Origin of the sequence: Candidatus Kuenenia sp. (assembly GCF_039794105.1) — a bacterium.
Taxonomy (GTDB): domain Bacteria; phylum Planctomycetota; class Brocadiia; order Brocadiales; family Brocadiaceae; genus Kuenenia.
In genome coordinates, this window is the sequence record NZ_JBDIWA010000021.1 from 1 (window position 1) to 53,060 (window position 53,060).

Here is a 53,060-nt window from a genome sequence, read left to right on the forward strand (position 1 = left end):
GTAGACGAAGGGGGTTGTGGGTGAGTGGTGTTGGTGTGGGGTGTTGTGGGGTTGGGTTGGTGGAGGGGTGGTGTGGGGGGCGGTGGGTAGTTGCGTGGATTGGGGGGAGTATGGGGGGTATGGAGTCACCCACCTAACCTATTGACAATAATGTATTTTTCCCTGAAGCAAAACAATTATACATTTAACAGTTTTAATTACAAGGATATGTTGGAATTGTTAATATTCAGGAAAATCCAGGTACCAGCGTGCGTCTCTACAAGTTTGGGGCATTGGGTTTTTTGTCATTTGAATTTGTTTCGTATTTCGATATTCGTATTTCGAATTTGGTTGCGGCCAAAGGCTGTGCCAATCTGGAATTTATATCAATTTAAAATTGGCACTTTATGAACTTCCTGAGTATGACTAACTATTAGTCGGGGGACGCCTTATTGCACCGGAAACGCTGTTTCCGGAACATTAGTGGGATTTGATTTAACAAATTATCAAAACTTACAAACTGTCTCAGGTATTGTCGTGCTACATCTGTTTGTCTGTCTGTCTGTCTGTCTGTCTGCCTGTTTTGCCTGTTACTTTTTTATTTGCCCACGATAAAACCACATATCGTAGAGGGGGAAAAAGATGTATGTGCTAAAGGTGAGGATAAAGAGGATGTTGGAAATGGTCAACAGTATGACAAAATGGTGTGATGTATAGCGTATAAGCCATGGTGCACAGAGGTTCATGATGATCCCTGCTAAAGAGCCGCTGTAAACGGCAATCTTTAACCAGTCACGCAATTGCGTCATTGCAAGCATCCTGGAAAGGATAAAAACGACAATGGGTATTGAGAATATATGGGCGTGGGTTACTCCTAAAAGTTCCCTGTACGACTTGGGGAAATAAATACCTTCCTTTAAGCTCTCCATGTATTCTTCCTGAGATTGATTCGGATCAAATTCTTCCCCTTCATCGCCACAATAATAGCGTACCGTTTTCGCCGGAGAAAAGCCCGTCTTGTCATACGCTACCCAAAAACCTACCCCAATGGCGACGGTAATTATGGCTAAGAAAAATGTAAAAAACATCTTATTGCTGATTGGCAGAGACCACATGCCACGTGACGTCGGTTTTTCCTTCATTTTCAACTCTTGTAAATTTTTCATTAAAACCACGGGTTGTATACAATACAATTTTCCCGCCGTTCTCACACGCAATCAATGCCTCAGCACCTGGAATCTCACGTAAATGTTTCAGCCCTTTTTCTTTTCCCAAAACATATACAATTGTGGAAAGCGCATCAACATCCGTTCCGGAGGGAGCAACAATTGTCACCGCAATCGTTCCTTTTACAGGCTTACCCGTCCTCGGGTCAATTATGTGTGAATACCGGTCTCCATCAATTTCAAAGAATCGTTCATAATCGCCCGAAGTTGCAGTTGCTTCATCCTTAAGCTCTAAATATCCCAGTATTTCATTTTTATTTCGCGGATGCTGTATGCCAACCCTCCAGGCGTCTTTCCCGTCAGGTTCTCCCAATACATATATATTACCGCCCAGATTAATACAGGCATTGTCAATGCCATATTTCTTGAATACGTTCAGCGCCTTGTCTACGGCATATCCTTTCCCAATAGCACCCGGGTCTATTTGCGTTGATATATGTTTAAAAAACACCGTGCCTGGTTTTTTCTTATCTCCGTTTCTTTTTATCTCTATATTTTTATACGATACGGACGGCAAAAGCCTGTTAATTTCTTCATCAGAGGGAATATGTCCTTTCTCATTAAAGAACCCCCATAATGAAACTAAGGGAGAAACGGTAATATCAAACGCCCCGCCGCTTAGCTCGCTAAAAAAAAGTGATTGTTCAATAAATTCCAGGAATTCCGCAGAGCATGGAACAGGAGACTTCGCCGCTTCCCTATTCACCCTGGAAAGTTCACTGTCTTTTTTGTAATTGCTTAAAAGAGCGTCCATTCTCTCCATTTCATTCAGCGCGGCGTCAATTGCTGCACCCGCATTCTTCACATTATTGGAATAGGTGGATATCTCGGCAAAAGTACCCATAATCATTCTCGTTTCTTTTACGAGTTTTTTCCCGGAAGCTTCATCCCCCTTTTTGCTCTGTTTTTCATTGAGATTGCGATGCGCCACGCCCGCAGAGGATTGCATTTTTTTGTCATTGCCCTCTTTCGTAACGTTTATCTCCCTCTTGCCGTTCAGATAATATTCATTTATCACTCCCAGCACCTTCCTTACGCCGGCGCACATATATTGAACTGACATGGTAGCGCCGGTGATATTTATAATATCTTTGTTAATCCTGATTGGATTTTTAAATGATTTGCCTGGAAACTGGTAGAGAAAACGCTTCCTTGCAATCTCTCCCCCGCGGCTTTCCCGATAGACAAGCACAGCGATCTCGCTTATCTTCCCGTTTGGTTTTACCCCAACAATAAAGGTAAACGGATGAAACTTGCCTATCTCCTCTGTTATGATCGCATATCCCTGGATTTCATCATTTTTCTTTCCAATATATACGATAAAACCATCCTCAAAGAGACGCCTTTTTAATAACTGTTCCAGATGCTGTTTTTCTTCCGGAGTCATAATAATTTCATCGGTTACTATTTCATCGCTCTCCGGGAAAACCAGTTTGAGCGCCTCTTCCTGGGTAAGATATACTTCCATTTGAAAATTGTCTGCAGGTTCAGCTTCCCTTTCCTGAGAAAAAACCTTGCCGGCAAACAACACCAACAAGCTCAGTGAAACGTAAAAGCTAAACCGAAAAAACACATTTTTATTCATGACAAAATATTCCGTCAAAAAATACTCCGGCGAGGCGAGGCCTCATACCAATAAAAAACGCTAAAATTGAAACATTTAATCGCACAGTAGGGGCGATTAAATGTTTCAAGGCACTTGCTCCATTGCACTAAGAATCTGTTCAACCCTATCAAGGAACATTTGTTCTGGAAGGCCATTTGACGGAATGCGTTCCCAGCGATACGCACGCTTTCCGCCAGGAGCCTTCTCTTCCATCAGAGCCCTTATTGAAAGATAAGTTTTATCTTGCTCCGGCATAATGGTAATGAACAAACGGTAACGTTCGTGCCATCGTCCCTCCAAAAGCACTCCCATATCCCGTGTTGTGGAATAGCCAGTCACCCAGTCAGTTATCAGAAGTCCTTTTTCCACATTCTTCTCTTTAACCCGTATTCCAATAAGCGCCTGATCAACCGCCTCCCAAACCGATGCCGCATCGCCGTTGACATACCGTGAAACATCGGTTAAATTCCTTCGTCCCCATTGTCCTGTAGCGCAACCGGCAAGCGCTATGAAAACAAAAAAAGTGATCATTAATAAGGCAACATTTCGTTTCATTTACGGCAATCCCATTGTCTTCGTTGAAAAGTAAAAATAGTAACAGATATATCCATCTTTTACAAACACTTTGTATCCTTCCTGTTTTCAGATTGAACCGGATGTTTTTTGCAGTACCATTGGCTGTGACTGGTCAAAAGCCGTGAAAAGAGCCGTGAACAGTACAAAAAGTTTCGGTTCAATTTTGGACGATTAAACCAGACCCAAGAAACTACTCCACGGGAAAGTCACGGACAAACAGAGTTTGTCCGTGCCACCCCTTGCTATGGATTTTATTTAAAATATGTAAATCCTTGGTGTCCATTTTACGGCGCTATAGTTATTTCCACTTTATGCGATCTCCAGGCGGGTTCAGGTCTGTGACCTGAACCCCACGTTTTATACAGGCAATTTAACCATTAAATGAATGTATGCGGCACTATTCGCAAAATGAACTATTGGGGTCAGATTACAAATCTTAACCCGCAAAAAGTTTTTTGAAAAATTCCAATAATTGCAATGTTTTGGGCATTCAAACATTTGAATGGTTCGACTTCGCTCACCACAGGTTTAGGATTTGTTTCGAATTTCGTGATTCGATATTCGAATTTGTTCTGAATATTTTTGTTCAGTAACGCGCCTTCACGGATATCCATTTTACGGCTCTACAGTTATTTCCACTTTATGCGATTCATAATCATTTTCCTCCAAGGAAATTACATATCCGTTTTGCGCCGCAAACTCAAGCGTCCCTTTAGGATAAAAGCGGTAAATAAGCCTTGCCGTTATGGTTACTGTACTGTTGTCCAGTGTTTGAAACTCATAGAGTGTGGTGTCTGTCTCATTCGCCTTGATGCGCGTATCATATAATTCTTCTACGGCAAAGGCATATAATATATCATTGAAAAAAGGATCCAGATCCTTGTTATCTTCAAGCATCCTGTTATGCTTTATGAATATTTTGCCCGGCTTCCCTGCATAGTCTCCTTCTCCATTATAATAGCCATCCGGGAAACTGCCACCCGGACTGTCTACCACCTGGTTATTTATTTGCACCAGTGAATTTCCAGATTGTTCTACATCAACAAGCAATACCACGCTACGCTGTGTGACGCCTGATGGATAGGTATGTCCCGTGTGGGAATTGATTACTTTTACTCCAAAACTCACAATACCGTCCGTCACACTGGCATCTGTAACGTCAAGATCCACCGCCCAATCAAGATACCGTTTCCTTTTGCCAGCCTGAAGGTTTTGATTGGTTCCTTCAAAATGGTGAGGATATATGGTTCTGGGGTCGCGGCTCGTTCCCTTCTGTTTTTTGTCTTCGGACAACATATAAAATGAATCTGTAACCTCTTTATAATCTGCAATGGATTTGCCCGTTGCGGGGTCCGGGGGTGGGTCTTTCATATGGCAATCCTGACACTGTAGCGCCTGCCCTGCATAATTATCCACCGGATAATCTTCTTCCAATCCACTATAACCGCTAAATCTCCATTCGCGATATGTGTCTTCACTCCATAATATTCTCTCAATGGTTTCTTCGCCCGTAGGTTGATCATTTTCGTCTACCGGTTGTAAATATAATTTCCGTGCATCCTGATGGCAAGGGGTGCATATTTCACTCTTTTTAAACTGCGGAACGTACGATGCCTGCATACTTTTATATGTAACATCATCAAATGGCCCAAACATCACCTTCCCCTCTTTTGAAGATTCTAAGGAAGGATCAGGACGTAAAAGATCCACTTTATAATTCACGCCTGGTTCCGTCCAATATTCCTCTTCTTCATGCACCTTCTGTATCTTATGACAAAAATCGCAATGAACACCCTGTTTGTCTATTGAAGATAAATTATCAACATCAGTCAAAACACCTGCCCTCATATCCCATTTTGGCGTCTTACCGTCGCTCTGCAAACCGGATGCAAACGAAGGAGAATGACAATCAGCGCAATCGTGAAGATTCCCCGCATCTCCGAGAATCTTATATCTGCCGGTGGCGTCTTCAAATATTTTCCCCTTATCACCTACAAATTCAGGATTAGGGTCGTTAAAAATTGAAGCATCTTCAAAATTTGCGCGGTCACCCGTCACATACCATGCGGTATACAAGAAAAACACCAGTTGATTTATCGAATTTACTGCCGCACTTGCCATCTCGCTGTCTTTCCAGTCATCGTAAATATTACCGTGACATTTTTTACAGTTTTTACCCGATCGGTATTCATAATCAGGATGGTCTTTCTCCGGAAGCGTTGAAAGGGCAATCTCTGCAAAATCATCCTCCCCCAAAGTTATTTCTTTTCCCGCATTTTTAAATCCTTCTTTGCCTGCGGCAACTACTACTTCCTGTCCGGAAATGCCCTCGTATGTAATTAAAAAACTTCCGTCTTCGTCAGAGAGCACATAGTGTGCTTCATCTTCCGGATAATAGCTCTTATCATCTTTATCAATATCCGCGGCCCCCTGTATCCTTACACGTGCGTCTTTTATATTGCCTGAAGATTTATCATAAACGATTCCGGCAATTTCCCACGTTTCATACGTACCCACCACAAGACGCGCTTTTTTTCTGATTTTATAGTCTTTCCATTCCAGTAGTATCTTAATTGTTATCTTTTTGCCAACCCCATAATCATCGAGAGAAGCAGAACCTGTGAACGCACTTTGAGTCGTATTCCAGGTTAATTCAAATTCATTTTTTGCATTTTTACCCTTTTCTTTTAAAGTAAAAACAGATTTTGTAACGTCATGATAGTCATACTTATTTTGTGATATCTTTACAAAGAGGGTATCCGTGGCGAGAAAAGCCCTGTCATCCGTAGAAAAATCCTCATTTCTGCTCAACGTATATGAAACACCGGCAAAGGCGCCCTGGCAAAGAAAAACAGATACAATGAAAAACACAATGGTTATCTTTAGAGTAGTATTACATTTCATAACTAAATCAATCTCCTTGAGTGCATTAATTCTTCATGCCCCACAAAGGCATAATGTTTTATTTCTTCTATTTTTAATTTATTTAATACCACTTCTATTTCATTTTGTATCTTCATCATGTGGCTTATTACTGTTGGACAAAACTGGCTCCCGGCATGAAGCTCAATCTCCCCGAAACATTCTTCTATGTTTTTTGCCCTTCTATAGGAACGCCCTGCAATTATTGCATCAGCGGCGTCTGCCACAGAAATTATTCTCGACGCCAGAGGAATGCCTCCCCCTTTAATACCTTCCGGATAACCCAATCCGTCAAAACGTTCATGATGGTAAAGCACTATCCATGATATATCCTCAAACAACGGCAATCTTTTCAGAATATTACAACCTATCCGTGGATGTGCCTGTATTTCTTCTTTTTCTTCAATGGCCAGTTTTCCCGGTTTATTTAATACCTTATCGCAGATACCTATCTTGCCTATATCATGCAAATGCGCTGCTATATGTATTATTTCTTTCTCCTTCTCCGGCAATGCCATTGCATTTGCAATCATCACTGACAATTCAGCAACGCGCCATGAATGAATAGAGGTGTATGGGTCTCTTGCATTTAAAATATTTACGACAATATCAATTACCTCGTGGATGTTTGCATTTTGTCTTGTCATAATATTACTTTTATCGATAACTGCTCCTCAATAGTTCACCAAACATTAGTAATTTTTATAACTTTTTAACCCACTGCCCCCCTCCTTTATTTCCCCTTTATAGATGGAAAATTTAAATGATTTCTTTCTCAATAAAATGACTCATTGTTCATTGCTTGAGTAAAAATATTGAAATTCCTAAACGTTTAATTAGGCCTTCGGCAACTTTTAACAGGGATAGACAGGATGGACAAGATAAAATATCCTGTTTATCCTGTACATCCCTGTTTGAATTTCATTAACATTTAATTAAGTATGAACTGCAACCCCTTCTTTTTAAGCTGACACTGGTTATCCTTTATCTTTTGATAAATGGACGACCAAGATCTTTTTGCATAAACAACAGGTATTTCCTTCAAACTTGCATACTCTTTAATTTTGTGGGAAAGGTTATGGTTCACGTAATCACACAATACAATAATAAAATCCATTGACTCAGGAATGCCGTTTCGTATCTTTTGAGTACTTCTACCTGCCAGATGTTTTATATCATTCACCCCTATTTTATCAAGCTCCTTTGGAATACTTCCCAGATGATCGCCGCCTACTATCAATACAGACATATTCAATCCTCCAAAAATTGTTATTGAGACTCATTCGCAGTATAATACTAAAAAAAATCTGATTGTCAATAAAATTATTCTCCAACCCTCATTCCATATTTTTCTTTCAAAATACATGACGCCGATGCGATAGCATCGTATTTTCTCAAAGTAATTTTTGAATAAAGGGTAACAACCAGCATATAACACAGGATAATTATGTGTGATGAAAAAGATACGATGCCGGCGTCTTTCCCTGAAAACCCGATAAGCACCAGTCCTCCGAACCATCCCATTTCGTGTGAACCAAAATCCGCGACCCCCTGAAAAGCCCTTGACATTACGGCTATAACCGATACGGCCGTCATCTGCAAAAAGCTTACAGAATACCCTAATCCCCTGGTAATCATATAAAAAGCCAGGAATATGCACAACCAGGTACATAGTGTATAAAAAACGGTTTGAAGGCCTGTCCTGATATTACTGATTTCCCTGAAGCTCTGAACAATTTTTTGAAACTCTCCTGAAAATTTTCGGATTAATTTATTTTTCTGCCACAAAGCGAAAAAATTACTTTTTTCCCCTATCCATACCAAATAGGTATTTTTCCTTAACAGGCACAAAAGAAGCAATACAGTAATCGCAAAAAACAATACCGCCCCGCCTTTCATTAGCATGCTTATCCAGGGCGTCATGGGCAATTTCATACATAATGCTATTATCCCGCAACATACAATAAGAAGGGAGTAATCAAACATCCTTGCAACCACAAGGGAAGAGATACCGTTCGCCACAGGAATGTTCAAATGCTTTCGCGCAAGATAAATATACGTAGCCTCTCCAGTCCGAAAAGGCAGCAAATAGTTATAAAAAATGTATAACGACTGCACCCGGAACAATTGTTTTCTCACCGTCTTTTTTGTGTGGATAAGACATTGAAAGCGCAATGTGCGAAATGCCTGGTTCGCGCTATAGGCGATAAACCCTAATGCTAACCAGGGAATCGAGGCATTTTTCATCGTAACGAAAAAATCTTCCGGTCTGATTTTCGAAAATAAAACCCAATAAATAATAAACGGCAATGCTATGGGAAAGAGCCATTTTATGCTATTTTTAACTATCGCTTTTTTGTAGTTCACACAATTATTCATTTAAAAATCTTAATTTTCGCAACGATGGTTCAACACTCTTAACATACCCATGCATACAAAAAACATAAAATCCTGGCAACAAGTATCTTTGCTTTTTCAAAAGCCTGAACTGCTACCGGATTTTAAACGTCTTAATTTTTCAGCCTCATCCCGTATACGAGTCAGATTCCCGACACCCTGAGCAGCACCCCACCCCACCAGCTTATATCCGGCTGGGCGTGGGCAGTGCCTTTATAACCTTGCAAATGGCTCCCGAACCACATCTCCACATATTCCCTTTCTATGCCGCCAGGATTCCCTTCATTTTGACTAAAAATAGCATAAGCGCCAAGAATGGGGCCTATCACAGGTAAATGACCGTTGGTTTGCTTCAATAGTGTATACATTTCAGCCCCCAGTTTGTCAGCGCCAAGCACCTTAATAATCAGATCACTGAGTGGAAACGGTGGTCTTTTCTCCGGTGGAGGTTCAATTGCATTCTCACTAAAAAGTTTTTCTATAATAAGCTGCGCCTCGTCTATCCGCCGCCATGATTCAAACATATATTGGTCTAACGAATCAAGTCACATGCCTGCAAAACGGCTGCTATGGCATTTTGAACAAAGCTCTACCCATTTGCGGCGTTTTTCCCGGCTTTCAGCAGAGTAGATTTCAAGTTTTTTATCCATGGGCGGTATTTTTATTCCGGCGGCAAGCAGCGCAATCAAACCAATGCATACAACATACTTATAACCAACAAACCCGTCAAAGAAAAGAGATACCAAGATGCAAACCTTCTCATTTTTTATTTTCCCTCCTACAAAAAAACAGTCCTCAATCCTCAATCGGCAGTCCTCAATCGGCAATCTGCAATTTGCCGACTGCCGATTGAGGACTGACTTCACCATTCAATAGCGACAAGGGAAAGGATAATTGCTTCCCGTTTATTTAAGGCTTATTTTTTCCCTTGCACCGTTATGCAGCTCTCCGACAATACAGGTATCTGAAGTTCTTTTGCTTCTCTCAGTATAGTATTGAGGTAGGGAGAGCCGCTGGCATCCCTCCCTACTATGATAAAATCAACAAACGGCACAAATGCAATTGCGGTGGCGTCCAAATCCGTCCTTTCCTTCACACTGCAAAAATGAATATTTGTAATACCGTAATCTTCGAGTGGTTTCGCCATACCGGCAAAGCCCTCTGCACTGCTTATTACCATTGCTGACACAACACACCTCCATTCTTTTTTTTTGCCTCCGGTTTTCCCGGAAAGCACACTATTCATTCACCGCTTCCACTTCCGCTTCCGCTGCCACTACCACTTCCTTCAGGACATACCCCTGCGTCACTGATGTCTGCCTCGCTGGGATCCTCGCCCTTAGGCCCCTTTGCTCCGCTGGCTATCCAGCGCTCTATCTTCTGAATTTCATATTCGGTAAAATAGGGGCCTCCATAAGGCATTCTGTGATCATTTTCTTTTTCCTCTTCCGTTACCTGACCGCGCAGCCGTTGTATTAGCAAACTATTCGATGGGTTTTCTATATCCACAAGTTCCTCGTGTTCAATCCCGTCAGCGCCTGATATTATCCCATCCCAGCTTGTCAAATCCATGCATGCCTGAGCAGGCGAACGTTCTTTGGAACTAGCATCATTGTTATTATAGTGACACAAACTGCAAGGAATGCTGCCATTTACCGATTTAGTCAACAGTGGAAGCACATCACTATTAAAATCAGGTTCAGGAGTATCATCAATTGCCCCCTGTTCTATCCAGGTGCGGATTTTTTTGATTTTATTTTTTTTAAAAAACGGGCCGCCGTATGGCATGCGTGCGTCGCCCGCCGCCATATCATCGCCCTTTCCCTCCAGCCTTTGCAACAGCAAACTTATATCAGGATCTTCAATATCAATAATAGGTTCTGTACCTGCATCTGCCCCTGCCATAATATCAGCAAATGACCCCATGCTAAATTCTGCAAAGGCGTTTTCCGGAATTCCGCTGCTTTCTATAGTAAGACTCGTAAAATGGCATCTGACGCATACAACCGACTCCTCGCCGCCTCTTTTTTGAGGCTCAACAAAGAGCGGCAATATATCATTGGTAAAGCTAATCTTTTTGCTTTTTTTACCTGACCTGTTTTTTACATCCGATTTTGCATGTTCATATTGAGAATGCTCCTCTGCATTTCCGTACCTGTAATAAGCCGTTGCAGAAATCACTGTCGCCAGTATTACAAAAAAAAATATCGAATAAATCTTTTTATTTCTGTGCATTGAACCTCCTTGCTACGCGAAACACTGTTAAATAAAATTCAAACTCACAACATAATTCCATTTTCCGGGCGGGCTTCCACTTGGTTTATTTGGATAACAACGCCGGAGATAATCAACGCTGACAATATATCAAGTGGGTTTTAAAAGACAAAAACCCAACGGCATTCATTTTTACCCACCCCTAACTCCTCCCAAGAGGGGAATTTGATAAGTCCCCTCTTGGGAGGGGATTGAGGGGTGGGTTTGATCATTGTTTAACTAAAAATATTGAAATTCCTAAAATCATGTTAAAATTCTGAACCACTTTAAATTACTGAAATATTACAGCAATTCGTTTTCGTAACTCTCAATAAGTGAACTGATTGTTTCTATGGCAGATGCGGCGGAAGATGCTTTCACTTTATCGCTAGCGTTCCGCAAATCATTGAGCGCATCTTCCATATCATCCATAGCATCATCACCCAACCGTAATCCCAAATCTTCCAGAAATACTTCTGAATAAAGCAATGCCTCTTCAGCGACAATCATGGCGTCTTTACGGTCACCTTCACTTATGTTGGATTCGACAGCCTCCAACTCCCCTACTACCCGACCAATAAAACCCCTGCTCATTTCACTTACAATGGTATCGGCGTCTACATCCGACACATCACCGGTCAGTTGGCTTTTTATCGTCTCATTTCCGGAAGGATTGTCGCGGGAAACATATTCTTCGATGATTCTGTAATAAACTTCTCCTTCTTTCTGTGTTTCCAATGCCTTTTCAAGGTCTGTATCGCGATTATTGATAACGCTCTCCACTTCCCTCAATACTGCAATATAAAAAGACCTGATAAGGGATAACCGGATAACCTGCCTTTGGACTCCAACGGTAATCTCATCTTCGGCTAAATCTTTTTTATTTAATGCCTTTTTTCCACGTATAAATGCGACAGTAATCTTATCCTCAAGATTCGGGTTGCTCCCTGTCTCTATTGACAGGCGGTCTTCCGTAAGCACCTTATTTTCCCTGTCTGCCGTACCAAATAATGCCTGGTAAGCAGCATATGCCTCATCCCATAATGTCCCCAGATATGAAGTACTTTCGTCATCAAAATCATTGTTGACCTCTGTAATTCTGTCATAAATCGCCATGTAAAACACCCGTTGCAGCGTTTTGTCGATTACCTGCCCTGCCAGCTTTGGGTCAATATCATTTTCAATATCATCCATTGCGGAAAGCAGGTTTTCGTCCATGGTCAGACCATATTCACCATCCAATTGCTGCGTTAAATCCTGTAAATATTCCTCATATAGAGATACAATCTCTTCTATATTGACAGGGTCTTCTTTTCTTAATGTACCGATTTGCTGAAAAGCCGATACAGCATTATCCATCGTTTCAGTGTCGTTTGTCGTCACGTATTCGTCAAAATTCAATGTAAAATCACCCTCGACGTCATCTGCGTTATTTCCAATCTTTACTTTTTCCTTCACGTTTTTATATCCAACAGACGTCACCTTAACCGTGTATTTTCCTTTTTTCAGTCCAGTAAATTCATAAAGCCCATCGGAATCTGTTTTTGTTTTTTGCTTCTTATTAGGCCCTTTTTTTCCTTTGATCGTCACCTCGGCTTTCTCTATCCCAACGCCATTTTCATCTACTATCATACCGCTGATAGACGCCGCCAAAACCATTGAGTGATCCTGCGGCAATGACTGCACACCATACAAAATTCCCATAAAACCAAACGACAATAATACTTTTTTAAACAACATAAAATACTCCTCCTTGATAAAACTAAGACTCATTCTCATAGATAATTTAAAAAAAATTTAAGATAAGCACAGACAAACTTTGTTTGTCTGTGCCGCCCTTAAGTATACTGTCATGCGGACAGACATTTTATCAGCCGCCACTACCGGAGCCGCTTCCGGAACCAGAACCAGAACCGCCCCCACTTCCACTACCGGAACCGCTGCCTGAACCACTTCCGCCTCCGCTACCTTTTGTTTTCAAAGTCACATTCACCGTTTTTTCCTGTTCATCTTTAAGCTTAAAACTCTTTTTCCCTTTTGAATATCCTGATTTTTTCACGGTTAGCTTATATTTTCCTGCGTCAAGATTGGAAAATTCGTATTCACCGCTTGTTCCCGTGGTCCCTTTGTCTTTGAATTTTGTCTTCTTATTTTTCAATACTACATTTGCGCCTTTTACCGGTTCATTCTGCTCGCTGGTTACCGTGCCTGAGACGCTCGCAGTTCCCCCGGACTGCGCCTCCACCTCGCTTAAAGAAGCAAGCACACCTGTAACACAAACAAAACACAACGACAAATAAAACGTCTTTACCATCTTTCACACTCCTTCCTGAATAAATAAAAATCCCATTTCTTATGAACGCACCGCTTCAACAGGGGGCTTTTTGTATTCCCCTTTTGAGAAGTTAAGTCCTCAATCCTAAGTCGGCAGTCCTCAATCTGCAATCTGCAATTTTGCCGATTGCCGACTGCCGACTGTAGACTGTAACATGCCCTCCTGTTCTTCAACAATACCTTGTCTATTTGAATGCTCTCTCCTTTCCACAGGCTCTTTTATCTGCGCCTTGCCTTCAAAGCGATACAATGCAAGCAAGTTATAATCAGCAACTCCATAAACGTCTCTTTCAAATACTGCCACTTTCTTCAACCTCTCTGCATATTTATGGCGTCCAAAAAGTTTTGAGGATATGAGCACATTTTCCGGTTTCTTCTTCAGCCGTTTTAAGTCGTTTTTCACCCCACTCATATGTGAGACAAAATATACGTGAGTGTTTTTCCTGTCACACCATTCAGGAGCATAATACTGGAACAACCGCCAGTCATTCAGACAGTAGAATTTAGTATCTTCTTTTTGATAATTCTCTTTTATATAGTCTATTTGCAAAACAGAGGGAGGTTTTTTATCCCTGTTTATGGATACAAGCCTCATAGAGTCAACCGCATGCGACACAATAAATACCCCTGTCAGAAGATAAAAGGATACTCTCCCGTATCTTTTATTCTTCAGATAATACGTATAAAAACAAAGCAATCCGGCGCTTATTACCATTGCCATAAAAGGAACAAGCACCATAATCTGACGTATAGCATCCTGAATAAAAAGAATCCATAGACCATAAAAGAGGAAGACTACCAATAAAAACCGTATCTTTTCAGACCATCTCACCTTTTTAAAGAAATACACCAGCGAGACTATCACAATAATTGTAGGCACTACGCGCAATAAAAACGCATCCTGCCACCACAGCCCCATACAATGGGCAATGAAACGGTAAGCGATATCATACGCCCTTTCAAAAAAACTGTCTGTGGTAACAATAGAATTGCCGTCTTTATAAAAATGGTACTCCGCATGACGTAAAAATTTTTTAAAGAACTTGCCTGGGGTAAAATGTATTATCAGATAGACCAGCCATGACGATACGCCGGCAACAATACCAAGGCCGCCCCATGCGGCAAGCCTTCGGACAGAAAAGATATTTCTTGAGTGAAAAGCTACGTAAAGCATAACAGGGATTAACGCAAGGTATGTAACCCTTACTCCAATCCCCAAACCCAGCAGAAACCCGCCTATAGCCAGATACGTCAAGACATTATTTTCATTCCTCTCCCGATATTCCGGCATGTCCTTTGAAACAGCCGCCTGTTCTAACGCAAGGTAAAAAAACAAAACAGAGGTAATCACAAAAAACAAGCCAAAGGCATCCGAGAGTGGTTTTTCCGCCTGCAGCCACATTTGCGGATTTACTATGTATAAAACAACGGCAAGTATTGCCACATTTTGGGAAAACATCCGCTTTGCCAGTTCATACAGTGGAAATACCGATATGCTGCTGAATAAAACACCCGAAAAAATCAATGCCTTAATGTCAGAACCGATAATCTTATACCCTATCCAGCTAAAAAACATGTACACCGGGTACCCCGGGAAGTGCGGCTGGTCGTGCAAAATATCGTATCCCTTTGACAAACCAAAGGCAAAGTTAACACTGTCCCACTCATCTATATACCTGCCAAAGAACAACAGTCTTGTCACAATACATAGTGCAACAGCACATAATGGAAACATGTTTCCCTTTAAGAAACTTTCATTGTTTTTGATAGTTGTCAGATTTTGCTCTGCCATTTACGTTGTACACACTTGCATTATTAACTTAATTACTGGTAAGATACTAGGATGTCACAGAGCTTACTTCAATAAGTTCATTCTCGGAACGCATGTGATGAATAGCATCCTTCTTCGACATTGTATCCAGCATAAGATGCTGGGCCGCGGCAATTCCCATTTCCATTGCAATATCCATAAAGATATACCTGAAAGTTCCCTGCCTGCCGCACGTGATTATATTTTCATACCTTTCTAAAAACTGAAAGAGCTTTTGGCGATGCTCCACGTAATCAAGGGTATAAACAGGATATCCGTGAGTCACGCTGGTGGTAAAATAATCGACGACCTTATCCCTTATATCGAGACCAAGGTCTTTTAAATCTTTCAAACATCTCTCCAGCAAATCTACCTTTGGGCAACTCCAAACTTCATCCCCCTCATTGCATGGGATTTCAAGCATTATGGACGTCTTTCCCTCCGGGGCGCTGAAGGGGCTTCTTCTCTTTGGTTCCTGGATGCGCGTCATTATGTATTTTCCTTCGGATACATACATCCACGTGTTATCACTTATGTCTGGCATATCGACCAGGATATTGAGAAAGCGAACTGCACGGAATTTGAGGGACGATATATGCTTCTCCATGTCCGCAGTCAAATGTGCCGGAAACGTATTAATCAGATCCGGCAATGATATGGTGGAAATCACCGCATCACAATCAATCATTTCCTCAACGCCGTCTTTCAGATACCGTACGCCGGTTATCGCATTGTTGTTTATATTCACCCCCACGACCTCTGCATTCAGGACTACCCTGCTGCCCATGTTTTCTATTTCACCACCCATAATATCAAACATCTGCCCGATGCCTTTTTTGGGATAATAATATCCCTTTGCATAGGTTCTTGGCGTCCCCCTCTTTAGTTTAAGGAGACGAAAAAGGACGTCCTTTAGATTCAGCAATGAGATTCTTTGCGACGCCCAGTCGGAGGAAATCTCCCCGGGCGAAATGCCCCACAGTTTTTCGGTATAAGGGCAAAAAAACAAATTATAAAGGGTACGTCCAAAGCGACGCACAATCCAATCCTCAAATGACACCTCCCTTTTGCGAACGAACATGCGTGAGAATGCAGCGACAAGATAAGACATAAATGCCTTTGCATTTGTCCACATATCCATTTTCAGGAATATATCCTTTGCGGAAAGAGGATATTCAAAGACCTTTCCCTTCAGCAAAATCACACTTTTCCGCGACGACGTCAAAAGTTCACTGCCCATCATTGTGCGAACATCTTCTACCATTTCCCTGTTTTTAGAAATAAACCTATGCCCGCCAAGGTCAAACCGATATCCGTTATATTCATTGGTAATGCACAATCCGCCTACCTTTGATTCCTTCTCCAGCACAGTAACATTATATCCATGTTTGGATAATTCCCATGCGGCAGACAAGCCGCATGGGCCTCCGCCTAAAACAAGTACTTTTCCTTTCATAAACCTTACTCCTTCTCACAAAAAACGCAGGTTTTTCTGAACATTCGTAAATCGAATACTCATTGCTCAAACAAAACGGTATCCATCCGCGTTTCATGTAAATTCATTAAATGTTTTATTAAAAATATGTTGCCACGGAAAACAGAAATGCGTTATTTGCTTGATCAGGCATATCTTTATTTTCCATATTGATTTGATAATCCAGTTTAAACACCGTGTCCTCTGTGTACCGGTAATTCAAACCTGGAGTAACCCTCGACCTCAGCCAGTGGACTTTTTCGGAATCATCATCCCTGCCTGCCGTCTGCACCTGATCCCATCGCACTACTCCGGTAAATGTCGAATTATCGCCAAATAACGTTGGGGACATATCTCTCAGGAAAGACGGCATAAAGTGGTAACGAGCCTCAAAGTAATATCCCCACATATCATCAGTAATCCCTGAATCCTTTGCAAAATCATCCGTCTCAATAAATGCATATGCGCCTTCACCCAGAAATTCAAATGCACCCCTTTGATAAGTAAAATCAAGGGCAGAAATGGTCAACTGGTTATTGTTATTTTCGTCATATCTGCTTGTATATGCAGATCCCCCCAAATCAAGTCCGATGAACGGACTAAAAGAAACACGCCCAACAACGGCGGGGCTTTCATTATAATTATCATTATTATACCCCCCTTTTGCGCTTCTCAATCCGTTCGATTCACCGATACTTATATCGCCATCTTCATCCAGCCCCCTGAACGCGCCATTCGTAACATAAATTTCATAATCGAGCTTGCTCAGCTCCGTTGGATAGAACGAGCCAAAAAAGCCCATACCCAGATCGGTAAGCGTGGTTGGAATAATCAACTGGTTAACAAGGGGGCGGTCAGTGAGGTCCTGTATCGGAGAATCATGGACAAGATTAAACTTTCCTAAAGGCGTAAGAAGATAACCACCCCTCCAGTTGATCCATTCGGTTACCAGGAAATCGATGGTTCCAAATTCAAGAATCACTTCGCCGGATCTGCCGCCGCCAACGCCGCCGAACTCAAACTCAATTTCAGCCGCCAGTTTTACGCGGTCAGATATGTCTGAATAGATGAACGGTATGAATCTTTTCTGGGTAAACCCGTGTACGGCATCATCATTTTCCGGCGCCCTGAATTCAAAATCCATATATCCGCCAAGATACGTATTCCTGCCAAATCGTCTCAAAAAGGGCTTTGTGTACACCCCTCCAAATGCCGGCCCAAGGTCTTTATCCACTATTTCAGCACTCTTTTTTGCCAGATAAAACTCCTTTTCCACTTCCTGTCCTGCAGTAATTTGCTGGTCACCCACGTCCGCATAAGCCGCAGGAACACTCTCTGCCTTACTACTTATCACATCCGCTTGTTCGGCTAATTGTTTTTTCAGGTCAGCAATCTCTTCATCTTTCTGCATATCTCTCGATATTTGGTTTTTGAGCAGTTCTTTAATCTCCTGTAATTGGTTTTCAAGCGCCTGCACACGGTTATTTAACATTTCCGTATCTCCTGATTGGGCAAATGCCTGCGGAGTAAAAAACCCTATCCCCCCAAATACAACAATTAAACATACATACCTCACATCACACCTCCATTCTAAAAACTATATTGAGACTCAATCTCACACATATAGGATTGTATAATAAAAAACAATATTGTCAATTATTATTTATTATTTTTTGCATTCACATCCCGTCAATCGTGTAAAGCGCTGTAACATCGCTTTCTCCACACGCCTTTTGCTGTAATTTTTTGATGCCTGCCTCAATCTTTGACTTCTGGAAACACCACTATAAAAACGCTTTCACAAAATGAAGATTCCTGTACAATTGCAATGAGAATGATGCAGATAATTTCCTTGCATTTTTTGGCAAAAGATTTAATGGTAAAGCACGAAGCACGAAATACGAAATACGAAACAAATTCTAATGACAAAATGATTTGAAATTCTAAACAAGAGCATCTTTCGCATCTCGCATTTCGTGCTTCATATTGTTACCTGCCTGGGCGTGACCGCACGCAGATAGGCATGTTTTGGATTTGTTTTGAATTTTATGCTTTGTTATTTGGATTTGTTTCGTATTTCGTGCTTCGAATTTCGTATTTTTTATTTTGTTCTGGCTATGCCAGTTTAGGTTGGATTTTAAAAGACTTTTTTTGTTTTATGGATGAGTAAGGCGAATTAGCGGTTAAAATTCTTTTTGGTTGCGGCTTTTTGCTGCATTATGAAATATGAAGAGAAACACTTTAGACGAATTAGTTGATATAGTAAAGGCTATCGGAAAGATATACGACGATGAGGGTATGTGTATTGAAATCGATTTTGACCCGAATGACGGTATCATCCTTGTCAAATATCCGAGTGCTGCTTCTGAACGAAAAACTTACGTTATAAATTCCAGGAACAGAACCGTCAGCGGGATTGATACCACAAAATTCTGGATGCCAGATTATTCAAGAGAACAGAGGGCAAGTAAAAAACTTCTTCATTTTCTGCAAGCAAGCGGTTATTCCCCCTCCAACATTCAATACAAAAAAAATCAAGACCGAAAATAGAATGTAACTATTCAGCGTAAACATTACAGTCGAACACCGGCGTGGAGGTTTCATATCAGATGCATTTCCTTGTGCGCAACAACGACGCCTTTTTCAGTTACCGTAAATTGTTTTCCATCATTCTGCAAATCATATCCTATTTTCATCCCATCCGGTATTGTTACATGTTTATCAATGATTGCATTTTTAATCTTAACGTTTTTCCCGATTCTTACACCTTCCATTATAATTGAACCCATCACAGATGATTCAGAACCGATAGTAACGTTGGGGGATATAATGGATTTCCCGATGCTGGCGTCATTGATCAGGCATCCATTTGATATCAATGCATCTTTTATCATGCCGTTTTTCTCATTTTCGAATGAATATTTTGCGGGGGGATATTGCTTATTGTATGTTCGTATAGGCCACGTATCGTCAAAAAGATCAAAGTCAGGGTTTTTTTTAACCAGATCAATATTCGCCTCCCAATATGCATCTAAAGTGCCAATATCTCTCCAATAGTTAGCCGTACTATGCCCATTACCATTAAAAACAAATGAAAGCACCCGGTCTTTTTGAATCATAGTTGGAATAATATTTTTCCCAAAATCTCTGTTGGTGTCATTTTTTGCATTCTCTATTATCCGCCTTACAAGCACCTCAGTATTGAACAAATATATGCCCATAGAAACAAGGGCGACATTTTTATTTGTGGGAAGCGGTTTGGGATTCAAAGGTTTCTCATCAAAATCAATGATACGGGAATTATTATCTACGCCTACAACACCAAACCGGCTGGCGTCTTCCAACGGCGCTTCAATACAGGGAACCGTCAGATCCGCTTTATTTAAGATATGGTAATTTATCAGTTCAGAATAATCCATTTTGTATATATGATCGCCCGCTAGAATCAATACCATCTCGGGGCGTTCTCTTTCCAGAACATATATATTCTGATATACCGCATCTGAAGTTCCCAGATACCACATTTCACTGGTTCTCTTTTGAGGAGGGATGTTTTCAATAAACTCATCCAGCTCGGAATTGAAAATATTCCAACCTACCCGTAAATGCCTGTCTAATGAATAAGACTTATACTGTGTTAAAACGCATATTTTTCTTAATCCTGAATTAATGCAATTACTTAAGGTAAAATCTATAATGCGGTAAACCCCGCCGAAAGGGACTGCTGGCTTTGCCCTGTCTCTGGTCAGAGGATACAACCTTTCTCCTTTACCCCCTGCAAGCAGCATCACAAGAACTTTTCTATACAATGTATGATCAAACGGTCTTATCATTGTCATTTTTCTTTCTTTTATTAAGCAATTCTTTAATCTTGTCTTTTAATTCTTTTAAATCAGATGATTTAACAATATATGCATCAGCCGACCATGACATGAAATTGTTCTGATAATTGCTATACGCTGTATTAATAACTATGGGAATGTTTTTATGTTCACTCAAAATTCTGCACATAGACTCAATGCCGTCCATCATGGGCATATTTATATCCATTACCACCAAGTCAGGTTTAAAATATCGCGCGTTCTCAATAGCCTCTATCCCATTCGTAGCCGTAACAACTTTATAACCTTCTATTGCAAGTTCCTGTTCATATAACAAAATCTGATTTTTATCATCTTCCACCAATAATATCGTATCCATTTTAAACTCCCTTCAATATAATTATTTTTTTACCGGCAGAAAAATGGAAAACGTAGCGCCTTGGTTTAATTCGCTTTTTACTTTTATAAAGCCTTCATGATCATCTACAATTTTCTGCGATACCGCCAAACCAATACCGGTTCCTTCCCTTTTTTTAGTATAAAACGGAGTAAAAATATTTTCTAACGTGTCCGCGTCCATACCCTCTCCGGTATCAGTAATGTTTATTCTCACATATTCATCCTCTTTCGCTGTTTCGACAATCAGTTTTCCTCCCTTTTGCATAGATTCAGCGGCATTTTTAAAGATATTTAAAAATACCTGCCGTATCTGATCCTGATCAACCACAATATCCGGTATCATTAATTCGTATTTTTTAACTACATTTACGCCGATGTTTTTAAAATAGGATTCCATGAGCGATATTGTATTGTCAACTATTTCATTTACCTGGGTTTTCACTTTGGCAGGTTTAGCGACTTTGCTAAAATCCATTACGACTGCAAGAATTTTTTCTAACCTGCTTACCTCATCAATAATAATTTCTGCGCTATTCTTTATTGTTTTATTATCCGTTGTTTCCCGGGCTATTGCTCTGGCAAATCCTCCGATAGTCACCAAAGGATTTCGTATTTCATGGGCAATATAGCCTGCCATGTTCCCGATAACCGCAAGCTTTTCAGAACGTACCAGCCGTTCCTGTGCGTCTTTCAGTTGAATAATTTTCTTCTCCAATGTCTTGTACGCATCCGCGTTTTCAATCGCCAGCGCTGCATGATTCGCAAATGTGGATAAAAGCATTACCATTTCATCTGTTATTGGTTTTTTGCTGTAGATATTATCTGCGCAAATAGCCCCAATCGCTTTATCTCTAACAATCAAAGGAACGCAGACAAATTCATTTGAACCAATCATATTTACAAAATTCTTGTTGATATTGGGATTGTTAAATGCATTTTTTTCCACGATAACCTTCTTTTTTCTGATGCATGAAACAATAACCTCATTTTCGTCATCCAGCGAATATGCCATCAGTCGGGTAATCATATGCAAGGGGGAATCATATTGATAATTATCTTCCGACGCCTTTATTAAATCCTCCAGCATTTTGTATTTATGTGCTATTTCATTCCATATCTTATTCGCCTCGGCAACATCTGACGGGCCTACCGCCATCTTGCCGAAAACAATGTTGCGGTCATGGTCCACAACAAAAAGCCTTGCACGGTTAAACCCCAGCGCAGTTCCAGCCGTAACACACGTCAGAATCAAATGAAGAAGCCGGTCAATTTGAAGAGTCCCCTGCATTAATTCAGCTAATTTTCTCAATAAATCATATTGATGTATTTTCTCTTCTTTTAACGTAATATCAGTAGTAATTTTTAATAAATGTGTTATGCCTCCCTTTTCATCTTTAATTGGCAACGATACATTTTGCATGTATTTTCTTGTATCTTTATCAGCGCTTAACTGAACCTCGCTGTACTGTTTTCTGCCGCTGGAAAGAACCTTGAGCGTTGTGCAACTATTCTTATCCTTGCATTCACAGTCAAATATCTCACGGCATGATTTCCCAACCGGATCATAATTCAATTTCAAAATAGAAGAAAGTGAGCGGTTCGCCCATACAACATTAAGATCGTGATCAAGCAATGCCAATCCGGCAACTCCCGATTCTGAAATATTATTTATAATATCTTCCAGTCTTAATTTTATAATATCCGGCAACATTTATCTTTCCAAAAGGTTAAGTTAAGTTGGGTTTTTAAAAGACAAAACCCAACGGCATTCATTTTTACCCACCCCTAACCCCTCCCAAGAGGGGAATTTGCTGTAGAGGCGCACGGCCGTGCGCCTCTACAGGAGGGGATTGAGGGGTGGGTTTGTTCATTGCTTAACTAAAAATATTGAAATTCCTAAACGTTAGGTTAGTCCTGCTAAGTATACTTAACAAGGAAGTTGCATTTCCTCATCCCGCCCAGCGAAATAGCAATTACAGGGGAAACAAGATTAATTTCTCAAAATATTTTCATAAAGAGAGATATACTTTCGCGCACTTTCCTCCCATAGCCAGTTCTGTTTCATTCCGTTTCTCATAAGTTTCGCCCACTCTGAACGATTTTTATAGAAATCAAGCGCCCGTATAATTGTTGCATACAATAAATCTGCATTATATTCTTTAAATGAAAACCCATTTGCTTTTTCTTTATAAACTTTTTCGTGACGAACGTCAAAAATCGTGTCCGCAAGGCCTCCGGTATGCCTTACAATCGGTACCGTTCCATATTTTATGCTATATAATTGATTTAACCCGCACGGTTCATATCGCGACGGCATTAAGAAAATATCTGCCCCGGCTTCAATTTCATGCGCCAGTGGCTCATTAAACGAGATATTTGCCGAAACCTTTGCAGAGACGATTTTAGCGTACTGTTTGAAAAATTCCTGATAGGTAGGTTCTCCGGAGCCTAATAAAACGAATTGGATATCCAATCTAAGCAATTTATTAAAGATCTTCATTACTAAATCCAGACCCTTTTGAGCCGTCAGGCGGGTAATCATTGCAATTATGGGAACAGCCTTTTCCGGCAATTCCAGCTTTCTTTGCAGGGCTTTTTTACAGACATGCTTGCCTGAAAGATTTTTGTCCGAATAATTAGCCGCTATAAGCGTATCGCTTTCGGGATTCCATAATGAATAATCTACTCCATTAAGAATGCCATAAATATCCTTTGACCTCGTTCTTAATACACCATCCAGACGTTCTCCAAATTCCTGCGTCTGTATCTCCTCTGCATATGTCTCGCTTACGGTGGCAATACTATCACTAAAGATAATGCCTGCTTTGAGAAAATTTATAATTCCATAGAATTCTAAATAAGCCGGGTGAAAAAGACCCCAGTCTAACCCCGTATATTTCATACAATCAGCCGGAAATAATCCCTGATACGCAAGATTGTGAATGGTCATTATCGTCCGTGTCTTTTTAAAACATTCGTTATTCCTGTATATCGTCTTTAAATAAACAGGAATAAGCCCGGTCTGCCAATCGTTGCAATGGATAATATCCGGGCAAGGTTTTAAACGCAGCATTAATTCCAGGGCGCTTCTGGCAAAGAAGACAAAACGCTCGCAATTATCTTCATAATTGCGCATGGTGCCCGGATAGTTATACAGGCCATTTCTCCCGAAATAGTGTTCGTTGTGTAAAAAATATATCGGAACATCTGTACCGGGCAAGCAACTTTTATATACACAGCAGGTTTTTGCATCGTCTCCAATGTTTACCGTAAAAGTGATATCTGTCTTTTCTATAGTGCAATTACATTCTTTCACTATATTATAAAATGGCATCATCACAATGACGTTGACGCCCAATTTATTTAAATTTTTTGGTATTACGCTCGAGATGTCAGCCAGCCCCCCTGATTTTGCAAAGGGAAGAACCTCAGATGATACATATACTACATTCACAATTTTATATCCTCATTGTTGTTTTGGATGTTAGCATTCCTGAGAAATTCAGCGGCAGTCTCAGGCATAACCGTATTAATATAAAAACCACTGCCCCACTCAAATCCGGCGATGTTTGTCAGGCGTGGAATAATCTCTATATGCCAGTGATAATATTCTATTTCTCCATAGGTAAAAGGCGTTGTGTGAATAATATAATTATAAGGAGGAAATGTTAAACATGCCTCCAGCTTTAATATTGTTTTCTGTAATATCTTTGCTAATTCCTCAACCTCAAGTTTTTGTATGTTTTCAAAATGAGACGCATGCGTTTTTGACAAAATCCAAATCTCAAAGGGGAAACGGGAGGCATACGGCGTAAAGGCTATAAAATTTTTTCCTTCCATTACAATTCTGGCGCCTGTTGCTAATTCCTGTCTGACCATATCACAAAATAAACAACGTCCCCTGTATTTGTAGAATGCCTCCGATCCTTCCATTTCATGGATAACCGTAATAGGCACAATCGGAGTGACAATTAACTGGGAATGCGAGTGCTCCAGAGAGGCGCCTGCGGCTCTTCCCACATTTTTAAACAACAATCCGTAAATGAAACGTTTGTCCTTTTTTAAATCAATCATCCTGTCCCTGTACGTCCACAATATTTCTTCAACCTGCCAGGCAGGCATTTCCGTTAGCGATGTAATGTGCAAGGGACTTTCAATAATCACTTCGTGAGCGCCTACTCCACTCATGGTATCGTATATTCCCTCGCCCTGTTTGTTCAACCCCCCCTCAATTTTTAATGCCGGGAATTTATTCGGAACAACCCTTACCCGCCACCCTTTTTTATTTGCATGGCTGTCTTTTTCCCTATATGCCATAATTTCAGGAGGAGTCTTGTCTTCATTGCCTTCACAAAACGGACAAAACACATCTGCACTTAATGGGGCATGCGGTTCTATCTTAAAATCGTTAGGCCGCATAGCCCGTTCCGTCGCAATAATAACCCAACGGCCGGATACAGGGTCTTTTCTAAGGTCTGGCATAATTAGCAATTCCCATTATTCGCAAAATTATTATGAAGTTGGTCATTAGTCATTAGTCATTAGTCATTAGTCATTAGTCGTTAGTATGTTTGTGATTAATTTTTTAATCTGCGCAATCTGTGAAATCTGTGGTTACTCTTTTGGTCATTGGTCTCTCGTCCTTCGTCAACCGCCGTGTGTATTTTCAGGCATGCCTTCGGGAATTTCTTTGGGATGTTTAATTCTTTCCCAGTATTTTGGGTATTGAAATTTTGGACTATGGTCTAAATTGTGACATTCAAGGCAACCGTTTTCGTTTACCTTGCCATATGACTCTGTGATATTTTTTATGTGCTTGCCGCCGGCTCCGTGACAACTTTCGCACCCGACGTGCGCAAGATTCCGGTTTGTCTCGTAATTTGCAAAACCAGAGACGTATCCAAATCCAACCGTATGACAACTTATGCATTCAGGGTCGTACTGTTGTCCGCCATCGGACAATGTTGTGTATGCTTTTTGATGACTTGTATTACTCCAATGGGCATGAATTTTCTTGTGACATGTTCCGCAAGCCAAACTCCCGATATAGAAATTTCCATCTTCCAACGGTATTTTCGGGAGGTTGCTCAACAAATCCTCCGCCTTTAACGTTTGCTGATATTGCTTCAGCAATGCCTGCATTTTTTCAGATGCTGCATATTTGTCGTCTAAGGGAACTATATCAACAGATGTATTTCGTATCGTGCCGCTCTTAACCACATAGTCAGCAACCGCTACGTATTTCCCCCCTGTTCCATGTGAGAGAAGAGGGGTATTGTTTACATACATTAACGATTCTACCGGGTCTTCGATTCCATGTCCGGTAATTACTAATCCAATTTCCGGAAATGTTTCGGCAATTTCAACAGATTCCTCCATGGGTGCGTGCGAGATAAGCACGATAAGATCTGCTTTTCCTTTTATCTGGTTTATTACCGGAGTTAAGGATTGAACAGGATCATATACCCTTATAAAATCTAATAAATGCTCCTTGATCAGTGACTCTGAAATAATGCTTAAAAATGCGATTTTTAACGGAATGCTGAATTCTGGCAATTCTTTTAACAGGTATTTTTTATACTTTAAAGGGAACGGCGAAATTATTTCAATATTGCCGCAAAGAAAATCTATCGTATTCGTTTGCGACGCAAAACTCAAAGACGGCAGGCCGATTTCAAAATCTTTCTCGCCAAGATTGTGAAATATACACCCCATCTCTTTCATTGCGGCAAACAGATATTCCATTTTAATCTCTTCCTGACGTTCAGGACTCTTAATAAGATCGCCCGTGCTTACCGCTATCGCAGGAATGCCTTGTGTTTTGTAACTCTTCAAAAGCGTATCCCTTCGCGAGATACCGCCTAATTGACCCTCAAAACAACCGCATGGGGCAAGGGCGCCCTGTTCTTCCCCGAAAAATATTAAAACGAATCTATCGGAAGAACTACCTGTTTTTGCGATCAGAGAAATGAAAACGAGGAGCAGTATGGCATTATAATATCTTTTCATAAAAAGGTAACACTTTAGTTTTTTGAAAAAGTAGGGGCGAAGCATTTGCCAGTTTGGGTATGAACGTATTTATGACAGTTTATTGCAAATGCTTCGCCCCCACAATATTCAATCATTTATTGTCGCCGAAATAGGGATACAAATCTCCGGCTGAAGAGAGCTATTCGAATAGATCAACAAACTGCCGTTTACCGTTCCGGTAAAATCTCCCTGATTCATATGCACACTGATTACCCGGCTATCATCATTCAGCGGAGAAATATTATATGTCATAAATGCAGGTTCTATCTCTATTTTTTCGATTTCTATACTTTTCTCCACTAAAGTAACAATAACCGTTTTTTTGACTTCCCGGTTTTTCCTGACTGTTCCAAAGGACAATTTATTCGGGTAATACGTAATATCACCAATTACCTCGCCGTTAAAGGGGACATCAATCTTTGGTTTCTTTTCGCTATTTGTATGAACAAAAATAAATCCGTTAAACTTTCCAAACTCTTCAACACCCCTTAACGCAACCTCATAATTCAAAGCATCTTCACCCTTATCTTTTTCCTTTAATTTTATATAGGGAAAATTTGTTTCAACTTTCAATATTTTTATCTTTGACCCGGGTAATGTTTTTATTTCGAGATTTGCGGAACACGAACTCCCCATTCTGATGACGCCAAAATTAATTCGCTTCGGAGTCACGCTTACCTCTTCAATTATATTCATTTCAATGACCAATTTAACCTTTGGATTAACGGGGTCATTTGAATGCACAAATATTGATTTTGCTATTTTACCAACGTACTTGCCGGAATTGAATTTTACCTCGATTTCTCCCTCTTCATTTTTTTTGATATTTTTCTTTGTACTTAATGCCGCCGTACAACCGCATGCAGATTTCACCTTGTCGATTATCAATTCACCGTCGCCATGATTTTTGAATTTAAATTTGTGGATAACTTTTTCACCACTATAAATCCTCCCAAAATCATGGGTATATGCATCAAATTGTATAGCCGGGGCAATGCTTTCAGCATTTTTTAATTTGCCACCGCCCTGTATCTTATCATCTGCAATTCCATCAATAGCATTTCCCACAACAAGCGCCAATAATAACACAAAACCATACATTGCCATTTTACGCATAATTAGTATCCTCTAAAACCAGTACTCAAAAATAACAAATTATCTGCCGGGAATTATACCTTTTTCATAAAAACCACAGTTACTGTTTGTTATTTAAATACATATACACCTTAAAATAAATAAAAAAAGATAATTATTGAACTCAGCCGGTATGAATCGATAAGATATACTTCACTTTTGTTTTTGGGTGAATTATCGTGCAAATTTTCTCATAACAATTTAGTTTTTTGAAAAAGTAGGGGCGAAGCATTTGTTATAAATTGGCATAAATGCGTTCATGCCCAAACGGGCAAATGCTTCGCCCCTACTTTTATTTTCATTACTCCTTGTAAGGAAACCTGTTATGAAAATGGTTTTAATACCCCTTTTTACCTGCATTGCATTGTCCTGCGTTACATCAGACATATTCGCAGGGATTCTGGAGAATTTGATGGACGGTACGGCATCAACTATCGACTTAACCCATCCACTAAACGAAAAAAATGCGCATTGGCCTGTAGGGGCATATGAACCATTCAAATATGAAGTAATTGCTTCATTAAGAAAAGACAAGGTCTTTTCTGGAAAATACAGCACACCAGAACATTTAGGCACACATATTGACGCGCCAAATCATTTTGAGCCGAATCAATCTTCCGTAGACCAAATACCTTTCGAACAATTAGTAGGCCCCGCTATTGTGATTAACATACAGGAAAAGGTAAAGAGAAACCAGGATTATACCCTGTCTGTCGAAGATATACTACAGTGGGAAAAAGAGCACGGCACAATTCCTCAGTGGGCCATTGTTTTGCTTTATACCGGATGGAGCAAGCGATGGGATAATAATGAACAATACAAAAACATGGACAACTGCAACAGGATGCATTTCCCCGGCTATTCTAAAGAAGCGGCGCTTTTTTTAATACAGCAAAGAGAGATAAAGGGCATTGGCATTGATACCTTAAGCGGAGATTGCGGCATGTGTTCAGATTTTCAGGTGCATCATATAATAAATGGCGCCGGCAAGTACATACTTGAAAATGTCGCAAACCTCGACAAATTACCGCCAAAAGGCGCCATACTTATCCTCGCGCCGATTAAAATAGAGGGAGGTTCCGGAGGACAATGCCGGATGTGGGCATTGTTGTCTGAATAATCTCCATATTTTTACGAAATGATTTGTAAGGAGAATAAAAATGTCTGCGCCAACCCCTGTCAAAACTTTTATATATCTGCAAACATCCCTCATTGTTATTTCCTGTTTACTCTTCATTGCGGGCTGCGCCACACAGAATGAATATTCAAATGTTCCAACTGTTGAGGTAGTTATACCAAAAGAAGAAAAAAACGTTGCCGTGGAAGAGTCGCTACACTGCATCTCCTGTCATAAAAAATCCAACGTTGCTCACCATCTGACTGCCGAATGGAAAACGAACAAACACGCCGTAATGAATGTCGGCTGCAAGGATTGTCACACTGTTTCTCCTGAATTTGACGAGACAGAAAAAGAGGCATTTCAGGAAAAAGAAACCCGTTGTTCTGACAAAGGCGTTCAACGTACGGTATCTCCACGGATTTGCGGACGCTGTCACATGAAACAATACAATGAGTTCATGCAAAGCAGCCACTCATCCAGTTGGGATTCAGTGGTTGATTTTCAAAAAAATGTTTCATTTTCATCGGACAATCTTTTAACTTCCTGTAAATCATGCCATACCATACAATTTAAATGCAATTCATGCCATACCCAGCATATAACCGGCTCATCTCATATAAAATCTCCCGCTGTTTGTGGCGTCTGTCACACCGGTTCTGATCATCCGCAGTATGAAATCTATATGAATTCTAAACACGGTATGGTGAGTGCCGCTATTCAATCGGCAAAAGAGGGCAATTTTGAATCCGCTTCCTTATCATCACCCGTTTGTGTAACATGCCATATGCATGACGGCGCACATGATACACATAGCGGACTATCCGGAAAAATAGGCGACAAATCACCCTATTCAGAGAAAGAAGAAGAGATGGGCTACAATAAAGATGATTCCGGGAAAGAGAAAAATGATATGTTGGTACTATGCAATAAATGCCACTCCCCCGCTTTTTCAAAAGATGCGCTGATGAGCGCAAAAAATGCGCAAAAGGTATTTAATACGGTCGTAAAAGAGGCAGAAGAGTTAGTGTTGGCGCTTGACAGGGAGAAACTACTCTTACCGGGATTGACAATACCGCTCGATAGCAGTTATCCTGAGCATGCATATTTTACCGGAGAATACCCCTTGCACAGCACTGTTTCAAAGGCGGAAGGTATTTTTATACGTCTGGCAAAACGCCATGCGGCTATTGCCGGAAAAGCGCTTCATCATATGAATGCAAATTATGCGTATTTTCATTGTTGGCCGGAAATGTTAAATGATTTGCGGGCTTTAAAAAATGAGGCAAATAATCTACGGCAGGAAGCGGAAATTAATCGAAAAATGAAGATCAAACTCAGGTAGTGTATCGTGTATCCGCAATAATGCAAAACCTGCGTTTCAAAACACGCTGTTTCTTATTTTCTCACAAAACAAGTCATTGCAATGTCCAATTATTATACCTTGCGATATAACCCGGTGTAATGGTGAAGCATTTGCTATAAATTGTCACAAATGCGTTCATACCCAAACTGGCACATGCTTAACCCCTACTTTAATGCCTGTTTATTTGATCCATCTCGGAGAGAAGGTCACCATATGTAAATTCCCTGTCTCCTTCCATAAGGACATGTAAGGCATCCAGGGTATCGTAAAGTTCTTCTCTGTCATTATCGTTATAATATTCTGAAAAAATCTTTTTATGCTTTCCCATCATAATTCCTCCAAACAATTGTAAAAAAATAATCAATACGGCCTCTCTTTTGAGCAATCAGCATGCCATGAATTATTTACTATGATAAAATTACGAAATTTGGTGCGACGAACCTCGTCGCACTACATGGTAGAGACAGGTTTCAAACCTGTCTCTACTTAGATATCTCAAGTGAGGAACGAGCCGTAACCGTTTATACCAAATGCTCCACCCCTACACTACTATACGGCAAGCATCAGCACTATTATTGGAATTTTTCAAAAAACTAAAGTGTTACGAAAATTCTCATATGTGCTAATCTGTAATTCCCCTTTCACCGGCATATAGCACTGTGTCTATTGTAAAGAAATGCGGCGTATTTCGTTATATTTCTTGACTTTGCATAATTACTCCCTTACAATTTCTGCATAAATTACCTTTCCAAAAAATCCTGCTTAAATAATGTCCAGACAATATATAGCAAATCTAAAGAGTGGTAATCAGGTAGAGGGCGTTTTCCTTGTTCTCAAAAAGGAGATTAGGGAGACTAAGGACAAAAAACCATATCTTACTCTGCAACTGGCAGACAAATCCGGATGTATCGACGCAAAAAAATGGGATGCAAGCACATCGCTTTATAATAGTTTCAATAGTGACCGATTTGTAAAGGTCAAAGGTACGGTAGAAACCTTTAACAATACTCTGCAAATCAAACTTTTGGAAATTGATCCTGTTTCTGAGTCAGAAGTGCAAATGGATGAATTTGTACAAAGCACTGAAAAAAATGTCCAGGAAATGCTGGCGGAATTGAAAGAAATTATCAGGTCCGTTAAAGACCCCTATCTTTCAAAACTGCTCATCTCATTTTTTACCGATAAGTCATTTGTTGCGGCATTTTGTGCTGCACCGGCTGCAACACAAAATCACCACGCTTTTTTGGGGGGCTTGCTGGAACATGTCCTTTCAGTTGCAAAACTGGCAGTCAATTTTTCCGGTTTTTATCCTGTAGTCAAAAAAGACCTGTTAATTGCCGGTGTGATTCTTCATGATATTGGTAAGATTAGAGAATTATCTTACGAGCGGAGCTTTCAGTATACCGATGAAGGTCTGCTTACGGGTCACCTCATATCAGGCGTCCTTATGGTGAATGAAAAGGCGTCTAAGATTGAAGGGTTTCCCAGGGAACTTCTTAACGTCCTTTTGCATCTCATATTGAGTCATCACGGCGAGTATGAATGGGGTTCCCCGGTAAAACCAGGCACACCTGAGGCAATAGCGCTGCACTATCTTGATAATCTGGACGCAAAAATGCAGGGCGCTTCAAAAGCCATCAGTAATCATAAAGATGACAGCAGCGCCTGGACGGATTATGTGAGGATGTTTGAGCGGAGACTTTATAAAAAATGAAGGCTCATGGAACTTAGTGACATGGCTGTAATTTCTTTGCATTTTTTTGAAAAAATATTTAATGGCGAAATACGAAACAAATTCTAATGACAAAATGATTTGAAATTCTAAACAAATACATCTTTTGTATCTCGCATTTCGTGCTTCGTACTTGCTGCCTGCCTGTGCATGATCGCACGCAGACAGGGATGTTTTGAATTTGTTTTGAATTTTATGCTTTGTTATTCGAATTTGTTTCGGATTTCATACTTCGAATTTCGTATTTTTTATTTCTTGCTTGTTTGGTTCCGGCTATGCTAGCTTAGGCCCATATTAAAGACATCCCCTCTTTAACCTTTTCAATATCCGTACATGTATTCCCCCTTTCCATTAAAATCATTTTATTGTTAATAAAGTACCTATGATAGAACCTATATCAATTATCCAATTTATCCACAGCAAAAAATACACTCCAATGACTGCCGCCGAACTGGCGGAACATTTTGAGGTCAACGACGAGGAATACCGGGCTTTCTGCAAATTATTGCAGGATCTGGAATTTCAGGGTGAAATCGTCAGGATAAAACGAAAACAATACGCAAATCCTAAAAAAGTGAATCTGCTGGTAGGAACGATGGATTGCAATTCTAGGGGGTTTGGCTTCGTAGTGCCGATGAAAAAAGGCGAGGGTAAGGATATCTTTGTGAACGAAGAAAACATGAATTCCGCCATGCACGGAGATATCGTCGTTGTTCGCCTGCCGGATTTAGAGCAGATACCAAAAAGAGGCAAAAAAAAGGGCGGCGGTTCCGGTCAGATTGTCAACGTGTTAAAACGCGCCAATCCTTTCATTGTGGGTACCTTTAAAAAATCCAAACGGTTGCTATACGTTGTACCGGACAATGCACGCCTGTTCAGAGATGTTTATGTAACGGAAGGCGATGCAAAAGACGCGACGCCTGGCGATAAGGTAGTGGTTAAAATATTGCAATGGCCGTCAAGACACCTGAATCCGGAAGGCGAAATAACGGAAATTTTAGGGAAAGAAGGCGATCCGAAAGTAGATCTGCATTCCATAATATATCAATTCAAACTGCCGCAGGCATTTCATAAAAAGGTATCGAATGAAGCGGAAAACATATCTCAGGAAATATCTCAGGAGGAACTCCAGGCACGGCTTGATTTGCGGAAAAAGCTCATTATCACAATAGATCCGGATGACGCCAAGGACTTTGATGACGCGCTGTCCCTTGAAAAGGACGATCGGGGTAATTGGCAATTGGGGGTGCATATCGCCGATGTTTCCTATTATGTAAAACAGGACTCTGCCATTGATAAAGAAGCGCGACTCCGCGGTACGAGCGTGTATTTGCCCGGAAAGGTCATTCCCATGCTGCCGGAGGCGTTATCGAATAATCTTTGCAGTCTCAGGGAAGGGGAAGACCGGCTGACCAAAAGCGTTCTTGTAACAATTGACCCAGAGGGAAATATCCTTAAAAGCACTGTTAAACATTCAGTCATCAACGTTACAAAACGATTAACCTATAAACAGGCAACGGCAATTATTAATAATGAACCGGCGGGGAATATACCGGAGATGGTAAAGGATATTTTGGTAGAACTGGCGCAACTGGCACAAATACTTTTTAAGAACAAAATGAACCGGGGGGCAATAGAGCTTGACCTGCCTGAAGTATCCCTGAAACTGGACGAACAAGGGAATATTGAAAATGTTGAAAAGGAAGAAAGGGATGTATCACACCGGCTTGTTGAGGAGTGTATGCTCCTGGCAAATGAAATGGTTGCAACATTTATGCAAAAAAACAAATTGCCGCTGATAAGCAGGGTGCATCCGGAGCCTGACGAAGAAGATATGCTCGAATTCGCTGATTTTGTACGCGGGCTTGAGAACACCAGGGTGGATCCCTTTAAAATACATCAATTACAAGCATTTTTGGCTGAAATACGCGGAAAACCTGAGGCGCATATGGTAAATCTTGTCTTGCTAAAATCGATGAAACAGGCAGTATATTCGGCAACGGAGAACGGGCATTTTGCCCTTGCCCTTGAACATTACGCCCACTTCACCTCCCCTATCCGCCGCTATCCCGATCTCATTATCCACAGGATTTTGGATCAGCATTTTTCCGGAGAATTGCGGTCACCTGTCGTGCAAAAAATATGGGAAAACTGTTTGCCAGAATGGGCAGGGCATTGCTCCGTTACGGAACGCAGGGCGGAAGAAGCAGAGCGGGAAATCACCAAACTGAAATTGCTGCGCTTTTTTGAAACCCGTGTGGGAGATAATTTTGAGGGCGTTATCACCGGCGTGCAGGAATACGGCTTCTTTGTGCAATTAAGCGAATATCTCCTGGAAGGTCTTGTACATATCCGTACCCTGGAAGATGATATCTATCAGATAAGCAAAAAACATATGGCGCTTGTAGGCACCAGACGGAAAAAAATGTTTCGAATCGGAGATGTGGTGAGAGTAAAAATATACAAAATCGATCTTTTAAAACGAGAGGTAGATTTTATCCCCTATGAGGACAGAAATGAAAAGCCCCGCCGCGGGAAAACACGAAATATCCCGGAAGAAGACCCTGAGTCATAACCCTGCAGTACCCTATCAGTAATTTCTCTGCTTTTTTTGACAAAATATTTAATGGTGAAATCCGAAACGTGAAATACGATGCATAACCCTGTCAGGGAAATATAGGAACACTTCCCTTATTCTCCTGCCAGATCATGCAAGGAATATGGGAAGTGTCGCCCAATTCTTGAGTTCTGAGGTTATCCATAGAATACTTGAACCAACACAACCCACGATAAAACGTGCACCACAAAAAACTGGAAACTTTGGAGAGAGCTGCTTGATATTCATATAAAATATTTATTTCGGTTTCCTCGTAGAAATGAATTTATGTGATATAATACTTTTGGAATAGGGAGAGAGTTATTGAGGTTCAACGTTCCTCAAGGCATGGTTGAGAGGTTAAACATGTGCCTAAGAAGGTGTGATTTAAAAGGTGTTTGTTATAAGTTTTTAAACGACCGATCTCTGTTCCATTTAAATGATCTTTGAGATAGCCAGTAACATCAAAATAAGACCCGTGCACCAAAAGATAACAAGTACAATAAAGTGCGTCGTAGTCTTTTGAGATGTTACTGATAGTAGTATAGATATCTCCAAAACCTTCTGTAAAAACAAAGGGGGGATGCTGCGAAGTCTGGAAACTCAATTCTTGATCACCTACATTTCTCTATGCACGACAGGCAACTGACTTACCCCGGCGCACCGGAAGGCAGGAGCGTCAGGCCATCACCCATGAGCGGACAGACGCTGGGCGATTCCGACTCGAACAAATGCATCGAGTCAACCAATATCGACTATACAGGAGAGAACACAATGCTTTACCCGTCAAGCTTCGCCGGTCAAAACTGGCTTATCACTCCAGCAGCACTGGCCGTTAATGAAACCACGCCATCATCAGTCACTGACCAGAAATGGTTGCTGGTCCTTTCCGGGGTGGCCAATATCGATCTTAAAGGGAACGGCTCACGATGGCTGCGCGAGACATTTCGAATTATCCCGGACATCTTTGCACCAATGAACCATGCCATTAACCACCATAACATACCCACCCCACCGGGCTATAACCTGAGATTCCAGGTAGAACAGTGGGTCCCTTATTCCGCTCCAAGCTAAATGTACAACAAAAGTCATTCCGTCAATTCCGGATTTGCCGTCGATGTCTGGCGACCGCATCCGTTTGACTCGGATACAGACGTCGTAACCAATACACCCTTTGGGAATATATTCATCGGAATTCAGGTCGACGTGGCCGTCTCGTCTCGGACATAGACGCCTATTTTTATCGTTTGAGTTACCATATAGTTTTGCTGGGCAAAATCCGGTTTGGGCAACCGATCATTATTGAGTGAGGAACCTGTTCACCCATGTATTTTTCTGGTCAGGTATTCGGCAAGAAACCCGCCGATGACCTAATTTGAATAGGTGTCAGAGCACAATTGTCTCTACAGGAAGTCTTGAGCTCCCACATAACAAGCCCTTCGAGAATTGACAGCCTCCTTGATCCTATACCCATGTCCTTAATCGCGGACCGGCAGGGGTTCATAGCCCATTAGATATGCTTTGAAATGGAACAAAAGAATTTTATGCTGATCCGTATAAGGCGACATGATAAAAAGTGCAAAGAGACCTAAGTGGTAGTGTCTGAAGTGCTTATTAATATAGTACTTGCCATATCAAAGATATGTTATATGTACAATAAATCTGTATTCCGCATATTATGCGGATCAATCTAATTAATGTTAGGCTCGACATTATTTGCAAAGGAACAAGAATGAAATTCCCTCTAATCACTGTAATGTTAAGTATTGGTGTATCTCTCTGTGCCTGCACACCGAATACACCGTGGTCTTCTAAAGAATATCGTCACGATTACATCAATACTATGACGAAGAAGGCGAAACAAGGAAACGTCGAAGCACAATTGTTCGTGGGAATCATGTACGAAAAAGGTATGGGTCTTGACAAAGATGAGGCGAAAGCCGTGAGGTGGTACCGCAAGGCGGCGGAACAAGGAAGTGCCGCTGCGCAATCTATGCTCGGGCGTGCGTATGCAGAAGGTTACGGCGTCGCTAAGAACGAGGTCGAAGCGATGAAGTGGTTTCGAAAAGCAGCAGAGTCTGAACTGCAAGGATTTTCAAACCAGCCATTTCTGTTTGCCGGGGGTTATGAGGGTGCAATTAAATCCGCTGAGGATGGCAATGAACTGGCCAAAACAATTGTCGGCAAGATGTACCTAACGGGTTCCGGGGTCAGTCAAAACGATGTCGAGGCAGTCCGTTGGCTAACCGCGGGAACAAAAGGATTCGCTGCTGCAGGGGCACAGCAAGCACTAGGGATCCTTCACGAGGATGGGCGTGGAGGTCTCGCCAAGGATAAAGCAGAGGCCATGCGCCTCTATCGGAAGGCGGCAGAACAGGAAGCTAGCAACCTTGAATCATCGGTAGGAATAGTTTACCAATTCGGTCCAATGTGAAAGAACCGAATAGGTCAAGCCTTGCAATCATGCATCCGACCTAACCCGTCACTCCAGCGGACGGCTGTGCCGCCGCTGAGTTAATGCGTTATTCGCGACACGATGTCGCATAATTGATTGTACTAAAAGAAGATTTTCTTCTTGAGTGTACTAAGCATGTTCCTGCTTATTCCTACGTGAGCGTGCTACCATTGCGCTGGCGACGGGGTGCGAAGCCTCACGGACAACGTACCGAATTGGGTCGAAATGGCGACAGGCAGACCCCTCCGGAAAACCTATCCGGTTAAGGGCTAGGAACGAATGATATGATGAAAATATATGAATGTCCGCACGCATCGTCAATGAGCGACAGACCTACGAGGTTTAACAGGTCGAAGGTTATTCCCCAGTGTGAATAGCATGTTGGTAAAGTTGCAAGTCTCTAACGTGCTTGCACGGAACTGTAGAACCACCGGTGTCCAGGACGCATCTAAGTCATTTACAAGGTCAATTATACGGAACGTGGAAACTCAGACCTTCGCCCTATGGGCAGGCTAACCGTGAGGCATGCTGTTGGAGGACTGGGGTGAGATGCCATAAGGAAGCGAATGCTTTTCTGTAATGGAAGAGATACCGGTTGAAATATTACCGGCTCAGTAATGAGGCTGATAGTTGGCAAGTGCCTTATTACGTGAACATTGAATGAATCAGTTGAAAGAAGGGAATGCAAATGACGGGTGCTAAGCCTGGTGCCCCCTTCGTTTTTTTTGATATACTGACAGTCAGTTATTAACGTGAAGAAATTTATTAGCGGGTTTCTCCATAAGAGAAGCTTAAACAGGTGCTTGAGCTGTATATGAGGGGAAACTATCACGTACAGTTCTTAGTAGGGAATCGGGCAGCAATGCCCGTGACCTATCCGGTGCCGACGAAAGGATATTGACCATGCACACTTTTGCACAGAAACCAAAGGCAACTCAGCAGACTACGCCCGCCAAGTCTACGATGCCCGGTCGCCATTTTGGGCAAAGCCCTGAGGTGAGAGCGATCCTTCACTTACAGCGCACGATTGGAAATCAAGCGGTGCAGCGGATGTTGCAGACTGATGCTGAAGAATCCGAAGCCGATTTGACCAGACCGGCGTCACATCGCTTTGAGCACGATTTTAGCCAGATTCCCACACATCCTCCTGCTACCGGACCGATACAGACCAAACTAGCGATTAACAAACCGGAAGACGAATTCGAGCAGGAGGCAGACCGCGTCTCAGAGCAGGTGATGCGGATGCCTAAGCCGCAAAACCAGCGCGCTTGCGCCTGCGGCGGAGGTTGCCCCAAATGTCAGACGGACATGCCGGGTCACGGATATGAGCGCTTGCAGATGACGCACGTCGGGCCAGGCGTCCAGGCACCGTCCGCAGCGCCATCCAGTATCCATGAAGTGCTGCGCTCGCCCGGCCAGCCTCTCGACGCGGCGACGCGGACGTTCATGGAGCCGCGGTTCGGGCATGACTTCAGCCGCGTTCGAATCCACACAGACGCGGAGTCAGCGCAATCGGCCGGGCAACTCCATGCCAGCGCCTATACCTTAGGAGATCACATTGTGTTCGCGGAAGGCCGGTTCGCGCCCTCTACCCCCGAGGGAGACAGGCTGCTCGCGCACGAATTGGCGCATGTGGTCCAGGGCGCTGGGCAAAACGCGATTCTGCGACGCAAGCCCGATCCAAAGGGACCGCACACGCAACCAGATGAAGCCAGGCTGAGAGTCAAAATCACTGACACGCTTGAGACCATAAAGAGACGAGCGCTAGATTCGGTGATCGAGGCGATCGAACGAGGAGACCGAGCTTACCTGCAGGGCTTGCAACTGACTTCCAGACAGGTGGACGATCTGCTCAACCGCACGAGCCGTTTCAGTAGGGAGTTTGGAACTGCGCTCGAACGTCAGATAGAACTATCCGTGAGGGCTAACCCGGATATAAGCAACTATGTCAAGAAAGGACCCCGCACGGTTACCAGGGGCGTGGGCAAACCCGATTGGATAATCGAAACCCCCTCCAGCCGGATAGCCGTTGAATTAACAACCGTCGAACAACTCGAAAAGAAACTGAAAGACTGGCGCAGCCAGCACCCGAAGACGGGGAAACCCAAATGGTATGTCGAAAAAAGCCTGAACCTCACCTATGAAATACCCGCAGGTCTCAAGACACCCAAGCCACCTGGAACCGGGGTGCCGTTCCAGGCTGCTGGGGGAACAATATCGACGATCGCTCAAGTCGGAACCAAGACCTCCAAGTTGAGGACTGCTGGCCGATTTCTAGCCAGGGAAGCTCCGAATCTAGCTCTGCAGGCGGCTGTCATGCTTTTTTTCCCGCCCGGCGTGATCATCCACAATGACAAGATCGGGGAACTCAGCCAAAAGAAGATCGATCCTCCGATCCAAGACATTCTGGCAAAGCTGGGGCCATTGACTGAAATGCCACTGGCCTTAGATCTCTCAAGAATTATCTATGGGAACGTAACAGTGAAGTTGGAATACACGGCTAGCGCAAACTCTTCCGGGGACTTAATACTTGACCTCAAGGATGCCACATTCCTTCGAATGGATATATCAAATGCTTATCTTTATCAAAACGCTCAGAAATTCGACACAAGCGCAGGGAACCCCACAAAACAGATCACGTACTCATTTGTTGTCTACGAGCCTGAATCTGTCATTCGCGAGAGGGAAGCAGCCGAAGCAGACCGGCAATACCGAGAGTGGCTTCACGAGCAGCCGAATTACAAAAAATGGGCTCGAGCACAGAAGGAATACGAGGAGTGTGTGCAGCGCTACGGTACTGGCTTGATACCGCCCCCGGCAGGCGCGGAGGAAGCTTCGCAATATAATCCTGAAGCGGGTCCCTGCATACCGCCTCGCATGGAGCCCATGGAAGGGCCATAGGCCGCGCAAGCGCGGTAGGTTGGGTTGAGGTATGAACCCCAACATTTTGGGCTAATGATTTAACGTATTGGCCTAACAACACCATCAACTCGGACGTGCCAAAGCGCCGCTTCGCTCTACTTTGGCACACCGGTTATGGTGGGCGTTAGCCATAGAAGAGGGAATTATAGAAAATATGGACAAAAATGCCCATTGTCGATATTCTGCGTGTCGGACTATCCGGTCTATGCTTCTTACTAGCCGTCCTTGCGTACCTGTTGATTGGAAAGGAGCAAGCACGTAACGGTCTCCCCAGAAAGAGAATTTTTACCGCAATATACGTGTTCATGGGAATAAATATCCTCGCCGCAACTCTTTGTGCAGTTGCTGGATACTTATCGTCGGATACCAATGCAAGTAGTGAGGCGTATCTTCACGCCGACTATTACTCAGTTGACTACTCTTCCTTTTTCGTGGACTTAACCTCGTGGACTCCAAAAACTCTCGGCCCTGTTGGAATCATCCTGACAGACTTCATTCGAAAGGAACGCACATCCACAAAAGATTACGTTATCCCTTATTTTACAACTGGGCAAAAAGCATCAAATGTGAGCCACTCACCTTTTCGACAAGACCAATATTCCGTAAGAATGATGCGCCAGAACTAACGGGGCAACACTACGGGGAAATATAGGAACACTTCCCTTATTCTCCTACCAGATCAAGCAAAAAATATGGGAAGTGTCCCCCTATACCTCTCCCATCTCGTAAGCCGTTGCATGTGGCAACGGCAACTCTATTCGTAATTTCTTTATCGCAGACATCCACCATACGTAATGCTCCCTGTTCATCAAAATGAGTTAATCGTGTCATGTGTTTAATATCTGCCTCTCTTTATGTGGCATTTTTGATAGAGAAATCTTTTAATATTTGTTTTTACTTTCTCCATTGTGTTTTCATTAACAAAACCAACTAGCTTTATGAATCTTCGTTTATCAAATGAACTTATTTGTTTCGTTTTAATTAAAGAATCTGTCATAAGTCTATTCTGAGTATCTTTTGCCAATAAAATATCAAGTTCTGTTCGCTTAGTTATCTGTGAAGAAATTGGCATTACGGTTAACAAATCGCTGGATTCTATATATTCATCGTTCTGGATAATTAAGGCAGGCCTGACTTTTTTATACTCATGTCCAAAGCTTGGATCAAAATTGACTAACCAAATCTGGCCGTACCGGAAGTTATTCATAAATCTTTCAAATTGAGATAATATTTCAATTCTTCCTCCGAAAGAAAATCCTCGGAAGCATCCTGTATTGCTGATAATTCAACTTCACGTTCCGATGCCTCAAATTCTGTTTCTTCAAACGTCACAATTACCTTAAAATGGGCATTTATTTTCTGTGCGAATTCATCCGGACAATACAGATGTCCATCTGTCAATAACTTACTTTCAAAAACCATTTTTTTCATAAGCGTGTCCTTTTCAATTAAAAAAGTATCCTCTCTATTCTTTCGGTTCATCAAGAAAATATGCCGGATTGTTTCATTTCTACTGGCGGGATATTTTGCAAAAGTCTCAGAAAGAAAAACACAGTCAATGGAATATCTGCACTTTTAGATTTGCAAATGGTTATTTTGCTAACATTTTGCATTTCAAAAATCACAGACCAAAAGTTAATCTCAGTCTTTTATCCAATTCTTGAATAATAGATTTGCTTACCCTTCCTATTTCACCAACGATAATTCTTTTTTCTATGGTAACGAGTTTATCAATTTTAAAGGTAGAGCATTTCTTGAGTCCGGTATCCCCAAAATCCGGATGATTTGTTTCAAGAACATAATCTGTTTCTTTTACAGGTTTAGTAATTCTTGATGAAATAAAGGCTACGACAACATCATCTCCGGTTTTTTTCAGAACTCGAAACAATTACCGCGGGACGTTTTTTTACTGTAGATAAATCCGTAAATGGAAACGGCGTTAATACAATAGTTCCTTTAGTCATTTTTATACTTAACTTTCAAATCATTATCAGAATAAATATCTTCTTCAGGGGCATTTAGAAAATCGAGACTACCACCTGTTTCAGCGATTTTGTATATTTCCTGATGTAATAACTCGTCCTTGTCAGTACCTAAAAAAGTAACTATAACCTCTTGCGGTTCCATAATATTGATCTTTTCGGGTAGCTTGATTTTTTTACCATCAAATAATGCCTTAACAGATATCATAATTATTCTCCTTTAAAATCATTCCGTTAATGTCATCGATGTGACCCCTTTATTCTCCCAATCAACAATGATGCCTTCGGTAAGTTCGAGAATTAAGTATAGTGTCCCTTGAATTGCCAATCACATTCTAGCCTTGACAATGATATCATTAATGATACTATCTTAAAAATGAGCAAGATAAAAGATATTTTAGAACAGATGGTCCAAAGCCCTCATAATGTAAGATTCAATGATCTTTGCGCAGTTTGTGATAATTATTTTGGAGACGCACGTCAAAGGGGAAGCAGTCATCGAGTATATAAAACACCATGGCTGGGCAACCGCGGGTAAATATACAGAATAATAAAGGAAAGGCTAAAGCATATCAAGTGAAACAAGTGCTTATGGCCATTGAAAGATTGGAGATAAATTATGGCACTGAAAAATGATCATTATACTTATAGTGTTACATGGTCGGCAGACGACAACGAATATGTAGGATTATGTGCAGAATTCCCAAGCTTAAGCTGGCTTGCAAAAACTCCTGAGGGAGCATTAAGAGGTATACGCAAAGTTATTGCTGATGTAATAGATGATATGAAAAGAAACGGTAAAGAAATACCAGAGCCAATTGCTAATAGAACTTATAGCGGTAAGTTTATGGTGCGAGTTCCACCAGAAGAACATAGAAAACTTGCGATACAAGCCGCAGAAGCAGGAGTCAGTATAAACCGCCTTGCCAGTGCAAAATTAAGCAAATAATACACGCAGAGACACGCCATGGCGTGTCTCTACTGATTACTAAAATTTAATATACATCCAGGTATCAATAGATGGGTGGCACAGGCATCTTGCCTGTGTGGAATACAGGCAGGATGCCTGTACCACCCTTGCAATAAAATTCATTATTCATCTTCCGAAAACCTTATTTTTTTGACTATATTTACAAAAAATCGGTAATGCACCCGCCATAGAAGAGGGAATTGTAGAAAATATGGACAAAATGCCCATTGTCGATATTCTGCGTGTCGGACTATCCGGTCTATGCTTCTTACTGGAAATATAGGGACACTTCCCTTATTTTCTCACCATATCAAGCAAGAAATATGGGATATGTCCTTAATTCTCCCAGCGTTTCCGTTTTTGATGTACGATTTTAGATTTACAATTTACGATTTTTAAATCGTACTTCGTAAATCGTACATCAAATGCCGTTACGGTTATGAACATTCGGCATGCCGGATTTGTTTTTCAATGCCCGGATTCGCATTTCTTTGAATATTCATATATTTCGTGAAAATTCTCCGTCAACTGCCACCATCCATTTTTAAAAGTAGCGTGGTCTGCGCCTATCATGGCAGACGCAAACCGTATTGAATTCGCATAAAAGAACCATTCTTTCACCCACAACAATTCGAACAACTCATCAAACGGATTCGATGCGTCTGCAAAACCATTATCCCACATGTTTTTCATAAGATTTGTAGTATTTAAAACCATAGTGTCGGTTTCTCTTATTGTTGTATCGAGTTTTTCAAAGTGGCCCATAACCCAGTCGGTGCTATGGCAGCTATTGCATACTTTTTTCATTTCTTTTTTCCGCAGTAATTGTTCTTCTTCATTAATCAAATATTCCGCAGCCGGTTCATTCATAAATGTCACAGGCAAAGGCAAACCATCTTTATTTTTCATTTCATACGTTTTCCCGTTTTTAGGCTGAGGATGTGAATAAATAAGACCAAATATCCTGACCCATAAACGTGAGCCAAAATCATGCGTCCGGGAAACAACTTCTTTACCTTCAGGGGTAACAAGCAAACTATTGTGGCATGCTGCACAGGTAGGGGCTTGAAAATCTTTGCCAACCCTCCAGGGAATGTTTGTCCAATTCCACGTATCCTGTTTTGTAAGAAAAATGTTTCCATGTTTACTTTCACAGTACACTTCAAACGCCGGTATATCCGGTTCGAGGTGGCATTGTGAACATGTATATGGTTTTCTTGCTATTTCAATGGAGAAACTATGCCTTGGGTGACATGCAGTACAGGCGCCGCGACTCCCGTCAGGATTAATCCTTCCTACGCCCTGATTCGGCCAATTCTTCAGGTTGGGAACTTCAATGCTTCCAGTGTTTGTTTGTATTTCTTTCATACCATCCACTGTTATTTCAGCGCCATGGCACGCATAGCATGTTTCCAGTTTTGAATTTTCTGATGGGATTAAACATCGTATTGATTTATCGCCTACTTCTTTTATACCCGGAATCGCATCAACAAATTTTTGGTAAATGGGGTTTTTCCGCAGATTATCCAACGCGTATGCTTTCTTGCTGCCGGAGAATTGTTCGACTTCTACGGCATGGCAGGTCCTGCAATCGTTTGGAGATACAATTACATTGATCCAAAACCCGAAATGCTCAAAATTATCCTTGTGTTGCGAAATATTCTGACTATGACATTCATAACATCCAACGACAACCGGACTAATGTCTTCCGGTATTGTTTGGCTCGAAACCCTTCTCTCTAATACCATTTTTTTAAGGGCGATTTCGGGAGTTATTTTTGAGTGCCTGCTTGTCTTCCAGTCTTCCACAATGCCTGGAGTCACGTTTTTATGACATAATATACATATCTTTGTTTGTTCACTCACCGCATACGGCAAATCATGTTGTGATTTGCCAATAGCATATATTTTTGAAGTAAGAAGAAAAACTGAAAGTAAAAGTAATGCACAAATAGATATCTTTTTCATAGACGCCCCCTTCTATACCTTACGGGTTCACAAAATATGAAATGTAGCGCGAAGAGTCTCTTCGCTCTACAACTGCAACCTTTAAGAAATCACAATTTGTGAACCCCTAAGGTATACTTATGGTTATCATTCAGATGAAAATTGATAATTATTTTTACCCGATTCTTTTGCACGGTATAACGCTATGTCTGCGCTTTTCAATAATGTATTCACGTCTTTGCCATTATCAGGATACTGCGCAATTCCAATGCTGATGGTAATGTTTATCGTGTTGCCGTCGAGCACTACCGGTTGTCTTACCGCTTCAAGTATTTTGTCAGCTACACTTATTATATTGCTTTCATGCTCTACCTGCGTCAATAAAACCGTAAATTCATCACCGCCCATCCTTGCAATCGTATCTGATTTTCGAACAGTCTGGTTTAATCTATACGCAATTTCCCTAAGCAATTGGTCGCCTGTCTGATGACCAAGGGCATCATTGACGTCCTTAAATCCATCGAGGTCAAGAAACATTACTGCAAGCCTTTGCCGGTACCGGTTCGCATTTGAAATGGCCACATACAGGCGATCATTAAATAGCCTTCTATTGGGAAGGTTCGTAATTTCATCAAAATACGCCATGTGCGTAATCACTTCTTGCGTCCACAGATGCTGGACAGCAATGGCATAGAGGATTGCAATACGTTCCAGCAACTGAATATCTTTTCCGGAATAGCCGTTTGCCGCATTACCCACAGCTATCTGCCCTACAATTATCTCGCCGAGCATGGCAGGCGCTGATAAAAAACGCTTTAATGATGCATTCTTATTTAATGACGCCTTCGACCTTGCATCATTTAACGGGTCGTTCGATAGAAGAGGTTTTTTGTTTTCCAGCACCCATCCCCATAACCCCTGGAATTCATCAACCCCGATGTTTTTTTCCGGTATATTAAATATTTTGGAAACTTCGGGTGTTATTGCAGGAGAAACAAAGCTGTTTGTTTGCTTGTCAATATACCCGACATAGCCAACAGGACTGTTTGTCAGACATTTTGCATATTCCAAAACAAGCGCCGACAAACTTTCAATTGAGTTTTCCGGTTTTACCAATGCCTTTGATAAATCTACCAGTGCTGCATTAGCTTTTGCCTCCCATGCAGCGGCTTCTTCCGCCTGTTCAACTTTTAATTGCCGCGTCTCGTATGCACTCAATTTTTGACGCAATATCTTTATCTCTTCAATCAGTTGTTGCTTTGTCTTTATTTCGTCCATACTACCCGCAACATTTGTTTCATCTTTAATGTCCATATGCTGTGAAAACCTCCCCTCCCAATAATCGATTAATTTGTGACTTTATCAGTCCACAGTCGGCAATCGGCAATCGGCAGTCTACGGACTGAAAACCGCTACACGTTCTTATAGCACTTAATTTCAAAATAGTATAATAAAAAAACGGCTTTTGTTCAGCATAAATCGGCAAAATCTGAACCTCCCGATAAGTTGTGGCAGTCTACAGTCTACAGTCGGCAGTCGGCAGTCGGCAAGTTGCAGATTGCAAATTGAGGATTAAGGATTAAGGATTAAGGATTAAGGATTGAGAACTGAGGATTGTTTTCGTGCTTGGTTGGTTCTGGCTATGCCAGCTTAGGAGATAGTAAAAAAGCCCCACATCACACACAGAACAGGGCATGTAGATCATACAATCCCCGTTCCTAGTATGAATGCCAATACAAGCAATAATATCCCGACAATACGTTTGATTGTGCGCATAGTAATTTTCTTTATGAGGCGCGAACCGATAAATGAGCCGGTAAATGCGGTCAAAATAGCCGCCGCAATTAGTCCAAACCCAATCTGTCCACGAATGATATGAATGTTTTGCGAAAAGAATGCAACCCCGTAAACAACAAGCCGCGTTACATCCACCATGACTGCAGAAACAACCATCGTCCCTATGAACGCCTCTTTTTTCAGTCCGATTCGTATTAAGAATGCAGTACGCAATGCCCCCTGATGTCCGGATAATCCGCCAAAGAATCCCGATAGCATCCCACCAATCGGAATATATTTTGGATGGAATGAGAGTGTTTCAAAAGAGGGAGCCAATTCGAGGATTGCAAATATTGCGATAAGAACGGCAATTATCAATTTTAACAAAGTAATAGAAAAGACTTTTCCGGCAAACACATACTCGGCGAGAGGCTGCATGCCACTGAAATAGTGCAGTAATAACGCCCCGACGATAGCCATACCTGATGCGGGAATAGCAAATGTAAGTACTACCCGAATGTCAGCCCTCTTCCCGACCAGCACTACTTTAAATATATTGTTTGCAAGGTGGACGATGGCCGTTGCGCCAATGGCCACCTCCAGGGGGAAAAAAAACGCAAAGGCCGGCATAAGCAGTGTCCCCAAACCAAAACCGGAAAAGAGGGTTAAGGCGGATACTATAAGTGAAACCGTGCAAATTATCAGATAAACCATGTGCTTTCCTTTTTTTTGGCAAAATATTTAATGGTGAAATACGAAATTCTAAGCACGAAATACGAAACAAATTCAAAAATACAAAATCCCAATGAGAAAAACCGGTTTTGAACATTTGAAAATTGAAATTTAGGATTTGTTTCGTATTTAGTGCTTCATACTTCGTATTTTTTATATCGTGCTTGTTTGATTCTGGGTATGCCAGCTTAGGCGTTTTATCCTTACTTCCATCCGGATATTATCACGATAAAGAGTATGCCCAATAAAAATATAGGAGCTCTGATTTTACGATACTTTTCCGGACAGGACAATCTCGCCTCCCGATAAGCAAAATACATCCCCACAACAACAAGAGTTATGCCGATAAAGGAAACCACTGATAACGACATAAGAGACGCCGGAAGAGGGATGACTTTTGAACTTATACCAAGGATAGTATGCAAACCAGGAGGATCTTTTATAGCGCCGGGAAGAAACCCTGCCCACGAGACGAATTTCGCCAACCCCTTGGCCATATGTCCTGCTGAAACAACAACCACAATAGGAAGGGCAAAGAACCGCCAGTTCCTGATAACGGAAGCATCGCTGCCCCCGATGGAATAAACAATGCCAAACAGCGCCCAGAGTAAAACAGGATAGACGCCTATCATCCACATACCTTCCACCCATCCACTGATTTTTCCAAGCCCGACACCGCCTGTAAAATGCTCCGGAAGCCAGAGAAATATGTGCTGTGCAGTTTTCCATTCACTGCATAACTCACCCGTGACAAACCCTGAAACCATTAGAATAAAAAGCGTGACAGGCCAGGATGCGTACTCATCACGTATGTCCGCCGGATGAAAAGGGCGACGCAATATAAGCTGCATATTATCCGGCTTGCACGATTTAATACACTGTCCGCACACAAGACAGTCCCGGTTGCTGTTCAATTTCGGAGGATTTAGTAAACTTGGGCAACTGCGTCCGTACAATTTTGCTCGATTACAAGCCATGATGCAATCCTTGCCGGTGCAGCCACGGCACGCATGTCCTGAACCGGCACGAACGGCAAGCATCCCTCCACGCCCATACGAACTCAAGAGTATCCCTACAGGACAGAATCCCCGGCAAAATGCACGGTCTTTGAAAAAGAAACCCACCAAACCGGCAATTCCCAGCAAACTCCAAAGAAATATGGATGTATATGCAGGAATACGATGCAAATGCGCCCCCGCGATAAAAAGTTGAATCAGGGCATATATGCCAAGGATCAACCAACCTGACCGCAGCCACTTGTTGAGAATAAATTGCCGCATCCTTAGTATCCTTCCAAGTCTTTCTGTTCCATTCGCAATCAATTCCAGTGGGCATACCATACACCAGGCACGCCCGAACAGTACGGCAATCCATACTATAGCGGGCCACCAAAGTCCCCAAATAAGCAGATTGGTAATATTGGTTTTGGCATAAAGTTTATCGTTTACGCCTTCCGGTGCAAAACGCCACCAACCGTTCACTGCCAGGGCAGTAAACACCATGAGCATGATTATCTGGATTATATAGGGAAACCATGCCCAGGAAATGATTGTGCGAATTGCCCTTATTCTCAGGAGATTATATCCATGGTCATTTGATCTGCTCAAGCGAATATTTCCTTCTTTTTCTATGACTTTTTTGATTTTCCGGCATTATATATAGCACAGTGAAACGGAAACTAAATAATATTCAGCAACAAAGAAATGGTATGAACGGGCAAACACTATCAAGCCTTTAACGCTTTTCATTTTCCTCAACAACCTCGTCATAGAGTTCCTTTAGTTTTATCCTTATTTCTTTCAGCAACTTGAGTCCGTCAGCGGTTATTTTGTAATATTTGCGTTGCTTGTGCTGCACTGTCCTGCACGTGCAGGTTAAAAGGCCTGCCTTTTTCATCTTTTCCAACGTCGGATAGAGTGTGCCGGGACCAAGCCTGTATCCATGCCTCCCCAACTCCTCTATCAAGCCGACTCCAAAGACTTTCTCCTTTGAGGCATGATAAAGAATGTGCATCTTTATAAATGCAAGATGAATATCACGTAATAGTGGATCAGCATTATCGTTCATTGATATCTGTATATGATATTGATTTACGATATTTTATCAAGATAAATAATACAATATTTCATCGATTGGTTTACAACATATAAAATATTTTTCGCTTTTCTAAAAAGAAATGCAAGGCAAGCCATTTTATTCTTTTGCATTGAAAATAAAGATACATTTTGTTATTTATTTCAAAGACCGTAAAAAATATTTTATTTTTTAGACGTTTTCATATTATAAGCTCTGTGTGGGTTTGGGAGGAAGCATGCCCTCCTTTGGTTAAGCACCGGGGTTTGCGGTTATGAGTATCAACAAAAAAACTATACGTTTATGTCGCATTTAAAATAGGCGCCTGTTATAATTATTGGGTATGTTGCGATTATTTTTACATGGTGGCCTGTCACCTCCTTCGCCGGATTACGACGATGTGTGTTTGGACAATTTTCCCCTATTGTTATTTCCCTTATTGTCTTTCAAATAAATTTTTAAAACGTAATTTCCACAGGGTCATTCATAAAGGTATGAAATGTCAGAATCTTTTAATGAACTTAACAAGGAATTGCAAGGGTTTATTTCCCGGCAGAAGATGTTTTTTGTTGCGACTGCCCCTGAAAATGGCAATATTGCTATTTCTCCAAAATGCATGGATACATTCAGGTGTTTAGACCTCAAGACGATTATTTACCTGGACTTGAAAGGCAGTGGGAATAATACCGCTATGAACATACAAGAAAATGGCAGAATGACGATGATGTTCTGCAGCTTTGACAAAGATCCCATGATACTTCGTTTATATGGGAAAGGCGAGGTGGTCCGGCAAAACGACGTGAAGTGGAGCGAATACTACCGGCATTTTCGGCATATTCATGGGAAACGCCAGATTATCCTGCTTAAAATAGATTCAGCACAGACTTCCTGCGGTACCTCTGTTCCTGTTTATGAATTTAAAAGGGAACGGTCAAAGCTGAATGCGTGGGCAAAACTTAACATTATGGAGATTGGCAAACAAAAAGTAAGTAAATTCTTGAAGACATATATAGTCTAAAATTTGTACTGCTATTTTTTCTGAATAGTTTATGTGGTGTGTGGAACAACTCCCTAAATCCCCCTTGTGGAGTTGCTGAAGGCATGAAAATAGTCATTAGTCATTAGTCATTAGTCATTAGTCATTGGTCATTGGTCATTGGTCATTGGTCAAATTCCGACTGCCGGCTGGTGAAAATAGTACAGATAATTAAAATCATTTTAAACTACGAAAGGAGTATCGCATGGTAAGAGCACGGGCGCGTCATATTCTGGTTTCAACTCAACAGGAATGTGAAGATATTAAATCAAAAATTCAAAATGGAGAAGAATTTGCAACAATGGCCCAGCAGTATTCGCAATGTCCATCAGGCAAACAGGGAGGAGATCTTGGAGAATTCGGACCAGGACAAATGGTTAAGGAATTTGATCAGGTAGTATTCAGGGATGAAGTTGGAAAAGTTCACGGACCAATCTGGACGCAATTTGGCTACCACCTTATAGAAATTACCAGTCGAACTTAATTCGTTAAAACGTAGGAAAGAGGATGCACAATGCAAAGCGAACACCATGCCCTCGCAAATGAATTTCCTGAATTTCGGGACAAAATCCATGACATGAAAATGTCTGACGAACACTTTCAAAAACTTTTTGATGAGTACCACAAACTCGATCGGGAGGTGTACCGTGTTGAATACGATATCGAACCACGGTCGGACACTGCGCTTGAAGAACTAAAAAAACGCAGGCTCGCTTTAAAAGACGAGCTTTACAATATTCTAAAACATAGTGTTTCTTAATCATGAGTACAGCAAAATCATCGAAAATAAAAGAATCCTCCCCCTATACACCTCTTTAAGGCGCTTCCTTAAAGGGTCCACCATCTGTAAATATTTACATTGTGATATAGGGGGAGCACAAAGAGACGCATGCAATGCGTCTCTACAGAATCATTTCAAGGTATCCAGAGAGATGTTATTTTCCCGGGGAACAGGCACTGATAACACCAAAAAAGGGAGAAATGCATGCGTGTACGATGCAAGGATTATACCAGAAGGGATTTTCTTAAGGGAGCGGCAGGAACATTTGCCCTAAGCACTTTTCCTACCATTTTTACCAGTTACGGAGACCTTCAGCAAAAAAAACACTCCGTATACATTAAAAAATATACCACTTACGACAAAAACGACTTTCAACAACTTAAAAACTGCATTGGGGAAATGGTTGCATGCCTGTATCAGATTAATCCCTTTTTTTCGTATGGAGATAAAATATCCCTTAAAATAAATCTTGTTGCAACCAAAGATTGTCTCGACCTGCCTGCTGGCGATACGTACGTTACAAATCCTTTGGTGGTGAAGGCGCTTGGAGAGGTATTGCTTGATCTTGGCGCTGGTTCATTATTTATCGTTGAAGGCTCCACACATCCATCAAATACAATGGAGGCATTCACGGAGCTTGGATATGACGTAATTGCCTCTCAACTCAAAGCAACATTGATTGATCTGAATAAGGCAGATCCTTATCCCGATTTCACTCAGGTAGACATTGAAAGAGGGCTTATTTACGACTCTATCGCGGGGAACAATCATCTTGCCGAAACAGATTGCCTTATCACCGTCTCAAAATTAAAAGTCCACAGTTCGGCAGGAGTTACCCTGTCTTTGAAAAACATGATTGGTCTGTTGCCCATTCAAAAATATGGAATAAATGGAACCGGCGCACGCATGCAGTACGTACACTCTCCCGACCAAAGAACTCAAATCCCTTATAATATAGTGGATATTGCAAGGGCATTTCCGGTTGATTTTGCGGTTATTGACGGCATATCTGCCATTGATAAGGGCGAGGGTCCATGGGTAAAAAACATCTCTTACGTAACTCCAGGGGTATTGATAGCGGGCGATAATGCAGTTGCAGTGGATAGTATAGGAACCGCAATAATGGGGTTTTCCCCGGAAACGGCTTACCCCTACCCGCCATTTGTGAATTGCTACAACCACATACAACTCGCAAACAGTTACGGCCTTGGCTCTAATAATTTAAATGACATTGCCGTTTTGGGAGAAAAGGTAAAAGATGTAATGTACCCTTATACCCCTCCGGATCAACAGAGAACTACTACAAAATCCTATCATTAAACCGGAACCAAACAAGCAAGCAAGAAATAAAAAATACGAAATTCGAAGTACGAAATACGAAACAAATTCCAAATTCCAAAATTCCAATGAAAAAACCGGGTTTTGAACATTTCCCCGGCTCGTTCCCAAACTCCTGGTTCACAAATGTAGTTGAATATCTTAACCGTTTAACCCTGTCAGGGTTGTTTCATTCATATTCAGATTAAGCATACAAATAATCGCTGCTATATCTCTGAAACAAAAAAGTAACCGTAGTGTTTTTTTACATTTTCTCTACCTTAACGGCGCACACCT

Annotated in this window: 47 protein-coding genes and 1 pseudogene; 14 read left to right on the top strand and 34 right to left on the bottom strand. The window is 41.5% G+C overall.

Annotated features, from left to right (window positions below; all coding sequences use genetic code 11):
- Nucleotides 1-569 precede the first annotated feature (569 nt).
- From ABJL82_RS10765 to ABJL82_RS10840, 16 genes are all read right to left on the bottom strand, one after another.
- Nucleotides 570-1,121, bottom strand: coding sequence for a hypothetical protein (locus ABJL82_RS10765; protein WP_347274698.1), 552 nt, complete (start codon nt 1,119-1,121; stop codon nt 570-572).
- Nucleotides 1,069-2,790: an FAD:protein FMN transferase gene (locus ABJL82_RS10770; protein ID WP_347274699.1), complete on the bottom strand. Its 1,722-nt coding sequence runs from the start codon at nt 2,788-2,790 to the stop codon at nt 1,069-1,071. The genes ABJL82_RS10765 and ABJL82_RS10770 overlap by 53 nt, the downstream gene beginning before the upstream one ends.
- A 105-nt stretch (nt 2,791-2,895) precedes the next feature.
- Nucleotides 2,896-3,366 carry a hypothetical protein gene (locus ABJL82_RS10775; RefSeq protein ID WP_347274700.1) on the bottom strand — a complete coding sequence of 157 codons (471 nt, stop codon included), beginning with the start codon at nt 3,364-3,366 and terminating at the stop codon, nt 2,896-2,898.
- 636 nt (nt 3,367-4,002) lie between these two features.
- Nucleotides 4,003-6,291, bottom strand: coding sequence for a hypothetical protein (locus ABJL82_RS10780; RefSeq protein ID WP_347274701.1), 2,289 nt, complete (start codon nt 6,289-6,291; stop codon nt 4,003-4,005).
- A 2-nt stretch (nt 6,292-6,293) separates the two neighbouring features.
- The gene (locus tag ABJL82_RS10785; RefSeq protein WP_347274702.1) at nt 6,294-6,956 is read right to left on the bottom strand and encodes an HD domain-containing phosphohydrolase; all 663 of its coding nucleotides are present in this window, start codon (nt 6,954-6,956) and stop codon (nt 6,294-6,296) included.
- A gap of 284 nt (nt 6,957-7,240) precedes the next feature.
- Complete coding sequence (locus ABJL82_RS10790) at nt 7,241-7,558, bottom strand: DUF2325 domain-containing protein (protein ID WP_347274703.1); 318 nt, start codon at nt 7,556-7,558, stop codon at nt 7,241-7,243.
- Nucleotides 7,559-7,632: 74 nt separating this feature from the next.
- A complete protein-coding gene (locus tag ABJL82_RS10795; protein ID WP_347274704.1) occupies nt 7,633-8,676 on the bottom strand; it encodes a lysylphosphatidylglycerol synthase transmembrane domain-containing protein in 1,044 nt (347 codons plus the stop codon).
- Nucleotides 8,677-8,849: 173 nt separating this feature from the next.
- A complete protein-coding gene (locus ABJL82_RS10800) occupies nt 8,850-9,230 on the bottom strand; it encodes a hypothetical protein (RefSeq protein ID WP_347274705.1) in 381 nt (126 codons plus the stop codon).
- Between the two features lie 21 nt (nt 9,231-9,251).
- Nucleotides 9,252-9,533 (bottom strand): hypothetical protein, encoded by a 282-nt coding sequence (locus ABJL82_RS10805; protein WP_347274706.1) that lies wholly within the window; start codon nt 9,531-9,533, stop codon nt 9,252-9,254.
- Nucleotides 9,534-9,622: 89 nt separating this feature from the next.
- Entirely contained in the window at nt 9,623-9,952 is a 330-nt protein-coding gene (locus tag ABJL82_RS10810) for a hypothetical protein (protein WP_347274707.1), read from the bottom strand.
- Nucleotides 9,949-10,941, bottom strand: coding sequence for a hypothetical protein (locus tag ABJL82_RS10815; RefSeq protein ID WP_347274708.1), 993 nt, complete (start codon nt 10,939-10,941; stop codon nt 9,949-9,951). The genes ABJL82_RS10810 and ABJL82_RS10815 overlap by 4 nt, the downstream gene beginning before the upstream one ends.
- 321 nt (nt 10,942-11,262) lie before the next feature.
- A complete protein-coding gene (locus ABJL82_RS10820) occupies nt 11,263-12,699 on the bottom strand; it encodes a carboxypeptidase-like regulatory domain-containing protein (protein WP_347274709.1) in 1,437 nt (478 codons plus the stop codon).
- 130 nt (nt 12,700-12,829) lie between these two features.
- A complete protein-coding gene (locus ABJL82_RS10825; RefSeq protein WP_347274710.1) occupies nt 12,830-13,273 on the bottom strand; it encodes a carboxypeptidase-like regulatory domain-containing protein in 444 nt (147 codons plus the stop codon).
- A 120-nt stretch (nt 13,274-13,393) separates the two neighbouring features.
- Entirely contained in the window at nt 13,394-15,085 is a 1,692-nt protein-coding gene (locus ABJL82_RS10830; RefSeq protein ID WP_347274711.1) for a glycosyltransferase family 39 protein, read from the bottom strand.
- A gap of 46 nt (nt 15,086-15,131) precedes the next feature.
- The gene (locus ABJL82_RS10835) at nt 15,132-16,559 is read right to left on the bottom strand and encodes an FAD-dependent oxidoreductase (protein WP_347274712.1); all 1,428 of its coding nucleotides are present in this window, start codon (nt 16,557-16,559) and stop codon (nt 15,132-15,134) included.
- 118 nt (nt 16,560-16,677) lie between these two features.
- Nucleotides 16,678-18,153, bottom strand: coding sequence for a hypothetical protein (locus tag ABJL82_RS10840; RefSeq protein WP_347274713.1), 1,476 nt, complete (start codon nt 18,151-18,153; stop codon nt 16,678-16,680).
- Nucleotides 18,154-18,803: 650 nt separating this feature from the next.
- Between ABJL82_RS10840 and ABJL82_RS10845 the strand changes: the two genes are divergently transcribed.
- Nucleotides 18,804-19,127, top strand: a complete 324-nt coding sequence (locus ABJL82_RS10845) for a hypothetical protein (RefSeq protein ID WP_347274714.1) — start codon at nt 18,804-18,806, stop codon at nt 19,125-19,127.
- 50 nt (nt 19,128-19,177) lie between these two features.
- On the opposite strand, the gene glgC is transcribed toward ABJL82_RS10845, so the two are convergent.
- From glgC to ABJL82_RS10880, 7 genes are all read right to left on the bottom strand, one after another.
- Nucleotides 19,178-20,416: a glucose-1-phosphate adenylyltransferase gene (gene glgC / locus ABJL82_RS10850; protein WP_347274715.1), complete on the bottom strand. Its 1,239-nt coding sequence runs from the start codon at nt 20,414-20,416 to the stop codon at nt 19,178-19,180.
- Nucleotides 20,394-20,777 carry a response regulator gene (locus ABJL82_RS10855; protein WP_347274716.1) on the bottom strand — a complete coding sequence of 128 codons (384 nt, stop codon included), beginning with the start codon at nt 20,775-20,777 and terminating at the stop codon, nt 20,394-20,396. The genes glgC and ABJL82_RS10855 overlap by 23 nt, the downstream gene beginning before the upstream one ends.
- A 21-nt stretch (nt 20,778-20,798) precedes the next feature.
- The gene (locus tag ABJL82_RS10860; RefSeq protein ID WP_347274717.1) at nt 20,799-22,508 is read right to left on the bottom strand and encodes an ATP-binding protein; all 1,710 of its coding nucleotides are present in this window, start codon (nt 22,506-22,508) and stop codon (nt 20,799-20,801) included.
- Nucleotides 22,509-22,787: 279 nt separating this feature from the next.
- Nucleotides 22,788-24,251, bottom strand: a complete 1,464-nt coding sequence (gene glgA, locus ABJL82_RS10865; protein ID WP_347274718.1) for a glycogen synthase GlgA — start codon at nt 24,249-24,251, stop codon at nt 22,788-22,790.
- A complete protein-coding gene (galT, locus tag ABJL82_RS10870) occupies nt 24,248-25,279 on the bottom strand; it encodes a galactose-1-phosphate uridylyltransferase (protein ID WP_347274719.1) in 1,032 nt (343 codons plus the stop codon). The genes glgA and galT overlap by 4 nt, the downstream gene beginning before the upstream one ends.
- 165 nt (nt 25,280-25,444) lie before the next feature.
- Nucleotides 25,445-26,806: a multiheme c-type cytochrome gene (locus tag ABJL82_RS10875; RefSeq protein WP_347274720.1), complete on the bottom strand. Its 1,362-nt coding sequence runs from the start codon at nt 26,804-26,806 to the stop codon at nt 25,445-25,447.
- A 108-nt stretch (nt 26,807-26,914) separates the two neighbouring features.
- A complete protein-coding gene (locus ABJL82_RS10880) occupies nt 26,915-27,943 on the bottom strand; it encodes a DUF1573 domain-containing protein (RefSeq protein WP_347274721.1) in 1,029 nt (342 codons plus the stop codon).
- Between the two features lie 343 nt (nt 27,944-28,286).
- On the opposite strand from ABJL82_RS10880, the gene ABJL82_RS10885 reads away from it, so the two are divergent.
- Together ABJL82_RS10885 and ABJL82_RS10890 are read left to right on the top strand one after the other, a co-directional pair.
- A complete protein-coding gene (locus ABJL82_RS10885) occupies nt 28,287-29,081 on the top strand; it encodes a cyclase family protein (protein ID WP_347274722.1) in 795 nt (264 codons plus the stop codon).
- Between the two features lie 40 nt (nt 29,082-29,121).
- A complete protein-coding gene (locus ABJL82_RS10890) occupies nt 29,122-30,423 on the top strand; it encodes a multiheme c-type cytochrome (protein ID WP_347274723.1) in 1,302 nt (433 codons plus the stop codon).
- Nucleotides 30,424-30,613: 190 nt separating this feature from the next.
- Here ABJL82_RS10890 and ABJL82_RS10895 read toward each other — a convergent pair whose 3' ends face one another.
- The gene (locus ABJL82_RS10895; RefSeq protein ID WP_347274724.1) at nt 30,614-30,775 is read right to left on the bottom strand and encodes a hypothetical protein; all 162 of its coding nucleotides are present in this window, start codon (nt 30,773-30,775) and stop codon (nt 30,614-30,616) included.
- A 438-nt stretch (nt 30,776-31,213) separates the two neighbouring features.
- Here ABJL82_RS10895 and ABJL82_RS10900 point away from each other — a divergent pair, with 438 nt between their 5' ends.
- From ABJL82_RS10900 to ABJL82_RS10920, 5 genes are all read left to right on the top strand, one after another.
- Entirely contained in the window at nt 31,214-32,158 is a 945-nt protein-coding gene (locus ABJL82_RS10900) for an HD domain-containing protein (protein ID WP_347274725.1), read from the top strand.
- A gap of 400 nt (nt 32,159-32,558) precedes the next feature.
- Nucleotides 32,559-34,751: a ribonuclease R gene (gene rnr / locus ABJL82_RS10905; protein WP_347274726.1), complete on the top strand. Its 2,193-nt coding sequence runs from the start codon at nt 32,559-32,561 to the stop codon at nt 34,749-34,751.
- Nucleotides 34,752-35,465: 714 nt separating this feature from the next.
- The gene (locus ABJL82_RS10910; RefSeq protein WP_347274727.1) at nt 35,466-35,846 is read left to right on the top strand and encodes a hypothetical protein; all 381 of its coding nucleotides are present in this window, start codon (nt 35,466-35,468) and stop codon (nt 35,844-35,846) included.
- 658 nt (nt 35,847-36,504) lie between these two features.
- On the top strand, nt 36,505-37,206 hold the full coding sequence (locus tag ABJL82_RS10915; protein ID WP_347274728.1) for a tetratricopeptide repeat protein: 702 nt from the start codon (nt 36,505-36,507) through the stop codon (nt 37,204-37,206).
- A 924-nt stretch (nt 37,207-38,130) separates the two neighbouring features.
- On the top strand, nt 38,131-40,128 hold the full coding sequence (locus tag ABJL82_RS10920; RefSeq protein WP_347274729.1) for a DUF4157 domain-containing protein: 1,998 nt from the start codon (nt 38,131-38,133) through the stop codon (nt 40,126-40,128).
- Between the two features lie 684 nt (nt 40,129-40,812).
- Here ABJL82_RS10920 and ABJL82_RS10925 read toward each other — a convergent pair.
- From ABJL82_RS10925 to ABJL82_RS10945, 5 genes are all read right to left on the bottom strand, one after another.
- Nucleotides 40,813-40,980, bottom strand: coding sequence for a hypothetical protein (locus ABJL82_RS10925; protein WP_347274730.1), 168 nt, complete (start codon nt 40,978-40,980; stop codon nt 40,813-40,815).
- Nucleotides 40,981-40,984: 4 nt separating this feature from the next.
- Nucleotides 40,985-41,356, bottom strand: coding sequence for a type II toxin-antitoxin system PemK/MazF family toxin (locus tag ABJL82_RS10930; RefSeq protein WP_347274731.1), 372 nt, complete (start codon nt 41,354-41,356; stop codon nt 40,985-40,987).
- Nucleotides 41,353-41,631, bottom strand: coding sequence for a hypothetical protein (locus ABJL82_RS10935; RefSeq protein WP_347274732.1), 279 nt, complete (start codon nt 41,629-41,631; stop codon nt 41,353-41,355). The genes ABJL82_RS10930 and ABJL82_RS10935 overlap by 4 nt, the downstream gene beginning before the upstream one ends.
- A 139-nt stretch (nt 41,632-41,770) precedes the next feature.
- Nucleotides 41,771-42,037, bottom strand: coding sequence for a type II toxin-antitoxin system PemK/MazF family toxin (locus ABJL82_RS10940; RefSeq protein ID WP_347274733.1), 267 nt, complete (start codon nt 42,035-42,037; stop codon nt 41,771-41,773).
- A 68-nt stretch (nt 42,038-42,105) separates the two neighbouring features.
- A complete protein-coding gene (locus ABJL82_RS10945) occupies nt 42,106-42,339 on the bottom strand; it encodes a hypothetical protein (RefSeq protein WP_347274734.1) in 234 nt (77 codons plus the stop codon).
- 168 nt (nt 42,340-42,507) lie between these two features.
- Here ABJL82_RS10945 and ABJL82_RS10950 point away from each other — a divergent pair.
- Nucleotides 42,508-42,767 (top strand): annotated as a pseudogene (locus tag ABJL82_RS10950) (toxin HicA).
- Entirely contained in the window at nt 42,751-43,080 is a 330-nt protein-coding gene (locus ABJL82_RS10955) for a toxin-antitoxin system HicB family antitoxin (protein WP_347274735.1), read from the top strand. Before ABJL82_RS10950 ends, ABJL82_RS10955 begins: the two are co-directional and overlap by 17 nt.
- A 489-nt stretch (nt 43,081-43,569) precedes the next feature.
- Here ABJL82_RS10955 and ABJL82_RS10960 read toward each other — a convergent pair whose 3' ends face one another.
- From ABJL82_RS10960 to ABJL82_RS10980, 5 genes are all read right to left on the bottom strand, one after another.
- Nucleotides 43,570-45,069: a multiheme c-type cytochrome gene (locus ABJL82_RS10960; RefSeq protein ID WP_347274736.1), complete on the bottom strand. Its 1,500-nt coding sequence runs from the start codon at nt 45,067-45,069 to the stop codon at nt 43,570-43,572.
- A gap of 126 nt (nt 45,070-45,195) precedes the next feature.
- Entirely contained in the window at nt 45,196-46,362 is a 1,167-nt protein-coding gene (locus ABJL82_RS10965; RefSeq protein WP_347274737.1) for a sensor domain-containing diguanylate cyclase, read from the bottom strand.
- Nucleotides 46,363-46,749: 387 nt separating this feature from the next.
- Nucleotides 46,750-47,538 carry a sulfite exporter TauE/SafE family protein gene (locus tag ABJL82_RS10970; protein ID WP_347274738.1) on the bottom strand — a complete coding sequence of 263 codons (789 nt, stop codon included), beginning with the start codon at nt 47,536-47,538 and terminating at the stop codon, nt 46,750-46,752.
- A 221-nt stretch (nt 47,539-47,759) separates the two neighbouring features.
- Nucleotides 47,760-49,163, bottom strand: coding sequence for a 4Fe-4S binding protein (locus ABJL82_RS10975; protein ID WP_347274739.1), 1,404 nt, complete (start codon nt 49,161-49,163; stop codon nt 47,760-47,762).
- A gap of 127 nt (nt 49,164-49,290) precedes the next feature.
- Nucleotides 49,291-49,623: a PadR family transcriptional regulator gene (locus tag ABJL82_RS10980; protein WP_347274740.1), complete on the bottom strand. Its 333-nt coding sequence runs from the start codon at nt 49,621-49,623 to the stop codon at nt 49,291-49,293.
- Nucleotides 49,624-50,128: 505 nt separating this feature from the next.
- Here ABJL82_RS10980 and ABJL82_RS10985 point away from each other — a divergent pair.
- The 4 genes from ABJL82_RS10985 (at nt 50,129) to ABJL82_RS11000 (ending at nt 52,766) form a co-directional block, all read left to right on the top strand.
- Complete coding sequence (locus ABJL82_RS10985) at nt 50,129-50,647, top strand: pyridoxamine 5'-phosphate oxidase family protein (RefSeq protein WP_347274741.1); 519 nt, start codon at nt 50,129-50,131, stop codon at nt 50,645-50,647.
- Nucleotides 50,648-50,870: 223 nt separating this feature from the next.
- Nucleotides 50,871-51,149 (top strand): peptidylprolyl isomerase, encoded by a 279-nt coding sequence (locus ABJL82_RS10990; RefSeq protein WP_347274742.1) that lies wholly within the window; start codon nt 50,871-50,873, stop codon nt 51,147-51,149.
- Between the two features lie 30 nt (nt 51,150-51,179).
- Nucleotides 51,180-51,425, top strand: coding sequence for a YdcH family protein (locus ABJL82_RS10995; RefSeq protein ID WP_347274743.1), 246 nt, complete (start codon nt 51,180-51,182; stop codon nt 51,423-51,425).
- Nucleotides 51,426-51,650: 225 nt separating this feature from the next.
- Complete coding sequence (locus tag ABJL82_RS11000) at nt 51,651-52,766, top strand: DUF362 domain-containing protein (RefSeq protein ID WP_347274744.1); 1,116 nt, start codon at nt 51,651-51,653, stop codon at nt 52,764-52,766.
- The last annotated feature ends 294 nt before the right edge of the window (nt 52,767-53,060 follow it).

What these genes read in the sequence shown, in the direction of transcription:
- ABJL82_RS10815 (WP_347274708.1), bottom strand. Translation starts at nt 10,941, where the DNA reads ATGCACAGAAATAAAAAGATTTATTCGATATTTTTTTTTGTAATACTG.
- ABJL82_RS10945 (WP_347274734.1), bottom strand. Translation starts at nt 42,339, where the DNA reads ATGATATCTGTTAAGGCATTATTTGATGGTAAAAAAATCAAGCTACCC.
- ABJL82_RS11000 (WP_347274744.1), top strand. Translation starts at nt 51,651, where the DNA reads ATGCGTGTACGATGCAAGGATTATACCAGAAGGGATTTTCTTAAGGGA.
- ABJL82_RS10775 (WP_347274700.1), bottom strand. Translation starts at nt 3,366, where the DNA reads ATGAAACGAAATGTTGCCTTATTAATGATCACTTTTTTTGTTTTCATA.
- ABJL82_RS10765 (WP_347274698.1), bottom strand. Translation starts at nt 1,121, where the DNA reads ATGAAGGAAAAACCGACGTCACGTGGCATGTGGTCTCTGCCAATCAGC.
- ABJL82_RS10810 (WP_347274707.1), bottom strand. Translation starts at nt 9,952, where the DNA reads ATGAATAGTGTGCTTTCCGGGAAAACCGGAGGCAAAAAAAAAGAATGG.
- ABJL82_RS10820 (WP_347274709.1), bottom strand. Translation starts at nt 12,699, where the DNA reads ATGTTGTTTAAAAAAGTATTATTGTCGTTTGGTTTTATGGGAATTTTG.
- ABJL82_RS10790 (WP_347274703.1), bottom strand. Translation starts at nt 7,558, where the DNA reads ATGTCTGTATTGATAGTAGGCGGCGATCATCTGGGAAGTATTCCAAAG.
- ABJL82_RS10830 (WP_347274711.1), bottom strand. Translation starts at nt 15,085, where the DNA reads ATGGCAGAGCAAAATCTGACAACTATCAAAAACAATGAAAGTTTCTTA.
- ABJL82_RS10980 (WP_347274740.1), bottom strand. Translation starts at nt 49,623, where the DNA reads ATGAACGATAATGCTGATCCACTATTACGTGATATTCATCTTGCATTT.
- ABJL82_RS10880 (WP_347274721.1), bottom strand. Translation starts at nt 27,943, where the DNA reads ATGCGTAAAATGGCAATGTATGGTTTTGTGTTATTATTGGCGCTTGTT.
- ABJL82_RS10960 (WP_347274736.1), bottom strand. Translation starts at nt 45,069, where the DNA reads ATGAAAAAGATATCTATTTGTGCATTACTTTTACTTTCAGTTTTTCTT.
- ABJL82_RS10855 (WP_347274716.1), bottom strand. Translation starts at nt 20,777, where the DNA reads ATGGATACGATATTATTGGTGGAAGATGATAAAAATCAGATTTTGTTA.
- ABJL82_RS10990 (WP_347274742.1), top strand. Translation starts at nt 50,871, where the DNA reads ATGGTAAGAGCACGGGCGCGTCATATTCTGGTTTCAACTCAACAGGAA.
- rnr (WP_347274726.1), top strand. Translation starts at nt 32,559, where the DNA reads ATGATAGAACCTATATCAATTATCCAATTTATCCACAGCAAAAAATAC.
- ABJL82_RS10770 (WP_347274699.1), bottom strand. Translation starts at nt 2,790, where the DNA reads ATGAATAAAAATGTGTTTTTTCGGTTTAGCTTTTACGTTTCACTGAGC.
- ABJL82_RS10970 (WP_347274738.1), bottom strand. Translation starts at nt 47,538, where the DNA reads ATGGTTTATCTGATAATTTGCACGGTTTCACTTATAGTATCCGCCTTA.
- ABJL82_RS10920 (WP_347274729.1), top strand. Translation starts at nt 38,131, where the DNA reads ATGCACACTTTTGCACAGAAACCAAAGGCAACTCAGCAGACTACGCCC.
- ABJL82_RS10825 (WP_347274710.1), bottom strand. Translation starts at nt 13,273, where the DNA reads ATGGTAAAGACGTTTTATTTGTCGTTGTGTTTTGTTTGTGTTACAGGT.
- ABJL82_RS10925 (WP_347274730.1), bottom strand. Translation starts at nt 40,980, where the DNA reads ATGACACGATTAACTCATTTTGATGAACAGGGAGCATTACGTATGGTG.
- ABJL82_RS10785 (WP_347274702.1), bottom strand. Translation starts at nt 6,956, where the DNA reads ATGACAAGACAAAATGCAAACATCCACGAGGTAATTGATATTGTCGTA.
- ABJL82_RS10895 (WP_347274724.1), bottom strand. Translation starts at nt 30,775, where the DNA reads ATGATGGGAAAGCATAAAAAGATTTTTTCAGAATATTATAACGATAAT.
- ABJL82_RS10935 (WP_347274732.1), bottom strand. Translation starts at nt 41,631, where the DNA reads ATGAACCGAAAGAATAGAGAGGATACTTTTTTAATTGAAAAGGACACG.
- ABJL82_RS10800 (WP_347274705.1), bottom strand. Translation starts at nt 9,230, where the DNA reads ATGTTTGAATCATGGCGGCGGATAGACGAGGCGCAGCTTATTATAGAA.
- ABJL82_RS10965 (WP_347274737.1), bottom strand. Translation starts at nt 46,362, where the DNA reads ATGGACATTAAAGATGAAACAAATGTTGCGGGTAGTATGGACGAAATA.
- ABJL82_RS10885 (WP_347274722.1), top strand. Translation starts at nt 28,287, where the DNA reads ATGAAAATGGTTTTAATACCCCTTTTTACCTGCATTGCATTGTCCTGC.
- ABJL82_RS10890 (WP_347274723.1), top strand. Translation starts at nt 29,122, where the DNA reads ATGTCTGCGCCAACCCCTGTCAAAACTTTTATATATCTGCAAACATCC.
- ABJL82_RS10955 (WP_347274735.1), top strand. Translation starts at nt 42,751, where the DNA reads ATGGCACTGAAAAATGATCATTATACTTATAGTGTTACATGGTCGGCA.
- ABJL82_RS10875 (WP_347274720.1), bottom strand. Translation starts at nt 26,806, where the DNA reads ATGAAAAGATATTATAATGCCATACTGCTCCTCGTTTTCATTTCTCTG.
- ABJL82_RS10910 (WP_347274727.1), top strand. Translation starts at nt 35,466, where the DNA reads ATGAGCGGACAGACGCTGGGCGATTCCGACTCGAACAAATGCATCGAG.
- ABJL82_RS10900 (WP_347274725.1), top strand. Translation starts at nt 31,214, where the DNA reads ATGTCCAGACAATATATAGCAAATCTAAAGAGTGGTAATCAGGTAGAG.
- glgC (WP_347274715.1), bottom strand. Translation starts at nt 20,416, where the DNA reads ATGACAATGATAAGACCGTTTGATCATACATTGTATAGAAAAGTTCTT.
- ABJL82_RS10780 (WP_347274701.1), bottom strand. Translation starts at nt 6,291, where the DNA reads ATGAAATGTAATACTACTCTAAAGATAACCATTGTGTTTTTCATTGTA.
- ABJL82_RS10995 (WP_347274743.1), top strand. Translation starts at nt 51,180, where the DNA reads ATGCAAAGCGAACACCATGCCCTCGCAAATGAATTTCCTGAATTTCGG.
- ABJL82_RS10915 (WP_347274728.1), top strand. Translation starts at nt 36,505, where the DNA reads ATGAAATTCCCTCTAATCACTGTAATGTTAAGTATTGGTGTATCTCTC.
- ABJL82_RS10835 (WP_347274712.1), bottom strand. Translation starts at nt 16,559, where the DNA reads ATGAAAGGAAAAGTACTTGTTTTAGGCGGAGGCCCATGCGGCTTGTCT.
- ABJL82_RS10860 (WP_347274717.1), bottom strand. Translation starts at nt 22,508, where the DNA reads ATGTTGCCGGATATTATAAAATTAAGACTGGAAGATATTATAAATAAT.
- ABJL82_RS10985 (WP_347274741.1), top strand. Translation starts at nt 50,129, where the DNA reads ATGTCAGAATCTTTTAATGAACTTAACAAGGAATTGCAAGGGTTTATT.
- ABJL82_RS10930 (WP_347274731.1), bottom strand. Translation starts at nt 41,356, where the DNA reads ATGAATAACTTCCGGTACGGCCAGATTTGGTTAGTCAATTTTGATCCA.
- ABJL82_RS10845 (WP_347274714.1), top strand. Translation starts at nt 18,804, where the DNA reads ATGAAGAGAAACACTTTAGACGAATTAGTTGATATAGTAAAGGCTATC.
- galT (WP_347274719.1), bottom strand. Translation starts at nt 25,279, where the DNA reads ATGCCAGACCTTAGAAAAGACCCTGTATCCGGCCGTTGGGTTATTATT.